Annotated in this window: 35 protein-coding genes (1 of these 35 only partly in view); 19 read left to right on the top strand and 16 right to left on the bottom strand. The window is 41.4% G+C overall.

Annotated features, from left to right (window positions below):
- Positions 1-832, top strand: an 832-nt coding sequence (locus QZZ41_RS10790; protein WP_295071728.1) for a hypothetical protein, incomplete at its 5' end; no start/stop codon positions are given.
- A gap of 166 nt (positions 833-998) precedes the next feature.
- On the opposite strand, the gene QZZ41_RS10785 is transcribed toward QZZ41_RS10790, so the two are convergent.
- The 5 genes from QZZ41_RS10785 to QZZ41_RS10765 all read right to left on the bottom strand — a co-directional run bounded on the left by QZZ41_RS10785 (position 999) and on the right by QZZ41_RS10765 (position 3,881).
- Positions 999-1,127 carry a recombinase family protein gene (locus QZZ41_RS10785; protein WP_295071726.1) on the bottom strand — a complete coding sequence of 43 codons (129 nt, stop codon included), beginning with the start codon at positions 1,125-1,127 and terminating at the stop codon, positions 999-1,001.
- A gap of 124 nt (positions 1,128-1,251) precedes the next feature.
- Positions 1,252-2,226, bottom strand: coding sequence for a class II glutamine amidotransferase (locus QZZ41_RS10780; protein ID WP_295071723.1), 975 nt, complete (start codon positions 2,224-2,226; stop codon positions 1,252-1,254).
- A 3-nt stretch (positions 2,227-2,229) separates the two neighbouring features.
- Positions 2,230-2,379 (bottom strand): hypothetical protein, encoded by a 150-nt coding sequence (locus tag QZZ41_RS10775; RefSeq protein ID WP_295071721.1) that lies wholly within the window; start codon positions 2,377-2,379, stop codon positions 2,230-2,232.
- Position 2,380: 1 nt separating this feature from the next.
- Positions 2,381-3,490 carry an amidoligase family protein gene (locus tag QZZ41_RS10770; protein ID WP_295071718.1) on the bottom strand — a complete coding sequence of 370 codons (1,110 nt, stop codon included), beginning with the start codon at positions 3,488-3,490 and terminating at the stop codon, positions 2,381-2,383.
- Positions 3,491-3,545: 55 nt separating this feature from the next.
- Positions 3,546-3,881 (bottom strand): DUF960 domain-containing protein, encoded by a 336-nt coding sequence (locus tag QZZ41_RS10765; RefSeq protein ID WP_295071714.1) that lies wholly within the window; start codon positions 3,879-3,881, stop codon positions 3,546-3,548.
- Positions 3,882-4,062: 181 nt separating this feature from the next.
- Here QZZ41_RS10765 and QZZ41_RS10760 point away from each other — a divergent pair, with 181 nt between their 5' ends.
- From QZZ41_RS10760 to QZZ41_RS10730, 7 genes are all read left to right on the top strand, one after another.
- The gene (locus QZZ41_RS10760; protein ID WP_295071712.1) at positions 4,063-4,923 is read left to right on the top strand and encodes a site-specific integrase; all 861 of its coding nucleotides are present in this window, start codon (positions 4,063-4,065) and stop codon (positions 4,921-4,923) included.
- Positions 4,924-5,595: 672 nt separating this feature from the next.
- Positions 5,596-6,210 carry a TetR/AcrR family transcriptional regulator gene (locus QZZ41_RS10755; RefSeq protein ID WP_295071709.1) on the top strand — a complete coding sequence of 205 codons (615 nt, stop codon included), beginning with the start codon at positions 5,596-5,598 and terminating at the stop codon, positions 6,208-6,210.
- A gap of 107 nt (positions 6,211-6,317) precedes the next feature.
- Positions 6,318-8,081, top strand: a complete 1,764-nt coding sequence (locus QZZ41_RS10750) for an ABC transporter ATP-binding protein (protein ID WP_295071706.1) — start codon at positions 6,318-6,320, stop codon at positions 8,079-8,081.
- Positions 8,074-9,810, top strand: coding sequence for an ABC transporter ATP-binding protein (locus tag QZZ41_RS10745; RefSeq protein ID WP_295071704.1), 1,737 nt, complete (start codon positions 8,074-8,076; stop codon positions 9,808-9,810). The genes QZZ41_RS10750 and QZZ41_RS10745 overlap by 8 nt, the downstream gene beginning before the upstream one ends.
- Before the next feature lie 28 nt (positions 9,811-9,838).
- Complete coding sequence (locus tag QZZ41_RS10740) at positions 9,839-10,429, top strand: MptD family putative ECF transporter S component (protein ID WP_295071702.1); 591 nt, start codon at positions 9,839-9,841, stop codon at positions 10,427-10,429.
- A complete protein-coding gene (locus QZZ41_RS10735; protein WP_295071700.1) occupies positions 10,429-11,127 on the top strand; it encodes an energy-coupling factor transporter transmembrane component T in 699 nt (232 codons plus the stop codon). The genes QZZ41_RS10740 and QZZ41_RS10735 overlap by 1 nt, the downstream gene beginning before the upstream one ends.
- Positions 11,127-12,626 carry an ABC transporter ATP-binding protein gene (locus QZZ41_RS10730; RefSeq protein ID WP_295071696.1) on the top strand — a complete coding sequence of 500 codons (1,500 nt, stop codon included), beginning with the start codon at positions 11,127-11,129 and terminating at the stop codon, positions 12,624-12,626. Before QZZ41_RS10735 ends, QZZ41_RS10730 begins: the two co-directional genes overlap by 1 nt.
- Positions 12,627-12,679: 53 nt before the next feature.
- Here QZZ41_RS10730 and QZZ41_RS15445 read toward each other — a convergent pair whose 3' ends face one another.
- Together QZZ41_RS15445 and QZZ41_RS10725 are read right to left on the bottom strand one after the other, a co-directional pair.
- Positions 12,680-13,003, bottom strand: coding sequence for a recombinase family protein (locus QZZ41_RS15445; RefSeq protein WP_367267476.1), 324 nt, complete (start codon positions 13,001-13,003; stop codon positions 12,680-12,682).
- Between the two features lie 352 nt (positions 13,004-13,355).
- The gene (locus QZZ41_RS10725) at positions 13,356-15,905 is read right to left on the bottom strand and encodes a leucine-rich repeat protein (protein ID WP_295071694.1); all 2,550 of its coding nucleotides are present in this window, start codon (positions 15,903-15,905) and stop codon (positions 13,356-13,358) included.
- 733 nt (positions 15,906-16,638) lie between these two features.
- On the opposite strand from QZZ41_RS10725, the gene QZZ41_RS10720 reads away from it, so the two are divergent.
- The 6 genes from QZZ41_RS10720 (at position 16,639) to QZZ41_RS10695 (ending at position 22,063) form a co-directional block, all read left to right on the top strand.
- On the top strand, positions 16,639-17,562 hold the full coding sequence (locus tag QZZ41_RS10720) for an ABC transporter substrate-binding protein (RefSeq protein WP_295071691.1): 924 nt from the start codon (positions 16,639-16,641) through the stop codon (positions 17,560-17,562).
- Positions 17,563-17,577: 15 nt separating this feature from the next.
- Entirely contained in the window at positions 17,578-18,339 is a 762-nt protein-coding gene (locus QZZ41_RS10715) for an ABC transporter permease (protein ID WP_295071688.1), read from the top strand.
- Complete coding sequence (locus QZZ41_RS10710; protein ID WP_295071685.1) at positions 18,339-19,109, top strand: ABC transporter ATP-binding protein; 771 nt, start codon at positions 18,339-18,341, stop codon at positions 19,107-19,109. The genes QZZ41_RS10715 and QZZ41_RS10710 overlap by 1 nt, the downstream gene beginning before the upstream one ends.
- Positions 19,110-19,217: 108 nt before the next feature.
- Positions 19,218-21,338 (top strand): anaerobic carbon-monoxide dehydrogenase catalytic subunit, encoded by a 2,121-nt coding sequence (gene cooS, locus QZZ41_RS10705; protein ID WP_295071683.1) that lies wholly within the window; start codon positions 19,218-19,220, stop codon positions 21,336-21,338.
- 15 nt (positions 21,339-21,353) lie between these two features.
- The gene (locus tag QZZ41_RS10700; protein WP_295071680.1) at positions 21,354-21,746 is read left to right on the top strand and encodes a hypothetical protein; all 393 of its coding nucleotides are present in this window, start codon (positions 21,354-21,356) and stop codon (positions 21,744-21,746) included.
- Positions 21,743-22,063 (top strand): hypothetical protein, encoded by a 321-nt coding sequence (locus tag QZZ41_RS10695; protein ID WP_295071678.1) that lies wholly within the window; start codon positions 21,743-21,745, stop codon positions 22,061-22,063. Before QZZ41_RS10700 ends, QZZ41_RS10695 begins: the two co-directional genes overlap by 4 nt.
- 42 nt (positions 22,064-22,105) lie before the next feature.
- On the opposite strand, the gene QZZ41_RS10690 is transcribed toward QZZ41_RS10695, so the two are convergent.
- The 4 genes from QZZ41_RS10690 to QZZ41_RS10675 form a co-directional block, all read right to left on the bottom strand.
- Complete coding sequence (locus QZZ41_RS10690; RefSeq protein ID WP_295071675.1) at positions 22,106-22,552, bottom strand: Rrf2 family transcriptional regulator; 447 nt, start codon at positions 22,550-22,552, stop codon at positions 22,106-22,108.
- Positions 22,553-22,732: 180 nt separating this feature from the next.
- On the bottom strand, positions 22,733-27,709 hold the full coding sequence (locus QZZ41_RS10685) for a S8 family serine peptidase (protein WP_295071672.1): 4,977 nt from the start codon (positions 27,707-27,709) through the stop codon (positions 22,733-22,735).
- 160 nt (positions 27,710-27,869) lie between these two features.
- Positions 27,870-29,195, bottom strand: a complete 1,326-nt coding sequence (locus QZZ41_RS10680) for a hypothetical protein (protein ID WP_295071669.1) — start codon at positions 29,193-29,195, stop codon at positions 27,870-27,872.
- 13 nt (positions 29,196-29,208) lie between these two features.
- Positions 29,209-29,772: a sigma-70 family RNA polymerase sigma factor gene (locus tag QZZ41_RS10675; protein WP_295071666.1), complete on the bottom strand. Its 564-nt coding sequence runs from the start codon at positions 29,770-29,772 to the stop codon at positions 29,209-29,211.
- A gap of 613 nt (positions 29,773-30,385) precedes the next feature.
- Here QZZ41_RS10675 and QZZ41_RS10670 point away from each other — a divergent pair.
- The 4 genes from QZZ41_RS10670 to QZZ41_RS10655 all read left to right on the top strand — a co-directional run bounded on the left by QZZ41_RS10670 (position 30,386) and on the right by QZZ41_RS10655 (position 38,039).
- On the top strand, positions 30,386-32,701 hold the full coding sequence (locus QZZ41_RS10670; protein WP_295071661.1) for an SGNH/GDSL hydrolase family protein: 2,316 nt from the start codon (positions 30,386-30,388) through the stop codon (positions 32,699-32,701).
- Between the two features lie 467 nt (positions 32,702-33,168).
- The gene (locus tag QZZ41_RS10665) at positions 33,169-33,720 is read left to right on the top strand and encodes an RNA polymerase sigma factor (protein WP_074718357.1); all 552 of its coding nucleotides are present in this window, start codon (positions 33,169-33,171) and stop codon (positions 33,718-33,720) included.
- On the top strand, positions 33,710-34,840 hold the full coding sequence (locus tag QZZ41_RS10660; RefSeq protein ID WP_295071657.1) for a hypothetical protein: 1,131 nt from the start codon (positions 33,710-33,712) through the stop codon (positions 34,838-34,840). Before QZZ41_RS10665 ends, QZZ41_RS10660 begins: the two co-directional genes overlap by 11 nt.
- A gap of 22 nt (positions 34,841-34,862) precedes the next feature.
- Positions 34,863-38,039, top strand: coding sequence for a dockerin type I repeat-containing protein (locus QZZ41_RS10655; RefSeq protein ID WP_295071654.1), 3,177 nt, complete (start codon positions 34,863-34,865; stop codon positions 38,037-38,039).
- A gap of 109 nt (positions 38,040-38,148) precedes the next feature.
- Here the strand turns inward: QZZ41_RS10655 and QZZ41_RS10650 are convergent, their stop codons facing one another.
- From QZZ41_RS10650 to QZZ41_RS10635, 4 genes are all read right to left on the bottom strand, one after another.
- Positions 38,149-40,692: a LamG-like jellyroll fold domain-containing protein gene (locus tag QZZ41_RS10650; RefSeq protein WP_295071651.1), complete on the bottom strand. Its 2,544-nt coding sequence runs from the start codon at positions 40,690-40,692 to the stop codon at positions 38,149-38,151.
- Positions 40,693-40,818: 126 nt separating this feature from the next.
- Positions 40,819-46,878 (bottom strand): leucine-rich repeat protein, encoded by a 6,060-nt coding sequence (locus QZZ41_RS10645; RefSeq protein WP_295071648.1) that lies wholly within the window; start codon positions 46,876-46,878, stop codon positions 40,819-40,821.
- Positions 46,879-47,168: 290 nt separating this feature from the next.
- On the bottom strand, positions 47,169-47,762 hold the full coding sequence (locus QZZ41_RS10640; RefSeq protein ID WP_295071645.1) for a Fic family protein: 594 nt from the start codon (positions 47,760-47,762) through the stop codon (positions 47,169-47,171).
- On the bottom strand, positions 47,762-47,935 hold the full coding sequence (locus tag QZZ41_RS10635; protein WP_295071642.1) for a hypothetical protein: 174 nt from the start codon (positions 47,933-47,935) through the stop codon (positions 47,762-47,764). The genes QZZ41_RS10640 and QZZ41_RS10635 overlap by 1 nt, the downstream gene beginning before the upstream one ends.
- 415 nt (positions 47,936-48,350) lie before the next feature.
- Here QZZ41_RS10635 and QZZ41_RS10630 point away from each other — a divergent pair, with 415 nt between their 5' ends.
- Positions 48,351-49,652, top strand: a complete 1,302-nt coding sequence (locus QZZ41_RS10630) for a GGDEF domain-containing protein (RefSeq protein WP_295071639.1) — start codon at positions 48,351-48,353, stop codon at positions 49,650-49,652.
- Between the two features lie 56 nt (positions 49,653-49,708).
- Here the strand turns inward: QZZ41_RS10630 and QZZ41_RS10625 are convergent, their stop codons facing one another.
- On the bottom strand, positions 49,709-49,865 hold the 3' end of the coding sequence (locus QZZ41_RS10625; protein ID WP_295071636.1) for a hypothetical protein. 272 nt of this gene lie beyond the right edge of the window; the window shows 157 of its 429 coding nt (coding positions 273-429); the start codon falls outside the window, past its right edge; its stop codon occupies positions 49,709-49,711.

Genomic DNA, 49,865 nt, shown 5'->3' with positions numbered 1-49,865 from the left:
GTGTTATGTAAGGATTATAGGTGACGGTATAATTAATGTCATAACGTATCGCACATTATCAGCATACAAAACAGGATATAAAAATGTTGAAATGATGTTGGGAATACTTTCTCTGTATAATCCGGAACTTATCTTTCTGGACGAACCAACATGTTCGTTATATTGCATTCAAGGTCTCTATAATAGTGATTATTATAGAGAGCTTGGTATCAAGCCGAGAAACGAAACCATTGATAATGTAATCGATTTTGAATGCAAACTATGGGATATTAATAAGAATTTCTTTAGTGATCCCGAAGTGCGAAAAAGTGAATTTGACAAACGTATTGGACATTGTCTTTGCAGTACTTCTGATTCAGGAATCTTACTCAGAGCCTTAAATAATACCTGCGATGTCATCAAAGATGTGGTTCTTCCTATAATGGAAAAAATCAAGGATAATAAAGAGTATATCGAATATTGTTATTCATTAAGGCGTGATGTGAAATTAAGCACGGATATTAATGATTTTAGAAAAATTACGTGTAAAGACGGCAATGGATTGTTGCTTATAAAAGAAAATTATACCGCTGATACAAGCAAATATACGGAACGAGACCTTGCTATGTATGTTGATGCAATAGAACATGGTAGGCGTGGTCTTGGCGATGCTGCAAATATCGAGGATTTTAAAAAGAAATTCAGAGATAATCGTAAACAGCAAAAAGGAATCTGCGAGACAATACTTAATACTCCAAAACTTAAACAAGTATTCTCAGAAGAACTTGAGAGGTACAAGAAAAAAAATATAAATGTATTAATCGCGCATGGCTTTACACCTGTGCAGAATTGAAGCCTAACATAATAAATAGTAGGAGATAATAATCTGTAGTAGAACCAGATATCAGGTTTGTAGGCCTTTGATTGGGGATATGTTCAGATACTACGAATGTTTAATGCTGAAACCTGAACCTCCCAAAGTATCTATTAAGAAGATTTGGGAAATAAATGAGTGAATATTACTTAAAAGAGTATTTTATAATAATATTCTGCTCAGGAACGCCAAACTTAATAAGAGCTTCAAGCTGCCTGTCTTCATTCTGTTCCCGGGTAGATACCCGGGCATAACCGTAGATTCTGTTATCCATATTACCTCCAATTTGTCCATAAATGTGGTTGTTACTTTGTGGACGTCCATAAAGTCAAAACAGGACTTTTATGTACACTTTTTTGCCTGTTTTCAAGGTGTGCAATAAAGTAACTATTTTGGACTTAAAAAGCTCCGCAGTAACTCTCATAAACATCTTCACCGCACATATACTTTACATCCCTGAGTGCTTCTCGGAGCAGAATATGATCTGCGAGCATATCTTCAATCTCATCACAGGTATAACCATACTCCAGCAAAAGCTCCACATCTGTACTGTCCACACCATAGCAGCCACAGTATGCCAGCAATATTTCTTCATGCATATTATAATAAGAAGAGAGGTCATCATCATACCAGCTCATGTACTTGGAGCGATATATCTTAGGTTCATACCGTGAGCGTGTGATTTTACCGCTTTTGTCAATGCGGAGTATATCTCCTTCTTCTGTATCAATACGCTTGCTCTCGAACTTGTGCAACCCCAACTGCTTCAAAGCTTTCTTCATAATGCTTTCAGTACTTGCGTATACATACAGACCTATTGTCTCGAAATGGAGCAGGTACATAGGATTGCTGCCCTTTATAATGTATAAGCTATTATTCTGATCCAGTACGGTGAAGCAGAAGTTCCCCTCAACGGTCTCGGCCATGTATTTTAAGCCGTCGAAGTCGAGCTTTCCCTGTTTCTCTATGAGCTGAACACCGATGTAGCTGTCTGTATCTATGTATGTATTGGGAATTACTCCGTCCTTGCGCAGATCTCTGTCGTTCCAGAGTACGCCATTATGTGCAAAGGCAAACTCCTTATCTGCATGACCTGCGAAGGGATGGTTATTGTAATTTTGCTTCTTATCGCCCTGGGTAGCTAACCGCGTATGTCCCATAACAGCTTTCGTTTCGGCAGGAGCGTTGAAGTGCAGTTTATGAGCTGGCTTAGGTCGCTTGAATATAGTGACCTTATTATCGTGGATATAGCTTATGCCTGCAGCATCTGTGCCTCTCTCCTCAGCGGCATTAGCAAGAGCCTGGGTAAGCTTCTTGAGTACCCTATACGGAACGATTCCTTTATAATCGAGCCATCCGAATAATGCGCACATACTTCATTCCTCCTTATCGTCGTTACAGCCGATACCGTCAATAGCACCGCCTGCAAAAAGTATTGTAGCGATAACACCGACCGTCTTTAGCACGTCCTTTATATCTTTCTCGGTATCTTCGTCCATACCAAATAAATCTGATAATAAGCCCATTTTACATATCCTCCTGTGTTTCGATTTCTTCGTTGATATAGAGCCGACGTTCCTTTAGGTACTGGATAAGCTCCGGCTCTTTCACTGTATCTACGAATTCTGACCATGACATTTGTGCTATGCCTTCATCAGTAAGGCTGATAGCGAGATCGCAGATAGCGTTTACAAGCTCAAGCGCTGCAATAAGAGTGTTATACTTGAGCGTGCCTCTGAACAGGCGGAATTCTATAGTTGTGTAGTTCATGAGGTTCACAGCTGCATATCTGCCATTATTTCCTTTCTTAGCTTTATCGAGGATCTCACGACCTGTCTTCTCAAAGCCATATCGCGCAGCCCACCTGTTCATACTGTACTCACTGCGGCGACTGAACTTAAGCATCTCGTTCCAGTGATGTTCGATAAAGTACAAGATACGTGCTATAACCTCATCCTGCTCTTCACGACTATCGCCTAGACAGGAGCGATTGACATGGACGTGAAGTCCACAGGTGCTTGTCTGATGTGAGCGATATCCCAAGTATATAGCCTTTTTCATGATATCTTCCCACTGAAACTGCTTATGAAAATCAAGGCTCATGGGGTGAGTTACAAGCTCCATACCATCGTCCAATGAGCCGTCACCTTTGATGTATATGTGTTCTTGATCTCTGTTGGCAATAACAAGCAATTCGTCGGCATTGTCACTGTCCTTGCCTGCTCCGTCAATCTCCAGTTCTACGCCGAAATACCGCTTGGAATCACCGTAAAAGATAGGCTCAGGCTTGTAACCGTAATCATGGATAGAGCGGTTCTTATCGACTTCATCGTGGTAGCATTCCGAGCAGTAGTCATATCCGTCCAAGTGATAGGCATCGTCTTCGTGTAATAGCGCATCGCAGCAGCTGCAACGAGTGTAGTGATTGTGATAACAGTGGCTGCAGAGAGTGGTGTAATCATCTCCGTAGCTTTCATTTGTCCAGATTATAGCACCGCATCTGTCACAGGTAGTAGTATGCTGTTCCACACAGTCTGTGCAGACAATCTCTCCATCAATAGTCTCATAATCCTCATCTTCGTCGATAATAGCTCCACAGTGAGAGCAATACATGACATTTTCATTCTTTTCATCCATTGTAAAAACCTCCGTAAATAGAAAGAACCAGCCCCCGAAGGGGCTGGCTTTACGTTCAATATTCTTCTGCTAAAAGCATTGTACAGTGATCACCGTCATCAATTATGTACAGCGTTTCTGTAATTGGCATATCAGACGGTATAAGATACGTCATACGGTATTCAGGCACCTCCGAGCTATGAGTAATAGCCTGCATAGGACCAGCTGAACTCAGTTCAAAGACCTGTAAATAGTCTTTTGGAGCAGGCATTCGCTCTACACACTCCCAAAGAAACAGCTGCAATTCCAATGGAATCACACTATCAGCGCCACAGGTCAGGTATCGGTTGTTGTCAAACACAGTATCAGTTCCTCCTTTCGCATTATTGTTAGTGACAAAATCTTTTGCCATATCAATAATATATATATACAGAAATGAGAAATAATAGGAATTGAGCTGTAAACCGGCAAAAAAATGTAACAATAATAATTATTACATAATAATTATATATATTTACAAAATCAAAATAATCGGAAAACTATGGTTTTTACTTATTAGCTATTGAATATAGAAGCATTTAAGGATAATATTATTGTATTTGAATATTGCACCTACAACACTTTATGGGTATGAATCACTTGCGAAGAATAGATTGCTCGCTATACAGGGATGCATACTTACAGATCTCAAGACTATCGATATCCAAAGAGCCATCAACATGGATGCTGAGCAAGGAATAAGCCATAAAACTATAAAATCGGCGTATACTCTTATCAGAAGTGCTGCATTGATCTTTGGTGTTGAACTTCCTTCTATCCGTAAGCTCAGATCACCTCCAAAAACGGTAAAAGATGAACTTCCACCTCTTGGTGATGTACTAAGAGTAATTATAGGTTCAAGTGTAGAGCTCCCGTGCCTTCTTTCGGTTTGGTGCGGTGGTATGCGTATATCCGAAGTTCGTGGGCTCAAATTTAGTGACATTTATGAAGAAAACAACAATAGATACATAAGAGTCAGAAGAGCAAGAGTATGTATAAATGGTCACGATGTTATTGAGAATCGGAATAAAACTGAACAGTCTACACGCGATGTGCCTATTCCTGATTACATCTACACCCTCATTCAACAAGTTCCACATGAAAGTGATGATGACTTTATCATTAACGAAAATTATGGGGCATTAAAACGCCGCTACGACAGATTGCTCAAGAAACATGACCTCAAAATGACTTTCCATGACCTTCGTGCCCAATTTGCAACTACTATGAACGGTCTTGGTGTTGAGAAGGAGGTACTTGAAAAGCTTGGAGGATGGGCTAACTCAAAAGTCCTTGACAGCGTATACATAAGGACTCCTAAGCAACGAATCCGAGATAGTCTTAAGGTGTTCGACGATTATATGTACGAAGTAATCAGAGATACACGAACAAAAAAGGCTGGAGAAGTTGCTTAATAATTTCAGTCACACAAAAGTCACACGGTTACAATTTGTGTATGGATATTCCTCTAAATACAGGCAAAAGGCAAGCATATGTCTATTTGTTCAAGTCTTTCTGCCCCTGCCATATTTGGTACTCACAAATGAGACAATACTTTGTAGTGCCCGTAGAAAAGCACCGCTATTTATAGGGGTGCTTTTCTTATTTAGCCTAAATCGGAATGAACTAATAAAAGGGATTAGCAAAATATGCTAATCCCTTTTATTATGGGAAATACACGAATGCACTCTATTGCATCTATCCGAACCAATATGCACCTTACATTTTCATATGAAGCTAATCAATATAATAAATATTAAATATAGATAATTAAGAGAGTTATTTATAAATGGATAGGTTAAAAATGGAATCCGCTAACATGGCGGACACTATTGTTGCAGAAGTAGATATAATAATTGAATTTGCAGGAAAACCAACTCCTTCGGGAGCTAGATTTTCTTTATAACTCTTTACAGGTGAAAACGCACGAAATATAAAAGCTTGCCCATTTGAAAAATATTTAAAACGGAAAAATTCCCACGAAAAGATAATTGGCTCTGAAAAACACTTGACAAGTGAAAGAGAACAGTGTATACTAACAATGTTAGTGTACACTGTTCATTTACTTTTTCCAGGGAGGTGAGTCTTTGCCAAGAGACAAGACACAGAGCCATGAAAGGATAATTGAGGCTGCCAAAAAAGAGTTTCTGGAGTATGGCTTTACTGACGCTTCGCTCCGAAGAATAGCGACTGAGGCAGGCATTCAGGTAGGCGGTCTTTACAAGCATTTCTCAAGTAAGGAGGAAATGTTTGCATCGCTGGTAGATCCAACGATAGAAGGTCTTATGGAATGCTTTCACGGGATAGAGAGTGACTATTTTGATGAGATAGGCAAGGTAGCAGCTGAATCCATATGGAAAGATCAGATGGAGACTGTCAGGTTTATGGGATACATCTACGATCATTTTGACGAGTTCAAGCTGATAGTTTGCAGATCGCAGGGTACAAAATACGAAAACTTTACTCATGACATAGCAAAGCTTGAGGAAGAAGTAACAATTAGATATATGAATGCACTGAATAAAAGTGGGATAGCTGTCAATGAAGTAGACGAAAAGGAATTCCATTTGCTTGTCACGGCAAGTGTTGAAGCGATACTTCAAGCAGTCGTTCATGATTTCACGAAAGATGAAGCTATGCACTACGCCCATACACTGGAAAAGTTTTATCTTCCTGCGTGGAAAGCTTTATTCGGACTTTAATATTAATCCAATAATCAAATTAAGGGAAGCGTATCATTTGCGTTTCCCTATAAAAAAGTATATATGTTAGATAAAACAAACATATTTTATGGAGGCGAATGATCATAATGAAAAAGAAACGTAGCCTGTTATCCTGGGTACTTGAATTTGCAGGGAGAAAGAAAAGCTATTTCAGAGGAAGCGTTTTTCTTGCTGTTCTGGGTGTAACAGCGTCATTTATCCCCTATCTTATTATGGCGGATATTGTTGAAAAGCTGCTTGACGGCAACAGAGAATGGGACTATTATTTGAAACAGGTATTGTTTATGGGTGTTTTCTGGGTGATAAGGGTCACTCTGCACTCATTCTCGACTTCATTATCTCATGTGGCAACATTTACTGTGCTGGGCAGCATACGAAAGCAGCTCTGTGAAAAGCTGTCAAGGATACCGCTTGGCTCAGTACTTGATGACAACAGCGGCAGCTACAAAAACATCATAGTTGACAGAGTGGATTCAATGGAAACAACTCTGGCACATATTGTGCCTGAGTTTACAGCAAATCTCCTGCTGCCTGTCATCATGTTCATCTATCTGCTGACACTCGACTGGCGGCTTGGACTGGCTAATCTGGTTGGCGCAGCCATAGGTCTTGTATGTGCTATGATAATGTTTGCAAAAAGCAAGGGCGGATATGAATTATCAATTGAAAAGACCAAAAAGCTCAATGATACTGCTGTGGAATATATCAACGGAATAGAAGTCATCAAGGCTTTTGGAAAGACAGGCAGCTCCTATGAAAAATTCGTGAATGCTGCAAGAGAGGGCGCAGATGTTTTCATTGACTGGATGCGCAGGTGCATCTGGCCTCAGTCGGGAACAATGTCATTTCTGCCTGCAACTTTCTTAGGCGTTCTGCCGATAGGTCTGCTGCTTGTGAGAAATGGCTCGTTGACTCCTGTTAATTTCATTACAGGTATCATTCTTTCGGCAGGACTTATCACTCCCCTTGTTGTCGCATTTTCTTACATAGACGATATCCTTAAAATGCAAACCATCTTCGGTGAAGTGACTGAGATCATTGAACGCGATGACATGATAAGGCCGACAGAGCTGAAAAATAAGCCAGCTGGTTCGGACATCAGGCTCTCCGATGTGAGATTTACCTACAATGAGAAAGAAGTTCTGCACGGTATCAATATGGAGATAAAACATGGCGAGATCGCAGCAATCGTCGGTCCTTCGGGTTCAGGCAAGAGCACTATAGCAAGGCTTATCGACTCGCTGTGGGATACTGATTCTGGCGATATTACATACGGTGGAGTGAACATCAGAGAACTGCCACTTGATTACTACATGGGTCAGATATCCTATGTGGCGCAGGATAATTACCTTTTTGATATGTCAGTAAAGGAAAATATCAGGCTCGGCAGATCGGGAGCAACTGACGAGGACGTTATCAATGCGGCTAAAGCATCTGGTTGTCATGAATTCATTATGGGGCTTGAAAACGGATATGACACAGTTGTCGGCGGCGCAGGCGGACACCTATCAGGCGGCGAGCGTCAGAGAATATGTATTGCAAGGGCAATGCTCAAAAATGCCCCTGTCGTCATACTTGATGAAGCGACTGCTTACACCGATCCCGAAAACGAAGCACTTGTGCAGGAAAGTGTTGCAAAACTGATACAGGGCAGAACACTTATAGTGATCGCACATCGCCTTTCGACGATAGTAGACGCAGACAAGATATTCGTCGTCAACAATGGAAATATCGTGGCTTGCGGAACACAGCAGGAGTTGCTTGAAAACTGCGAGCTTTACAGAAAAATGTGGACAGCTCACAGTATGGTCAGGGATAATGACAGCGGAAAGGAGAATGCATATGCTTGAGATGATAAAAAAGTTCTTTGACTTTTGTAATGACAAAAACAGAAGAAAATTCTACAAAGCTATCGTGTTGGGCGTTATTGAGGCAATGTTCACAGCCATGAAGATACCTGCCGCATTTGTTGCTATAAAAGCGGTGCTTGATAACAATATCGACACGAAAACTGTGTTTACAGTCATAGCTCTTATGCTGGTAAGCACTCTCGGAAAGACGGTAATAAGCCGCTTTTCCACAATGCTACAGACAGAAGGCGGATATGATACTGCCGCACTAAAACGTATCGAGATCGGCGAGCACCTGCGATATCTTCCTATGGGTTACTTCAATGATACAAGTCTGGGACATATCACCTCGGTCGCTACAAACACAATGGAGCAGATGGGAGATATCGCTACCCGTGCTATCATGCTGGTATTGCAGGGAAGCATCACAACTGCGGTAATCGCACTTTTCATGTTTGTGTTTGATGTCCGTATCGGTCTGATCTCGCTTGCAGGCATAGGTATTTTTATTCTGGTAAATCAGTGGACGAACCGAAGTGTTGCAAGGGTCGCAGATGAAAAGCTCTCTGCCGACAGAGAAATGGTAGGCGTGATACTGGAATACATTCAGGGAATATCGGAGATCAGAAATTATAACATCATCGGTCTCAATCAGTCGAAGCTCAAAAGCTCCATTGAGCGAAAGAAAAACGCTGACATTTCCGCAGAGCTGGCAGCGATACCTGCTGTTGGCGTTCAAAATCTTATCTGCAAGCTGATAGGCGTTGCAATAGCAGGTGCGTCAGTTTATTTCTACCTTAACGGAAGCATGGATCTTGTATATACCATAACAATGCTGCTGTGCTCGTTCATGGTTTTTGAGTCGCTGGATTCAGCAGGTATCTACACTGCCCTGCTCCGTGTTATCGGAAAAGGTGTTGACCTGGCGAATGAAATACTGGACATTGAGCAAATGGATATCGACGGAGAAAACATCACGCCTCAGAACAGGGATATCCGCCTTGAACACGTCAGCTTTGCCTACGAAAACAGAAAGATCATTGACGATGTGTCGCTTGAGATAAAGGAGAACACTACCACCGCGATCGTGGGTCCGTCTGGCGGAGGCAAGACTACTATAACTTCTCTTATATCACGTTTCTGGGACGTTCAGGAGGGACAGGTCACGCTGGGCGGCAGAAATGTGAAAGACTACAGCTTTGATACGCTTATGGAGAATTTCAGCTTTGTATTTCAGCGGGTATACCTCTTTGAGGATACTATCGCCAACAATATACGTTTCGGCAGACCCGAAGCATCTATGGAGGAAGTTGAAGAAGCCGCAAAGAAAGCCGCCTGCCACGATTTCATTATGTCACTTCCAAACGGCTATGATACCGTGATCGGCGAGGGCGGTGCTACCCTTTCCGGCGGCGAAAAGCAGAGGCTTGCCATTGCCCGTGCGATAATGAAGGACGCGCCCATTATCATACTTGACGAGGCGACTGCAAACGTTGATCCCGAAAACGAAAAGGAGCTGACCGAAGCCATTGAGAACCTGACAAAGCACAAGACGATCATCATGATCGCACACAGGCTAAAAACCGTAAGAAACGCCGATCAGATCATTGTCGTGGACAAGGGACGCATTGTTCAGCAGGGACGGCACGAAGAGCTTATGGCGCAGGAGGGTATCTACAAGAACTTCATAAGCGGCAGAAAACAGGCGGTAAGCTGGAAGCTTGCGTAATCGCAAAAATGATAAGGAGAGTTTAAAAATGAACGAAAAGAAATTACAGGCAAAGGATTTTATTACAATAGGAATTTTCACAGCGCTTTTATTCGTTGTGGAGTTTGCCTGCGGAATACTGGGATTTATTCACCCATACATAGTAGCATCCTATGTAGTAATGATACCGATAGTCGGTTCTATTCCAATGATGCTGTTTTATACTAAGATAGAGAAATTCGGTATGCTGAGCATTATGTCCGTATTGCTTGCTATCATAATGTTCGTAACGGGTATGGGCTACCTCGGTGCGCCGCTTATCATCGCCTCAGGTGTTATAGCAGATCTGATCGCAAAATCGGGCGGTTATAAGAGCTTTAAGAAAACAGTTATAAGCTATGGCGTTTTCTGTCTGTGGATATGTGCAAATTATTTCCCTGTGGTGGTATCTGCAAATTCCTACAGAAAAAATCTTCTTGAAGGCGGTTATTCGGCGGAGTACTGCGACAGTCTTTTCCGTGCAATCAACTCAAAAACTATAGCAGTATTGCTTGTACTTTGCTTTGTATTCGGCTGTGTGGGGGCGTTAATTGGAAAGGCTGTTGTAAAGAAACATTTTGAGAAGGCAGGTATTGTATAATGTCCTTAAAGCTCGATCCAAGAACAAAGCTGTACATGATATTTGTAGTATCGGCGGTTGTGATGATGAGTGCCACAACGCCCTTTCTATGGACAGTGCGAATTATCATGACCATGATACCGATACTTCTGCTTATCACAGAAAAGCATTTTGCGGCGTTTCGGTTTCTGATACTTTACGGGGCAGCTTTGCTCCTGACATTCAGGTATCTTTCCGAAAACTCAAAGGGCTTTCTGTCGGCATTTCTTGTTGGATATTGCAGTATCATAGTACAGTTCATGCCTGCTATGATAACAGCATGGTATGTAATAAAAACTACGAAGATCGGCGAATTTGTCTGCGCTATGCAGAAAATACATATCCCAGACGGTATAACGATCTCACTTGCGGTGGTCATGCGTTTTTTCCCTACCATAAAGGAGGAATACACAGCTATCCGTGACGCTATGAAAATGCGAGGTATCATGCTGGGCGGAGGAAATGCTACAGGCATGATAGAATACCGTCTGATACCGCTGCTGTTTTCATGCGTGAATATCGGAGATGAATTATCCGCAGCCGCTGTTACAAGAGGTCTCGGAGGAAAGGTGAAAAGAACCAGTGTGCAGGTGCTGAAAATGAGGGCGGCAGACTATATGCTGATGCTGCTGTTCTCAGCAGCTCTTGCATTTTTCTTGGTTTCTAAGTATTTCAGATGATGCAGACGATAGCGCAGATAAACAATGTTACGCACAGATACAAGGGTGCGGCCGAAAACTCCCTTGACGGCGTTTCTTTAGCGATAAAGAAAGGCGAAACACTTCTTTTGTGCGGTGCATCAGGTTCAGGCAAGACCTCGGTGATACGACTGCTAAACGGACTTATTCCCCATTACTATCAAGGCGATATGACAGGCGAAGTGACCGTAAACGGACTTGAGATTGCAAAAACACAGCTCTATGAGCTTGCAGGCATTGTAGGAACTGTCTTTCAGAACCCGAGAAGTCAGTTCTTTTCGGTAGATACCGACGGAGAGATCGTTTTCGGTCCTGAGAATATAGGGCTTGCACCTGACGAGATAAGAGCCCGAAAGGATAGCATATCCCGACAGATGAAGCTTGATAAGCTTCTGGGCAAAAGTCTGTTTGAATTATCGGGCGGCGAAAAGCAAAGGATAGCCTGTGCTTCGGTAGCTGCACTGCTGCCTGAAATAATACTTCTGGACGAGCCTTCCTCAAATCTTGATATGGAAGCAATAAAGATGCTGCATGATATTATCTGTGACTGGAAAAGCCAGGGCAAGACGATAATCATTTCCGAACACAGACTCTGGTATCTCAAAGATATTGCCGATCGTGTAATCTATATGGATAAGGGCAGGATAGCACATGAGTGGAACACTAAGGATTTCACAAAGCTTTCCGAGAAAGAGATAAGACAGCTTGGACTTCGTCCGACAAGTATCAATGAACACTATCAGACATTGCTTTCAGATCAAGGACATACAGAGTGCAGCCAAGCGGATATATCAGACGGGATATTGCTGAAGGACTTTTATTTTTCCTATAATCACAAGCCATATATCCTGCGAAGAAAGAAGTTTTCAGTCTCTGACGGCGAAGCCCTCAGCCTTTGTATTCCCGAACTCATGCTCCCTAAAGGAAAAGTGACCGCAGTTATCGGCAGCAACGGTACGGGAAAATCTACTTTTCTTCGGTGTATCTGCGGACTGGAAAAAGATTGCTCTGGCGTTATCATATCAAACGGAAAGGAATACAGAAAGCGTCAGCGCATCGGCTTTTCCTACATGGTCATGCAGGACGTGAACCACCAGCTTTTCACCGACAGCGTGGAAAAAGAGGTGCTGCTTTCAATGAAAGATAAAGACGAAAAAAGATGTCACGAGATACTCAGTACCCTCGGTCTGCTTGGATATAAAGGCACTCACCCTATGGCACTTTCAGGCGGGCAGAAACAGCGTGTCGCTATAGCTTCAGCAATAGCGGCGGGTGCAGAGCTTCTGCTGTTTGACGAGCCGACCTCGGGACTTGACTACGCTCACATGAAAAAAGTGGGAGAGCTTCTGCGTCAGCTTGCAGGCTCAGGCAGTACGGTGCTTGTTTCAACACACGATCCCGAGTTTATTCAGCAATGCTGTGACTACACACTTCGGATAAAAAAAGGCAAGGTCAATTCATTTGAACAGTGGAAAAAGTAGCTTTTCAAACACCATAATATTCAATAAATTGTGTTTCTCCAAAATGGAGAAACTTATCTATATTCTGTTGTATAGCCTGTAGTAGTATGACTTGGAGATACCAAGCTCTCGCATAGCTTCCACAGGCTTTTTTCACAACATACTTCTGCCAGTACCCATGCCTGCTCCGACGGAAAGTCTGTAAGCGAAGTAGGTATATCCCGTGTCTTAACACTGATAATTTCCTCGAACTCTTCTAACTCTCGCTTTATATCGGCATTGTTACGACTGAGCCTGTCCGATTCCTTGATAACAAGAGTATCTCCTTTACGAGTTATCTGACGTTTCAGATACTGATATACTTCACGCTCAGTATCCTTCCCTGATGCTTTGTAAATTATAATGTTCTGTTCAGGTACTATGAACTTTGTGAGAGCTTCAATCTGTGTTCGTTTTGTTCACGCGTTGAAACGCGAGCATATCCATATACGCGGTTATCCATTTTTTCCTCCAATCTGTTCAAAAAGTCCTGCGCAGTTTCGGTACATTCCAAAACTAAAATCTGACTTTGGGGAACGCTTTTTCAGCCGTTTTCTGAGTGTGCCATAAAGTTTAATTTTCAGGACACTTCATTTTATATTCGTAAAATAAAAAGAAATGCCGAGCTAAATAAACTCGGCATTTCTTCTGCTTTATGCATATTTTTTATATAACTTTTCAAATTATACCTTATTTACTAAGGATGCTTCTTTAATATATTTCTTTCAATCCATTTATAAATTCACTATACAAATCATCAGTATACAGTTTGCTTAAATCAAGTTCACCATCTTGATTTGCATACAATTTTATATTATATTTCCAGTCCACCGACTTTTTTGCATCCATAACTCCTGATTTGTCAAAATGATAATAATTTCCATACATGGATATGTAAGCATCAGTGTTCATATTATGATTTTTACCAAAAAGATAATAATTATTTCCATCATTATACCAACCGCTTGTTCTTTCACATTCATTATTGAACCAGTATTTCTCTGTTTTTCCGTTTTCAATTACATCAACAATCTTATTATATGCTAAAGTGCCATCATTATTGACATAATATGTTTTATTGTTATAAGTGAACATTCCTGGCTGTGTATATTTTTTATCTTTCTTATAAAAATAATATGAACCGTTTTCCTTTCTGACGCCGCTAAAATTAAGCTTTATCTTTTTATGAGAAACTGCATTTTTTATTGGTTCAGGAATTTCATAATCTAAAGGAAGTTCAATTGTTAAGCAGCTTCTGTCAGAATTAACGTCAACAATATTAAACGAACAATCAGAGGTTAACATTTTATTGCTTCTGAAAGATCCTAACTGATTCTTGCCGCAGACAGCCGCACCGGGATAATAACCAAACTCATTTGAAAGGCTGAAAAGCTTTAAAGGCTGAACAGGTGTAATATAATACCCCTTATCCGATGAGCCAAACTGATAAATTTCTCTTACAAACGAAGTATTACCCGAACGTTCAAGCAGCTTCTCATTACGGTCGAAATCACCATAAACAGACATATCAATAATCTGCCACTTTTTGTCAACAAAAACTAAGTTTGCTGCATGACCGGAACAACCAAGAATAAAGTTATCTACACCAAGACCGTCAAGGAGCAATGAAACTGCCATGGCAAAGCTTTCACACTGTGTATAATTAGAAAGGAAAGCATTATAGGCAGAATTGTCATTTTCTCTTGATTCATCAAGTATATTGTATTCATAATTCGGGAAAAGATCGAATTTTTCTGTATTATTTACATATGATGAATACTCAACGCTATTGAATATTATACGGCAAGCAGCTTCTATCCTATCTTTTTCGTTATCATATGCATTTTTGATTTCAGATACTTCAAAATCAATTTTCTGCTGTACATGATCGGCTAAAAGCTGAGTCCGCTTGAATGAACCGTTATTTTTGACTATAAGATCATAGAAGCTGTATTTCTCTGCACCGTTCACACGATCCTTATAAATATTCTCTCTTTCCTGCTCCTGATAATAATCAAGATCATTGCCATTTAAATACTTGATATTACAGCAATTGGAAAAAGCATCTTCATGGATATATTTAACTGTATCCGGAATATTCAGTGAGATCGTTTTATCTTTGTTATTATCATTATTGAGCACAGCCCTAAGATTATTTGTGATAGTAGTTGTTTTATCAGCAATATTAAGATCAGATATACCGTCATTATTGCTGTCAGCAAGTTCAATACCATCTACAGTGCCGCAGGCAGCAACAGCTTTTTCATCGCTGCTTTTAATGTAACATATTACACCGTCATCATAATGGTTGCCTTGTTTATTTCCGAATTTTGTACCATTAAAAACATTATAGCTGAAGTTTACATTTTCCTGGAAATTAACGGTATCAAGATTAGAGCAGCCTTCAAATGCGCCGTCTTCAATATTGATAAATGTGCTGGCTGTAACTTTACCGCCTGTCGAAATAGTTTTAAGTCCGCCTGTATACAATTCAGGTTCGTGGTCATAAGTTTCTATACCGTAGAACCACTTTGGCTGAACATAATTCCTTATAGTAAGCTTTTCCATATTTGTACACTCAGAAAAAGCACCTTTTTTGATCTTCAGAACAGGAAGAATACACCATGATTCAACATTTTCATTCTTTTCGTTTTTAGTAATAAGTTTACAGCATATTTCCGAAGGTATGGTTATATATTTGCTTTGTGACTCGATTTTTTTAATTTCCAAGCCACCGTGACCGTCAATTAAACCAAGTCTTTCACTTGAATGGTCTTTATTGTTAAGATCAGTGAACTTATCTGTCAGACCAACTTTTTCCTGTATATATCTGAGCATACAACAGTAATCATAGTAGCTTAATTCCTGATCTCCGTCAATATCACATTTGATCGTATTATAATCAGCAATCTCACTTAAAGGGAATGATGTTTTTTTGAATCCGTCAGTACTGTAAAGCTCATTTATAACATCTCTCACTTGCTGATAATCAATGTAGTTTATGTCAGTTCCGTTAGTATATGGAGCGTTTACTGAATAATCAAAGAAACTTGGATCATTATCAAGACGCTCCTTAGCCTTCAAATATTTACTGTTAAAAACTTCATTATCGACTCTGAAAAGCCTTGAATGTGCATAAAGTTCATTATAAGCATCTGCCCCACTGTCTGCTGCAAAAGCATTGAAAGCTGCTGATGTCGACAGAACCATTGAAGCAGCTGCTAAAAGAGATGTTACACGCTTTGAGATTTGCTTTTTCATAAAATAATGTTCCTTTCTGTGGTATAATTGATTATTTAAAAAAGTAAGCAGTATAATAAAATAGGTCAATACTCCTTCATACGGAATATTCGTACATGATTTTTTATCTCGGACAAGTTTCCTGTACTATAACAGAATGTTTGAAGAACATATACAAAAACACTTCCGAAAGTTATTTTTTTATATATAATAAGGCTGTATTACAATATGTACTGATATCATATAGGCAAGCTGAGCCTATTTCCTTAATCCTTTCCATATTCCTCTTTGCTTATCATATAATAAAGTCCATAAAATGCTACAAATGATGTAATCAATACTATAATTTCTGTTATTAAAGCAATAACATACTTTGGCGTTCACATAATCAGATGTAATAACAGCTCATTACATAAGCATATCAAACATATAGACAAAGTTGTGATTATACACAAACCTTTTAGCTATAACTTAAAAGGTTGTGTAAAAAAATCTGAATTTCGATTTTTTAAGAAATAGCCATTGACAAACATCTGAAAATGCTGTAAAATAAAAACATAGTAAAACGATATGAATTATGTGATTGGAGGGCTGTATATGCTTTATATCATTAATAACAGTTTTGAATTTAATATGATGTGCATGATGCAGTGCTCCGAACATACTGTATCATAGATTTGTCATGCACTATGAAAAACAGTACGTATCGGAGGATCTTTGATTCTCCGTTTTTTTATGAAAGGAAGAAATAATTATGAAAAAAAGAATTATCACATCTGCACTTGCCCTTACTCTTACTTTATCGGCTGCATCATGCGGCAAGAAAGATGAAAGCAATGCAAATACCGTTAAAATAGCTTACCTGCCTATCACACATTCTCTTGCTGTACTTGAAGAGGCAGAAGAGCTTGAAAAGCAGTCGGGCTTAAAGGTAGAGCTTGTAAAGTACGGTTCATGGAATGAGCTCCTTGACGCGCTCAACTCCAACAGAGTTGACGGAGCATCCGTACTTATCGAGCTTGCAATGAAGTCCAAGCAGGAGGGCATAGGCATAAAGGCTGTAGCACTCGGACACCACGACGGAAACGTTATCGTTGTATCAAATGATATCGCATCAGCTGCCGACCTTAAAGGCAAGACATTTGCAATCCCACACAGACAGTCATCGCATAATATACTTCTTAATGATGCACTTGCAACAGCAGGACTTACTATAAACGATGTAAAGGTCACAGAGCTTGCACCGACTGAGATGCCGTCTGCACTTGCAAGCGGTCAGATAGACGGCTACTGTGTTGCAGAGCCTTTCGGTGCAATGGGCGTATCTCTCGGTGTAGGAAAGGTGCTTTTCACATCTGAGGAGCTTTGGGAAAACTCATTATGCTGCGGACTTGTCCTCACAGATAAATTCATTGATGAGCGCACGGCTGATGCAAAGTCATTTGTTGAAAGCTACAAAAAAGCAGGAAATGCACTCGACAAAGCAAAGGCTAAAGAGACTGCAAAGAAATACTTCAGCCAGAGCGATGAAGTACTTGATATCTCATTACAGTGGATATCATACAACGACCTTGATATAACAGAGGAAGAGTACAATACTCTTGCTGAAAAAGTAAAGGAATATGGTCTGTCAGACAATCCTCCGACCTATTCCGAATTCGTAAAAAATGATTTCTGATAAGGTGTGATACCTATGAAAAAGATACTTTCACTTAAAAATGTTATTGTTTCACTGGCAATTCTTATACTTATATGGCAGATACTGTTTTCCGTGAGCAGCTACAACAAAGCATTATTCCCGTCACCGAAAATGGCATTTGACGCACTGCTGGAAATGATAGAAAACGGCAGGCTGTTTGAAAATATCAAAACGAGTATGTACCGTTTTGTTGTAGGCTATTCAAGCTCTGTAGTAGTTGCAGTTGTTCTCGGACTTATCCTCGGCAGGATACCTAAGGTATTCCAGTATGTAAATCCCGCATTGCAGCTGTTAAGACCTATCTCCCCTACTGCATGGATGCCGTTTATCGTTCTTTTATTCGGAATCGGTGATGTACCTGCTATAGTTATAATCTTTATTGCCGCATTTTTCCCTGTACTGCTCTCGACAGTTTCCGCAGTCGGCAATATAGATCCTATATACCTGAAAGTCTCAAAGAATTTTGGTATAAAGCAGCCTGCACTCACATGGAAGGTCATTTTTCCTGCGGCATTTCCGCAGATAGCAAACGGTATACATCTTGCTCTCGGTACAGCGTGGATATTCCTTGTAGCAGGCGAAATGGTCGGCGCACAGTCGGGACTTGGCTATCAGATAATCGACGCAAGAAACAATATCCGCGCGGATATCCTGCTTGCAACTATACTTGTCATAGGTGTTATCGGAATACTTCTTGACAGTATCCTTAAATTAATTGAAAAGGCAGTAATGAGATCGTGGGGAGGTGCAGTGTAATGTATATTGAAATAAAAGAAGCCTGCAAGAACTATGTTCAGGACGGCAAAGAATTCACTGCCCTTGACCATGTTTCCCTTGACATTGAAAAGGGCGAGTTCATATGCCTTCTCGGACCGTCGGGCTGCGGAAAGAGCACACTGCTCAACGCGCTTGCAGGATTTGAAAAGGTAAACAGCGGAAGTGTTAAAATAGACGGTAAGGAAGTTACTGCTCCGTCCATAAACAATATCACCATTTTTCAGAACTACGGACTGCTCCCATGGAGAAACGTCCAGAAAAACGTTGAGCTTGGACTTGAATCAAAAAAAGTTCCAAAGTCGGAACGCGCAGCAGCTGCTAAGAAGTATCTTGAGCTTGTTGGACTCAGCGGCTATGAAAAGCGTTATCCCAAACAGCTTTCGGGCGGTCAGCAGCAGAGAGTGGCTATTGCAAGAGGACTTGCGGTAGATCCCGATATCATCTTCATGGACGAACCATTCGGTGCGCTTGACGCTATCACACGTATGAAATTGCAGGAAGATATACTCAGGATATCCCGCGAAGAGAAAAAGACCATAATATTCGTTACTCACGACATTGAAGAAGCTGTATTTCTTGCCGACAGGATAGTTGTAATGATGGCTGATCCGGGCAGGATAAAGAGTGTTGTAAAAGTTCCTTTAGGCGATCACCGCGACAGAACAAGCGAGAATTTCCTGTATGTACGTGACAAGATATTCGACCTGTTCAATATGAAGTCGGACAACTATATAGAATACATCATCTGATACTGTGTTCATAAAAAGAGCCCGAAAAAACAGGTTCTTTTTATAAGATATTGAAGTTTTCATACTAATGTGATATAATTAGTGTAATATTATTTAGGAGATGATGTAATGAGTAAAAAAGATCATGACCACTGTCATGAGCATGATCACGGTCATGCGCACCATGAACACCACGATCATTCGCCTGCACATATCCATTCCCACAGAAATATCATAGGCTTTGACGAGCACGGTATACCTACAGTCATACTGAAAGCAAGCCACGGCGAGGGTGAACAGGACGATCCGCAGGCATTTATAAAGGACTACATGAATGCAGTTTCCGAATACAGAAAGACATTCCCCACAAAACAGGACGTTATCGAACAGACTCCCGATCCTGCTGTAAGAGAAATGCTCCTGCGCATGGAACAGCTTGGCATAGATACCACTTTTGACCGCTTTGACCAGCAGAAGCCCCAGTGCAACTTCGGACTTGCAGGTGTCTGTTGCAAGATATGCAATATGGGACCTTGCCGAGTTACGCCAAAATCGCCCAAGGGCGTGTGCGGAGCTGACGCTGACCTTATAGTTGCACGAAATCTTCTACGTTCCGCTGCAGCAGGTGCTGCACAGCACGGAATGCACGCAAGAGAAGTAATGCTCGCACTTAAATGGGCAGCAGAGGGCAAGCTCGATGTGCCTATACTCGGCGAGCAGAAGATACGCGCCACCGCTGAAGCATTTGGCATAAAGCAGAAGAACCGTCAGCTGAAAAACGTTGCAAGAGACCTTGCTGACGCACTTCTTGAGGATATGTCGAGAACAGTTCCCGATGAGTACAAGACTATTTCCGCCTGTGCCGTTCCCGAAAGGCAGCAGGTATGGAAGGAGCTTGATATACTCCCCATAAGCGCGTACCATGAGGTATTTGAAGCATACCACAAGTCGGGCTGTGCCACTGACGGCGACTGGAAATCAGTAATGCAGCAGTTCCTCAGATGCGGACTTGCATTTACATTCTCGGGCGTTGTTGGAGCTTCGATAGCTACAGACAGCCTTTTCGGCGTAGGCGACAGAGTTACCTCAAAAGTAAACATCGGCGCACTTGAAAAGGGCTATGTGAATATAGCTGTACACGGTCATCTGCCGCTGCTTGTAAGCCAGATAGTGGAAGCAGGCAAGCGTGACGACCTGATAGAGCTTGCAAAGTCAAAGGGCGCAAAGGGCATAAGATTTTACGGTATATGCTGTTCGGGACTTTCTGCAATGTATCGCTATGCAGGCGTAATCCCCCTTTCAAATGCCGTATCTGCCGAGCTTGTTCTCGGAACAGGCGCACTTGATCTGTGGGTAGCAGATGTTCAGGACGTATTCCCGTCTATCATGGAGGTCGCTCACTGCTTCAAGACAACAGTAGTAACTACCAGCGAGTCAGCAAGACTTCCCGGTGCTGAGCGTTATGAGTACGATCACCACCATTCAAATATAGACGAGACAAAGGCACTTGCCGAAAAGATAGTACGCCGTGCTATCGAGAGCTTTGAAGCAAGAAAGGGAATCCCCGTATACATACCGCCTTACGAAGTGGAAGCGGAAGTGGGCTTCTCGGTTGAATACATACACAAACGCTTCGGAAGCATGAAGCCTCTCGCTGAGGCAATAAGGGACGGCAGGATACTCGGTATCGTAAATATGGTAGGCTGTAACAATCCAAAGGTACTTTACGAAAAGTGCATAGTTGATGTAGCCGATGTTCTGCTGAAAAACAATGTGCTTATTATCTCCAACGGCTGTGCTTCTTTCCCGCTTATGAAGCTTGGATACTGCGCTGTATCAGGCAAAGAAAAGGCAGGAGACAGCCTGAGAGAGTTTCTAGAACCCGATCTGCCGCCTGTATGGCACGTTGGCGAATGTATCGACAATACCCGTTCATCGGGAATTTTTGCAGGAGTTGCAGGAGCACTGGGACATAAGATGTACGAAATGCCCTTTGCTTTTTCTTCTCCCGAATGGGGCAATGAGAAGGGCATAGATGCCGCACTCGGTTTCAGACTTAACGGCATAAGCTCATATCACTGCGTAGAGGCACAGATATACGGCTCAAAAAATGTTATTGAGTTTTTGAAATACGGCACTCTCGAAACTCTCGGTTCTTCAATGAACGTGGATACCGATCCCGTAAAGCTGGGAGAAAAGATAGTTGCTGACATGAAAGCCAAGAGAAAAGCACTTGGCTGGGATAAATAATCAGGAGGAAAAAATATGGCTTGTTTTATAGTACCTGCAACAGAAGCAGTAGTGACTACTGTTATTCAGAAGGTCGTTAAGAAGAAGGAAGACGGCAAAGAAGGTAAGGGCAGTGAGAATAAGCTGCGTTTTTCTGATAAGCTTAAATGGCTCAACGGTATGCTCTGGGGAGGCTCAGGACTCCTTGCATTTGAGCATTTATGGCACGGAGAGATAACACCGTTCTTCCCGTTCCTGACTGCGGCAAACGCTCCTGCTGATACTGCGGAGATGCTGCACGAAATGGCGACCTCGGGTTCGGCTATGGCTGTACTTGTTACAGCTGTGTGGGCAGGAGCTGTTATCGTTACAAATAAAATAGCGGCTTCTCAGAAAGAAGAAAAAAAGGAAGCAGGTGCAACGGTATGACATTGCTTATTACAGTTATCGCAGCTGTTATTTCAACAGTTATATGGTATTCAAGTGCAAAAGCAAGAGAATTGAAAACAGGCGTACTGCTCTATATGTTCTGGGGAGCTTCTCTCATGTGGCTCGTCGATGCAGTCGTTGAGTATATAGAGGTTGGCGCAGAGTATTTTGAACCTGCCCCAAAGGATATGCTCAATGATGCATTCCTCGGCATATCTGTAGTTGCACTTGCACTGGTTGTATGGGTAGTATATATCCTCATAAAAGATCCGAAACACACAGTAAGAAATATCCTTGCTGAAAAAGGAAGAAAATAAAATGAAAACGGCAGCTTAACGCTGCCGTTTTTCTATAAAAGATCATATATAATACATCAGATCAGAACTTGAACTTTTCAGCTCATTAAATCTGTCGATCAGATCCTTTAATGTGAGCTTTTCGGAAAAACTGCAAAAATAATCATTTATTGGCTTCCATAAACATTCATTTATTGCAGTATTGGCTTCAGATATCAGATTTTCATTAAAAACAGTCAATGAAAGTATCGAATTATCAAGTGCGTTTACTATTTCATTCAGAGTAATCTTTGAGGGATCTCGTGTTAAAGTGTAACCTCCGCCTGCTCCTTTTACACTGCTTATGATATTTGATTGTTTTAGCAGAGGAATGATCTGTTCAAGATACTTAGCAGAAATATCGTTTCTGTCCGCAATGGCGTTGACTTTAACAACACGTTCATATTGCGAGTTTACGGCAATATCAATAAGTGCTATAATTCCACATTCTACTTTGGTTGAAACTTTCATTAATTCACCTCCGTTATCATATTCGAGTATTCCGATTTACATACTAAGTATACCATAAATCGAATATCATATCAAGTGTTTGAGTTATAGATTATTTCTATATCTTTATGCTTTTCAAAAAGAAAAAACTCCCGAACAACGATAAACGCCGTTCGGGAGCTTTGTATTAAGTGAAGCTTATCAGCAGTCTTTTTTTCTGCGGAATACTCCTGAAACAAACATTGCTGCTGCGCCAAGGATTATAAGGATACCTGCTGCGGCTTTTGATGCAGCTAAGCCGAGAGAGTTCATTCCTGTCTGAGGAAGATCTACGGCATTGCCCTTTTCATCAGTGCCTGTACCTGTGAAACGGTCTACTTTGTACTCAGAACCGTCATCAAGATTTATGACAACTGTGCCGTCTGCTGAACTTGCTGTATTGGATACCTTAACATTCTTGCCTGCTTTTTTGCAGCGGTCAGCTGCTGCCATATCTGCAAGCTGCTTATCACTATAGCATTTGAGCTGGTCAATAGTTTTTTCACCAACGTATGTCAGCACATCCGGCTGAGCAAATGATTTTGTAAGTGTTATCTCAGTATCGGAAAGAACTGTTGCGGCAGCTATTTCAGTCTTATCACCTGAGATAAGTTCTACTGCTTTTGAGCCGATCCAGTTATACTTGATCTTCTCCTCTGAACCGTCCTCAGTATTGATAACTGTGATATTGCCCTTGCCGTCTATGCTGTAGTATTTCAGACCGTCATCTGTACTGCAACTCCAGAGACCCGGAGTAAAGAGATCCTTTATCTCGGGAAGAGCCGTAAAGTCGATCTTGTTTCCGTTCAGATCGAAGCTTTCTCCGCCAATTGGATCAACTGTGAAGCCCTGACCGTCCATGAACTGTATCATGTATCTGTTATTTTCGTCGAACGATGCGAATGCGATATCAGGACGAATGCCCTTTATATGCTCGCAGTAATCTGCTGCCATTTTTTCCATTTCAGCTGTTGTATATATCTTAACATCAGTACCGTAATTCGGCTCATATGTAAGTTTATACTTGCTTCCGTCATCAAATGTTACTGATAATTTGGTGAGACTATCGTATGTAACATTTAAGGATTCTTCATCGTCCTTGCCCTTGTTGCAGATAATAGCATTGTCACCGTATTCTGCTGTGCAGTTCCATTCTTCGCCGTCCTCAGCAGAGTATACAATTGCTTTGCCGTCATTTTTGAAAATGACATAATAATGCTTTGAACTGAGATCAATATCCTGTGAAACACGGTATAAGCCATTTCTGATGTACTCAAATTTAACAGACTTGCCGTCAGGATCAACTGCTGTATTCTCAAATCTGTCGAAAGAGGAATACTCAGCGATAACGCTGCCGTCCTTATCCATAAGGCGTACGATGCCCATTCCGTTTTTATCGTATGTTACCTCAGCCGATTCAGCCTTGCTCTTGCTGTGTGCATTGTGGTATTCAGTTACGATAGCTTTCATTTCGGGTGTAGTGATATGATCTGCAATTCCAATACCGTCGGAGCCTGCAAAGTACAGCTTCTCGGTAGCTCCGTCATTCCATGCGATCACTGCATTTTTCTTATCTGTAAAGGATATTTTTCCTGTTCGTGTCTCTGATGATTTTTCGTCAGAGATCTTCATAGTAACAGAATCGCCCTTCTGTTCAAATGTAAAGCTCTTCTCGGGAGCACCGCTCTGATAATAGATATTTCCTGCATTGCTGTTCAGGAAATTGTAGTAAACATCGTTTTCTCCGCCGTTCTTTGACCACCATAATCCTGTTTTAAGATGTGTGATATCACGATCGTCAGACATGATCTCGATAGTATTGAACGCCTTGTCCATAGCTGCTACAAGATACTCATCAAGGTCTGTAACATCATATGTAACAGAAATACTTCCGCCCTCGTCCTGATATCTGTATGCAGGAAGGATATCCGAGAAGTCATACGACTCAATAATCTCCTTTTCATATGCGTCTGCTGTTCCCATGATCGCATTTATAATGAGAGAGTCTGATCTTACAGGATTTCTGAATTCTTCAGGTGTACCATAACTCGGGATATAGATCGCGCTTACTGTACGGTCGATGTCTTTCATCTCTGTGAGCTTCGGGCTTTCTGCCGTATACTCCCCTGCAATTCCTCCATTGCCCTTGCCCATTATATAAAGACCGTCAATATTCTTATCTGTGGAAGTTATCTCAAGGAGTTTTCTTCCTTTTTCTTCCTTTGTTTTGAGCTTAAGTACAGGTGCTGTTTTATCTATAACGATAGGAACTTCATATTTCTGTGGGTTCTTATCTGCACCTTCATAGTTGATATAGGCTTCGATCACGCCCTTGTACGTGCCGTCTGCAAGATCGCCGATCTTAGTTTCGGAAAAATAGATTATTGGCGCATACGGAGGCAGAAAAGAGTCGTCATCTGATTCTGATACCAACTTGTTGTCCTTGTCATAGATCTTAATGCCTGAAGTGTTTGCCGCTCTCAGCAGAGAATAGGATATTTCAAGCTGTTCAGCCATTCCGTCCTTATCAGGAGAGAGGTATATGCTTTCATTCTTACACCCTGCGAGTGTATTATTGTATTCATCATCAAAATAACGCTGAATGGCAAATGGTGACATGGCTACTTCATCTGCTGCCTCAGCAGGAAGTCTTCCGAGCAGCTTGTATAAAGCTTCAACATTAGCTGCAAACGAATCAGAAGCAGGTAATGTTCCGTCACCTGTCTGTGTATATAATACATAAGGTTCAAGGTCCTTTGTACCATTATGGAAGATCGGTACCTGTGCCCAGTCTCCGTAAAATCCCAGTACAGGGACAGAGATATCGCAGCAGTTTTCTGCACCGCTGAGTAAGAGATATCCCTCAACAAAGAAACCGTTTGGGAAGTTAGCACTGTGTGCTTTAATATCGGCAGCTGAAAGCTGTACGCTGACCGTTACTTTTCTGCTTTCCTGTGCTTTTGCTTTCAGCAGTGATGAAAGGTCAGCTGTGACACCGATATTGCTTGCACCGCTGATAGAGAGCTGTCCTGATTCGTCGCCCTCTGCCGCAGCACCGTCCTCAGCTGTCAGTATAAGCTTTGCCTCCTTGAATTCAACGTCCTGATCGGTGAAGTTGTTGATATCAATATCAAAACTGAATTTATCTGTGATATTATCCTTCAGTTCGACCTTGGCAAGACCGTCCTTGCCCGTAAGGATAACTCTGTCATTCAGCGCGTTTTTCATATTAACAAGTCCTGCGCCCTGACGTCTCGGACTCTCGTATACATCTCCGTTTGAGAAAAGTACGGCAGAGTTCATCATAAGGTTCTTGATGAATGCTGTCTTTTCAGCACCTGTGAGCTCCAGGCCGTTTTTTCTGAGATACTGATCGAATACAGCAGCACAGCCTGCAACATATGGTGAAGCCATGGAAGTACCGTCAAGCTGCATTATCTTGTTGTCATATGCGGCAGATGAAACTGCACCGCCGATACCTGCGATGTCAGGCTTGAGCGTAAGATCTTCTGCAGGTCCGAAAGAGCTGAATTCGCTGATGCCGCCGTCAAGCGGAGTAGCTATGCTTAATGTACTGTCCAAGCGTATCTTTTTTGAGTCAGCCTCTTTCATTTTATTTCCGTCATTCATTGAGATAAACACAGACGGGAAATATAATTCGTCCATTGCCATTTTTGTGAGGAAGTCCTCTTCAATGTTGTTGCATACGACCATTGCAATAGCTCCTGCCTGCTGAGCATTTAATGCCTTTTCCACGAAGCTTAAAGTTCCTCTGTCGATAAGAGCTATCTTTCCCTCGACATCTTTCCCCTCAAAATCCTCGGGCGCACCGAGACCACAGTATACATATTCATATACCTCATCACTCAGATAATCGCTGAGTTTACTGTTGTCGCACTCATTGAAGGCGATCTCATCATCAAGACCTTCTATTTTGAAACATGGAAAACGGCAGACAGAGTTATTGGCGGAAGCGACACATAACGCCTCCTTAAATCCTGACGGCTCGCCAATTGTATGGGTATCAGGTGATGATGTATCTATATCACAGTACTCCCCATGTCCGTTAATGTTATTGCTGTCATTGCCTGCTGCTGTAACTACTACGATACCTGCATTATCGAGGGCTGCAATAGTATTCCTGTAAGGCTCATTTTCAGGATCAGCCAAAGCACTTCCGAAACTGAGATTGATAACATCTGCCTTGAGCTTTGCAGCATCTTCCAGAGCTGCAAGAACTGCATCTGAATCCACAGCACTGACAGACATTCCGCTTATCTCATCAACAAACATCTGTTTGAATACCTTCATCATTACGAGCTGAGCGTCTTTTGCAATACCTGAGAGTTCTGCGCCATTGTCATCACTTATCTTATCGCCAGCTGCAATACCTGCAACGTGAGTACCGTGATATTCCTGCATATCAGAGTATTCATACGGTGTATCATCGGCATAGTCGATCACATACGGCAGCTTACTGCTGATATACGCCTTATCGGGATCGATCTTTACATTAAGATCATCTGATACGGCGATTATATCGTCCTTTGTGAGCTTGTTCTCCTTGTCATCTATGGGAGCAAACATACTATGAGTGACATCAAACTCGGAATCCAGAACAGCTATGACCTCGCCTTCTCCGTAATAACCTGTCGTCTCTCCAAAATAGTTGACTTCGCTGAGTTCGGGTGCTGTGTAGAGCTGAGGTTTGATCGTGTTCACTGTCTTGACCTTTGTTACACTTTCTACCCAGCGGCATGACCTTGCTTGATCCAGAAGATTTTCAGGCAGCTTGCACGAAAAGCCGTTCGTGAGAACGTTATAGTGGTAGCCAACCTCAAGATCAGGATAGAGGGTCCTGAGTGAGGCTTCTGCTTCACTGCTTATCTGACGGAGCACCTCAGCCTTTTCATCTGACTCGGCAGTATCAAGGAAATCCGTTCCCTGTTCTGCTGCTTCTTCTCCAGAAAGCAATGCTTCTCCGCTGAGACTGATTATGACAGATACAAGATCTTCGGATTTTTCTGCATCGTATTCGGACGCTGCTAATGCAGCCGAAAGTCCGCAGTTAAGTACTGATGCTCCACCGATCATCGCAGCAGCTGTCATGCTTAGCAAATGGCGTGTAAAGTTCTTCATTTTTTCATCGATCCTTTCTGATTAAAATGCTGTAGTAAATACAGTGTTTTCGTGAGTGGATTTTTTGAATTACATAAGCGGGTCCTCCTTTGAAAAATGTACTATGTTGTTTATAAAACATTATCTGAGATATGTTTATACATCTTTAGCTAATATCCGATTATTCCGGATCTATGCCTGTTTGTACTGTGTCTTGCAGGTCTACAGGTTTAAAATGATAGTATTCGATACCAAGTTCGTATTCAGTATATTCGTCCTGTTTTTTCAGCATTATCTTGTTTTTATCTGTATTATAATATTCGGTGAAATCATCACAGCTATCCAGCTCAATGTTTGCTGCTTTTTCAAAAGCTTCAAAATCACTAAGGAACTCTCCGCACTCCAATACGCCTTTATTTACTCTGTATATCTTCACATGATTATTCATGTTCTTCTGATCTTCACTCCACTGATAATTACATACCACCTCAGGAGACTGATCATTTTCCAGATCTGCAAGGAAAACGGAAGTCTTATCCTTATATCCTGTAAATTCTACAAATTTCTCTCCTGTAGCATCATTGATAAAATAAGTATTCTCTATATCGGAAGTTACGCTTTCCCTACTGATATGCCAATTTTTAACGCCAAGCAAATACCCAGTATTATCATTAATATAATACGGATAGAGAAATGCAGGCCTGAATGAATAATCCTCTATTCCAAGTTCATACTCTGTGTCAATGTAGCGGCTTTTAAAAATAATCTTATTCTTTTCGGGAGAATATTCATCTGAAAAATCTACATATGAAGATAAACTGATATCATGTTCTTCTAAAATATGCTCATAATTATCAATAATTTTTCCTGCCTCAAGCATTCCGTCTCTGAGTCTGTACACTACAGCGTGATCGTTATTCTCTCCGTTAATTAATGCCCTAATTTGATTACAGATCATCTCATCAGTTCCGTCATTATCAAGATCTGCAAGATAAGCATAATTTTCACCTGATTTTATTTCAGAATAAGCAAATTCATTGCCTGTATCATCATTTATGAATGTGATCCTCACAGAATTGTCATATTCATAGATATCATATTTTTCAATATGCCAGTTGCTGATACCGAGAATAGATCCTTTATAATCTTCAGTTACTGATATAGCCGCATATGAATTTTCAACGCTGCCTGACATAGTATCGGTTTCCGAAATACCATCTGTGTTTTTGCTGTTTTTCAGCTGAGAATTAAAATATACACCGCCCGACACAGTTAATGCAACTACTGCCAAAGGCAGAGCAACAGAACATATCTTTCTCCACACAGGGCGGCGATAGGGCTCAATATTATGTACCTGTACGTCCTCATAATAGTCTGCATAATTTTCTATACGTCTGAATATCTTTTCAGCCTCTTTATCATCTACTGCCTTGTATTTACGCGAAATCACTTCAAGCGTTTTCATATCACAGTTTTCAAGAATTCTAAGATCTAATTTCCTGTTCATATATAACTCTCCTTCAAATCACTATTTCATTGTCCGAAAGTAATCTGCGCAGCTTTTTCAAAGCCCTGCTGTTGCGAACTCTTATCATTGCAGGTGAAAGAGAAACAAATCCTGATATTTCAAATGAGCTCCGTCCGTAGTAATACTTCTGTATTATTATTGTAGAATCCGGTTCGCCGAGACTATCTATAAGTTTCAGTAGCGTTTGGCGTATTTCCTCTTTTTCAGCGGATTCGGATATATTTTCATTTGACGGAAAAGCATTGCTGTTCTCGTCATCCAATGAAATGCTGTTTTTGTTTTTGCATAGCTTATGGTAGTAAGCTGCGGATTTTCTCAACGCTACAGTTGCGATAAATCCCTTGATATCATCGTGTTGATTTGGTTTATATTCATATGAATCAAATACATCTTTAAAAATGTCACTTACACATTCATCTACATCTTCGAGGCTGCCGCAGCTTCGCAATCGGTTGAATGCAATTGTATAAACATAGTTGAGATATTCGTCGAATAAAACGCGCTGAGCTTTACTTTTATCAGTTTCTAAAAGATCATGGTACTCACTTTGCTTCAATCGTTGTTTCCTCCTTTCGCTGAAAAAGCTTTCATTATATATATTTACATTATACCATAAAAGTGTAGCATATAAAAATATATTTTTATTATTTAATCAAATATTTGTTAGATTTTATCAATTGAAAGTAAGCGTAAAACAGAAATCTCATATTTAACTGATACCAAATAAAGTTTGAGTCTTTATTTTTCAGTACTAATGTTAAATCACTAATTATCATTGCTTATTATTTAACGTAAATACGTTGTATCATTTTTCGCTCATCAGCACAAAAAATCCATATTTATTAAGTAATATATATAATTATAGTCACAATTAGTGCGCTAAAGCAATTTTTGGTCAAAAGTAATCACTACAATACCATTATCATAAATATACAGTAAACATATTGCTATGCAAATAATCATTTATTGCTATCTTATGACCAAAAGTTGCTCATTTATTCACAAACTCTTTACAATTTGCTGTAGATTGGTGTATATTGTTGTCAAAGGCAATGTACAATTGTGTTATATTATGTATAATAAAATTATGCATTCTGCATCAACAAAAAATAAAAGATGGGGAAACAAAACGCACACATCATTTAATTAATTTTATTTGGGAGGTACTTATGAAAAAGCACTTTATTGTCGGGAAAACGATAAAACGTTTTCTCAGAATCGGCACATCTCTTGCACTTTCGATCTCTACACTAAGCCTGCTTCCCTCTGCACCGAGGCAGAGTTCAGCAGCCGACACCATCAAGATCATGCCTCTGGGCGATTCTATCACATATGGTATGGCTGACGAGGGCGGCTACAGAAAGTATCTCAGCTATTTTCTGCAGCAAAAGGGCTACACAAATGTTGACCTTGTCGGTCCAGAGGGAAAAGACAGTGCCACCTTCAATTATAATGGAAAAAGCGTGACTTATGATGATAATCATGCAGGATACAGCGGCTATACCATAACCAACCTGCCGGGCGGCTGGTTCGGTCAGCTCAACGGTATCCTTGAGACAATGCAGAGCGGTGATTACATTACAAAGTATTCTCCTGACATTATCCTGCTCCAGATCGGAACTAATGATGTCAATAACGGACACGTTACTGACTCGGAGGAGCACCTTCACACTCTTCTGGACTATCTCAGAGAGAAAATGCCGTCTGACGGAAAAATATTCCTGACGACAATTCCTGATCTCGGCAATTCAGGCTGGGGCAATAACAGCAGTAAAAACGGTGATATTGCCAAGTATAACGAGCTTGTAAAGAAAGTAGCAAACGAATACAGCAGCAAAAACGTTATATATGCAGATATCCACAGCGTTATTGACGGCACGAAAGACCTTGCGGACGGAGTTCATCCCAACGCAGGCGGCTATGAGAAAATGGGCAAATACTGGTTTGAACAGATAGAAGGCTATTTAAAAGGCTCTGATGATCAGCAGCAGACACAGCCAGTTCAGCCTGCAACACAAGGTAACGACAGTCCCGAGTTTATTTACGGAGACCTCGACGGAGATAAGATGATAACTTCCTTTGATGCAGTTATCATGCGAAAGGGACTCATAAATGACTTCAAGGACAACAACATAAAGAAAGCCGCTGATATAGATCAGAATGGCAAGGTAGAGGTAGCTGACCTCGTCCAGCTCCAGGGCTTTATAATTGGTAGGATAAAAGAGTTCACTATTGTTGAAAAGCCTGTCACAGAAAAGCCTGTTTTTGAAAAGAGCTACAACTTCCCTGCTGTAAATCAATTAAAGAGTTCAAAAGACGTTCCCGATCCGTTTATATTCATGGACGGCTCAAAGGTAGAGTCCGTCGATGACTGGTGGAAGCGTCAGAGCGAAATAAGCTGTATGTATGAATACTATATGTATGGCAAGTGGATAGACGGCTCTGATGACGAAACTACTTACAGCATAAACGGCAATAGCATGACTATCAACGTTAAGCGCAAGAGTACAGGCAAGACAGCTTCATTCAAGGCAGTTATAAATCTTCCTAAGAATGTTCGCCATGAAGGCGGAGCTCCTGTTATTCTTGGTATGCACAAGGGTATTTCTGAAAGCACAGCAACTTCAAATGGCTATGCAGTGATCACATACGATAGTGACGGAATGTTCAGCGCCCCGGGAACTGCACAGGACAACAACCAGCATAAGGGTGCTTTCTATGATCTCTATCCTTATGGAAGGAACTGGGACGAGCAGACTGGTGATCTTATGGCATGGTCATGGGGAATCGGCAGGATACTCGACGCTCTTTACAATGGAGCCGCAAAGGAACTGAACATCAATCCTGATAGCTCTATCGTTACAGGTGTTTCAAGATACGGTAAAGCCGCTTCTGTCTGCGGAGCATTTGATACACGTATCAAGATGTGTGCTCCTTCATGCTCTGGTGCAGGCGGTCTGGCACTGTATCGCTACAGCTCCGTCGGAAAGACCTATGACTTCTCCAGCAAGGGCGGATCTTCATCTTATACATACAAGGAGAACGAGCCCCTCGGAAGCTTACAGGCTTCAGGCGAGCAGGGCTGGTTCAACGGAAGATTCATGGAGTTCAGAAACGCCGAACAGTTCCCAATGGATCAGCATATGCTGGGATCTCTCTGCTGTGATCCTAACAGATATCTGTTTATAATCGGCTCATGCGAGAGCGAAGACTGGGTAAATGCTCCGTCAGTATGGATGGCTTACCTCGGTATGAAGCACGTATGGGATTATGTAGGACTCAGTGATCATCTTGCTATAAATATCCATAAATCAGGTCACGCAGTCATAGCAGAGGACGTTGAGAAAATGGTACAGTATTTCGACTATCATGTATACGGAATACAGCCAAAAATGAACCTTGAAGAGCTTCAGACCTCTGTATTTGCTCTTCCAAAAAATAAAGACTCATTTGCAGATACATTTGCTTCAAAGTGGCTCTATTGAGTATAAATAATGAGTAAATTAGGGAAGTATTTATCTTCATTCTCACTTATCACGGAGCTCAGCCTTTAGCCTTTATGCGTTAGCTGTTAGCCAATGTGTCGCCTTCGGCGAATAATTTAAATAATATGAGCGTAAGCGAACACATTCGGCTAATGCCTAATTGCTAATGGCTTTATTACAGAGTTTCTTCTTTACTATTTCAATTTACAGTATCGCAAATATCATATTTTTGATTTTAAAAATTTACTTTTTGGGTTTTAAGTAAGGGACAAATCAAAATATAAAAACGGCACTCTCGAATGATCGGAAGTGCCGTTTTTTATTCATCATTTATATATTGAAAAGCATGATAAGCTATGATATAATAGTTAAAAATAAATATTTTTTATTTCTGCTTTGACTTTTCCGTAAAAAATGGTACTAATAAGTAAAGGATCAAATTCCACCCCTGAGAGGAGGGTTTCCGTATGGATAACGGTGAAAGTAGCTACCGCCGTTTCCTTGCGGGCGACAATGAGGGAATGCGCGAGATAGTATGCGAATACAGAACAGGACTTATGCTCTATCTGAACAGCTTTGTCCAGAATATTCACACGGCTGAGGAGCTGACAGAGGATACTTTTTTTGAACTTATGACAAAGCGTCCTAAGTTCTCGGGAAAAAGCTCTTTCAAAACATGGCTGTATGCTATCGGTCGCAATACTACTGCTAAATATCTCCGAAAGCACAAAAAGCTCAGTGTCGTTCCGCTGGAATCACAGGAATATCTTGCTGATGCAAAAAACGTCGAAAGCGATCACATAAAAGCCGAACAGAAACGCAAGGTGCATCAGGCTTTGCACCGATTGAAACTTGAATACCGTCAGGTACTGTATCTTGTCCATTTAGAAGGATTCAGCAATGGTGAAGCTGCCATAATAATGAAAAAATCAGACAGGCAGATAAAAGCTTTACTGTATAACGCTAAAAAAGCGTTAAGATCCGAGTTGGAAAGGAGTGGCTTTGAGTATGAAGAATAATGATGAGATGTATCAGAGCTTGCTTTCCAGATATGACGAATATCAAGAGAAGAAGAAAAAACGGACACTATTGATAAAACGTACTGTCCCTGTCTTAGCCGGCTTCGTGCTGGTCGTTGGCATAGGACTGAGCTGCTGGCAGCATTTTGGCAATATGCATTCTATCCCAATGATATCCGATACTATAGACGAATCTATAATAACCGTGACTACCAACGCTGACAATGTAACTACTGAGGTCACGACGCAAGAGCAGTCCGAAACTCAGACAAGCAGTAAAAATGTGACTGTTACTACAGCTGTAACTGCTTCAAAAACTACAGCAACAGCAGATAAGGCTCAAACAACAACTATTGCTGCACCTATGGCAACAAATCGCAATACTGCACCGACAACTGCAAAGACTACAGCTATAAAAACGTCAAAAACAACTAAGACGACTGTATCTGTTACGCATACACAGCTTGAAACTTCAACTACAGCTGATGAAAATAAAGAAAAACCGTCAACTTCTACTACAGGTATTATACAAGAAGGTCCCGGCGTTGCAACAACTTCTTCATCAGCTGCTAACCCCGAGCCGAGCTTTAATGCACAGCCGATCATTTTTAATAGTGCTGAAGAAGCTATAGATACCATTAAGCATAATGATGTATCTTCATATGCCGAGGAATATCGTAATGCCTACCGCAAAATGTTCGACAGATTCAATGATGACGGTGTTGTTTATCGTCCTGTAACAGACAATACAGACGAATTGGAACAAAAAGACACTGTTATTCTTCTGCCGAATGCTGCATATGAAGACACAGGTATCATGTACAAGGTAGTTTACAATGAAAAAATGTATCAGGTATCGTTCAGATATGCCGATACTTCATTTATAAGCAAACCGTACAACATTATTGATTATCTTTATGCACGTTTCAGACGAAGCACGTATGATGAAATTGTTGCAGGTCATCAGACCTATGCAATGCTTTATTCAAATGACCAAAGCCAGATAAGCGCAGCTTGTTTTATTGATGAGGAACACTATCTAAACGTTTCCGCATATGCCACAAAAGACGAAATTACCTCATTTTTAGAGCTGTTTGATTACGAAAGAGTAATTCTATAAATGAAAGGTATGAGGTGATCTTATGAAAAATAAATTTATGTCGATAATGCTTGCAGCGACCTGCCTTGCATCAGCTTCACTGTCAAGCGGAATAGCCGCATATGCTGCCGATGGTACTGCATCAGCTGTTGCAGTCAAGGGCGATGCCAACTGCGATGGAGAAGTTGATATGTCCGATATCGTGCTCATTATGCAGTCTCTTGCAAATCCAAACAAGTACGGTGAAAACGGTACATCTGAAAGTCACCTTACCGTCCAAGGAAAGAAAAATGCAGATATGGACGGCGACGGACTTACAGTCGGCGATGCTCAGACAATTCAGAAAATGCTTTTAGGACTTGATATTGCAAATCAAGATAATACTGACGTTCTTTTCGGATATGAAGATATCAACAGCGGAAAGCCGATGCCGTCAGCAACTATCTTATTGAAGTGCAAATCATTCTCCCCTAAAGGCGAGGTACTCAGTGTCGATGCTGCTATGGGCGATATTGTCCTTAATTCTCTCAATTACGATGCAGCAGGAGCATATGAGTATGATGTTTATGCGTCTGACGGCATTAACGATCACAAACTTGAAGATAATGCTCTTAAAATAAACGGCGTATCAGGCGAATATAAGAAAGAGTATTCAAAAGATGATATCAAATTGTTCGATATTGACGGTAAGTATGAAAACTACAATTTATATCATCATGAAACTACAGAGATAGACTTTTCTGATTACAAGGCAGGCAGCAAAGGCTGCATAACATTCTCTTTCTATTCCAAACATACAAATGACCTTGGCAGTGGCATCTCAACTGACGGAACAAAAAGATTCATGTTTTACTATGTGGGCGAAAAAGGCACAGCCATAGGTGACAGTATTGAAAATGCTGAAAAAGCCTACAACAAAGCTGTAAACGGTTCGGATGCAGTTGATCCCATGCAGCCTACAACAGCTCAGCCTATCAGCTTTAAGGATACGGCAGCTGCTATTGCTGCAATAAACAGCTGCGATGTAAGCGACTATGATGAGGCTTACCGCGAAGATTACCGCAAAATGTTCGAGAGTTTCAGGAAAGACGGAAGCATTTATCAGGTTGTATACAATGATGCAATAAAATCTAACGACAACTATGGTGTTGCACTTTTCCCGAAGGCTAAATACGAGGATATGGGTATAGGCTCATATGTTACATTCAAAGGAAATAACTACCATATCACATTCTATTACGCTGATGCAGATGTTCTTTCCGAAACAGACAGTATTGCCCAGTATCTCCAAAAGCGTATGGGACGCAGAAGCGATAAGGAGATAACTGTCAATGATAAAAACGTCAGCTTGCTACTATCGGATAACGGTCAGAGCTATGCAGGTGCATTTATTGATGAGAACCACTATTTCACTGTAAATTGCAGTGCATCCGAAGATGAACTGACAGAGTTTCTGAATGTGTTCCAGTACGAAAAACTTGGTATACAGATTTTTGTACCGCCGTCTGAACCTACGACCTACGGCTTTTACAAATATGAGGATTATACAAAGTATATCGAGGAAAACGAGCTCGCGGACAAGATCGTGACCTATGATAAGCTCAGCGAATACGGACAGTTCGTTCAGTTCTTCATCAACTATGACTGGAAGCAGAATAATTACTTCTCGCTTTACTATATAATTGATGACGGTTCGAAAAAGACATTCGATATCATTATCAATGACATCGACCACAAATCAACGAACGAACATAAGTATGCGGAGCTCACCGACGCTCAGATAAACAAGTCCGATATGAGAACAGCTGCAACAGAGGCAGAATACGCATATTATGAGACTGAGGATAAGCGTTACAACTATCATAACGGCAAACTTGCTCAGATAACATGGTGCGACAGTGAGCATGAGTATATCATTGTGGGAAATACTTGGCTTTATGATTATCCGTACGTTGATAACACCTATATGGCTAAGCTCCTTGACCTCAATTCATCTGATATCGACAACTCCGAATATCTTATCGGAAATGAAAGTGTAAGCAGTGCAGGTTCAACAACGCAGAAGCTTGTACTGAACTGCAATTCATTCTGCGCAAAGGGCAAAGTTCTCACAGTCGACATGGCTATGGGAGATATCTTATCACGCCAGAAGTATTCCGATTATGATTCCGAGGGCTATCCAAATTCGGGACACCACGAATACAGCATAATGGCTACTGAAAACTATAAAGTAATCGACGATGAGAGACTCCTCATAAACGGCGAAAAAAGCGAGTACACCAAAGAATTCACAAAGGAAGATATGAAGGCACTTGATATCAGTCCTGATATCGGCAGCTATGACCAATATTACCACGAAACAGCCGAAATAGACTTCTCAAACTACGAAACAGGAAGCACAGGCTGTATCACATTCAGATTCGGTTGGAAATCAGACAGAGAAAACACGCTTGATGCCAATAGTGATTTCATAGGCATGGAGCAGACGATGTATTTCTATGTAGGTGAGGAGGGTGTCGGTATCAGCAATAACGGCTGGGAAGCTGCGAAGATAGCTTATGAAGCTAAATCCGATGATGACATCATGTTCTATGATTCCATTTATGTTAAATGGAACGGCAAGGAAGTAATGTCAAACCTGTACGATAAGCTCCGCAAGCCAAGTGACGAAGTGCTCCCAATAAACTTCAAGCTTTCAATGAGTCCTGACTATAACTTTGTATATAAAGGCAAAAAGTTATCGGAGTATGCAAACGCTAATAACAGTGAGTACATGACAAAGCTTCGCGATCTTATGGGATACGGTCCTACACTGAAATACGGTGAAATGGTCTACACAACAGGTACTCCAAACGGCATGAAATGGACTCAGGAATGGTACGAGGACAGGGTTGAATACTTTGGTGAAGAGCTTCTTTCAAAGTACATCGTTGACGGAGAATTCCTTGAAGAAAACCTCAGACTTGATATCAACAAATTGATGAAAGAAAACCGTATTGCCAATGACGAAGCTGAAAAGGCTTATTACAGGTACATAACCAATGAAGCCGTAAAACAGCTCGATAAGCAGAACATCAGATATGAGTATATGAATGATCCGAAACGTCTGGTAATTTACGTAACTGCCGATGAATTCGATTCCCTGTCACTTGATAATGTTGCAAGGTACGGACTTGATATTTCCGTTTCCAACGGCTTGGGGGTTGATGCGATCACCTGAAAACTGTATTACGATCGCATACTAAAAACTTATATTACAAAAAACGGCAGCGAGGATATTCCCCGCTGCCGTTTTCATGTCTTGCATAAAATGCATTTTTGACATTATATCAGCCTGTTATCAGTTTACGCATAAAGCACAAGTCAAAAACATCGATCACATTATCCTGACAGAGATCACCGTTTTTCCAGTTTGCAAGTCCGCCGCTTCCGAGAAGGAATTTCTGCATAGTCACAAGATCAGCAACTGTGAATTCTCCGTCTCCGTTTACATCGCCGCTGACCGCTTCTGATCCGCTGATCTCCGACTCGGTAAGTGCGCATTTATATATCTTTATGTTGTCGATACTTCCCTTGAAATAGCTGTCATCAGAATAGTAAGACTTGCCGAGATAACAGCTCGTTCCCGAACCCATATCAGCTATCTGTCCGTGTGTCTCTGTTGTGTGCAGCACTTCCCTGCCGTCTAAATACAGCTTCGTATCCGCACCGCTCACAACAAGTGTATAGTTATGCCACTGCGTACCGTCAAGGTCATAGATAAGCTCTGTTTCATCACGCCATGAGTCTGTAGTAGCTGCAAATCTGAACAGTTCATTTGCCACTCTGAAAAATACATACTTCTCATCATTTTTTCCTGCGGCAAAGGTGAAGAAATTCCCCTCCGACTCAGACTTTATGTCCATGCTCACGGTATACTCACGGCAGCCGTCAAGCATACCCATAGGAAATTCTCCGTATGTATCATCGCTTCCGTCAAGATACAGCACCTTTCCTTTCTGAGCGTCCTGTTTTACGGAAGCTCCGCCGTTAAGTGACAGGTTTCCCGTACCATTTTCAAAATCAATATCAACATAAGGCTTGGCTTTTTCAGCATTACCTACAGGAGTTCCGAACACCTTGACCTCATATACCGTAGGAGTATACCAGTTATTGTTGGGATTGTTCTGTAGCGTTGCATTCTGTACGTTAAGGCGCACATACCGTGCCTTGCCCGAAAGCATATCACTGTTGAAGCCGTATGTCTTGCTTACGACTTCGCTGTTCTTATCAGTGTGGTCGAGAAGCTTTGTCCAGTTCACACCGTCAACGCTTCCCTCAACTGTATATGTATAGTATCCCTCAGAACCCTTGCAAATATACCACGAAGTCTGGATATTCGCGAGTTCGCATACTCTTTCAAGGTCTACCTGCAAATAGAATGGCCATTTCTTATAATCGCCGATAGCTGTGAATGAGCTTTGATACGAGCCGTCAAAGGCTTTTGCAGGAGAGTTTCCGCTTTTTGCTGCAAGCGATGAAGAAGCAGGTCTGTCCTGAGAGAGAAGCTCACCCTGCTGAACAGGATAAAGCTCACCTGTAGATGTATTGTACTTAAAATACGGACAATAATCATAGAATGCAAAGCCATTGTCAAAGTACAGCGGACAAAGAGTAGTTCCGCTTGTGGTCGAAGCTCTCAGCCAGCGGTATGCGTGCATAAGATAGTTTTTGTCCTGCATATTCACTATCCAGCCCGACTGCGATGAAAAAGTTGATGTATTACCGATACTGCGAAGCTCGCTCCACTTGCCTTTCAGGTCTTTTGTAACGCTGTAGGCTCCGCTGCTTGGATACCAGCCTGCTGCCTGAGAAGTAAACAGGAAGTAGTATCCGTCCTTCTTGATAAGGTTAGGGAACTCACGATACTGATCCTCGAAAAGGGTGGTAACGACTTCCGTAACATCGCTGTAATCATCGTTCATGCGGAAAATATACATAGTCGCATTTGCGCCCTGTCCCTCTTTGTTGGCGGCGGCTATAAGATATCCTGCTCCATCATCATCGAAGAATATAGCCATATCGCGCACCTGTATCCCAAGAGGATTGTATACGTGATGAACTGTGAATTGTCCGCCCGGAGTTCCTGTGATAACAAGTGCTTTTCCGTCACTGTAACCGCTTGGCTTTTCCCAGTGTGCCCATACCACTACTTTATTCTTCGCAGGGATATAATCTATATGCACAGACTCTATCTTGCAGCTTTCAAGCGCGGAATTCTGCGAGCTGTCAGCTACATTGCGCTCATTGCCGAAGCGTTTGCCGTCACTTGATGTAGTCTCGGCAAGGTAAATATCGTCCTTGCCGTTATGCTTTTTCAGCGAGTAGCTGTAATAGGTATTCCCTACTTTATAACCGCTTGTATCATAGACAAGATTGCTGCCCTTCTGATTGTCGTAGGTGCTGAGTCCCGACGGAAGAACACAGGGAGTAAGCGACTTCACCGAGGAGTACACTTCTTTACCCTTAGACTTGACTCCGAGCTGATAATAGTAAGTCGTCCCCGTCACCATATCATCGTCCTCATATGAAGTTCCGCTGCCCTCATAAACAGGTACGAAATCATTTTCAGGATCTGTTGAACGATACAGCGTAAAGCTGTCAGCCGAGAGTGTAGTCGCCCATTGCAGCTCCGCATGGTCTGCACTTTTTTCGTCCAAAATGCAGAAAAGATTTCCAACAAGACCAACCTCGTCCGATACTGTGACTGAAGCCCTGGCAGCATGAGAAATTTCTCCCTTTCCGAAGCTTCCCATAGTCATCAGCATTGCAGTACTGCATATGACTGCGGCAGTACGTTTAAAGATGCTTTTTATGCTGACTGTATTTTCCATAATATCACTCCTTTTCAGTTTTTGACTGTCAAGCCTATTATAACATGATAAGTATATTATTGCAATAAAATGTCAGTATTTTATTAAAGGAAAAGCCGTATTCTTAACGAATACGGCTTTTTGAAGTTATACACCAAAGATGAATTCCTTTAAGGAGATAATGTCACCTTTAGCAATAGAAACATATACATAGTAGCTGAGAATGTACGATGCATCAAGGGCATCTATTTTGCCGTCTGCATTTACGTCATACGCTTTCTTCTGTTCATCAGTCAGCGGAACTGTCTGTGAAGTTGAATTCTTTGCATATATCAAAAGGATAATGCAAGCGTCAACTGCATCGACCTTTCCGTCACCCGATGCGTCGCCCAATTCGATATCAGGCTCAGTTGTTATAACAGGTGTACTTGTTGTAGTTGATGTGGTGGTAGATGTTGTTGATGTAGTTGTGGTTGTCGATGTTGTAGTGGTAGTTGTTTCCGAAGTAGTTGATGTAGATGTGGTAGTAGTTGTTTCTGTAGTCTCAGATGTTGTGGAAGTTGTGGTCGAAGTCTCTGTGAGTTCGGTCGAAGTAGTTTCTGTAGTAGTTGATGTAACTGTAGATGTTTCGTTAGTAGTTGTGGTGGTGGTTGTAGTAGTTGTAGTTTTAGATGTTGTCGAAGATGTAGTGGTTGTGCTTGTTGTAGTTGTTGTCTTGGATGTTGTTGAAGTTGATGTTGCAGGCTTGCTTGTTGTAGTCATTGTCTTAGATGTTGTTGAAGTTGATGTTGCAGGCTTGCTTGTTGTAGTCGTTGTCTTGGACGTTGTTGAAGTTGATGTTGCAGGCTTGCTTGTTGTAGTTGTTGTCTTGGATGTTGTTGAAGTTGATGTTGCAGGCTTGCTTGTTGTAGTTGTTGTCTTGGACGTTGTTGAAGTTGATGTTGCAGGCTTGCTTGTTGTAGTTGTTGTCTTGGATGTTGTTGAAGTTGATGTTGCAGGCTTGCTTGTTGCAGTTGTTGTCTTGGATGTTGTTGAAGTCGATGTTGCAGGCTTGCTTGTTGCAGTTGTTGTCTTGGACGTTGTAACAGTAGTAGTAGTTGTTGTTGTCGTAGCAGTACCGGAAGTTGTTGTAGTTGTAAAGTAATCTTCACCAAGGAATCTTACCTTACCGTCAATTGACTCATTGTTTATGCCAACAGTAACATTTTTCTCCCAGTCTGCTCTTGTACTCGGATAGTAAACGTTCTGTATTCCTCCGCAGCCATTAAATGCATTGTCTGAAATAACTGTAACTGTCTTAGGAAGATATACGTCTTCAATTCCTGCCATTTTGTAGAATGTGTACTTAGGAAGCTTTTTGCCTCCTCCCACAGTAACATCTGTAAGCGATTTCGGTATCCACCTGCCCCAGCCGCCTGTATTTTCTGTATAGTAATAATCCTTCTCATCACCGTTAAGGAATAATCCCGAAAGCTCGCACTTTAACTCAGGATCATCAATTGACTTTGCATTATATCCTGCAAAAGGAAGAGTCAGTTCGGCAAGTGACTTACAGCCGCTGAATATATGATATCCGATACCGTCTGCACCGCCGTTTACAACAACAGTTTTAAGTGATGAACACTCACTGAATGAAAAATCGCCAATAGTTTTTACAGTTGTGGGAACTGAAATACTTGTAAGACCTGTACAGCCTGAGAAAGCATAGCTTCCGACCTTAGTAAGAGTTGTCGGGAACTTGATAACATCAAAAGCTTCATTGCTGCAATTAGCGAATGAGTAATTCCCGATACTTTCAACTCCTTCAGGCATATAAGCAGTTTTCATAGATGAACAGTTAGCGTATGCATAATTGCCTATCTCTGTGATCGTCTCAGGGATATCAAAAGTTTCAACACCGGCAAAATTATTGAATGCATAGTCAGGTATCCTTGTGCCGCCTGTTATAGTGATCTTTTTGAGTGACTTAGGTATACGCCTGCCCCAGCCGTCAGTGGCGTTAAAAGAATAGTAGTCATCATTGTTTCCATTGCTGAAGTAGTTTATTATCTCCTGCTTGCTGTTCTCACTGTTTACAGCTTCAAGAGAGAAACCTGCAAACGGAAGTGTCATTTCAGCAAGTGACTTACAGCCGCTGAATATATGGTATCCGATACCGTCTGCACCGCCGTTTATAACAACAGTTTTAAGTGATGAGCACTCACTGAATGCGAAATCGCCAATAGTTTTTACTGTTGCAGGAACTGTAAAGCTTGTAAGACCTGTACAGCCCGAGAAAGCATAATCGCCTATAGCTGTAAGAGTCTTTGGGAATACAATAGTTTTGAGTGCAGAACTGCTGCAATTGCAGAATGCATAGTTGCCTATGCTTATAATACCCTCAGGGATATTGCCGTCTGAGATAGATGTACAGCCGTCAAATGCATGATCGCCGATGACCTTTACATTTTCGGGAATGTAGTCCTTTGTGATAGATGCACAGCCTGCAAATGTATAGTTGCCTATCTCTGTCACGCTCTTGGCAATATCGAACTTTTCAACGCCGCCGAAACGATAGAACGCATAGTTGCAAAGTCTTTTGCCGCTTAAAACAGTGACCTTTTTAAGTGACTTGGGTATCCACCTGCCCCAGCCGCCTGTATTTTCCATATAGTAGTAATCCTTATCATCACCGTTAAGGAATAATCCCGAAAGCTCGCACTTTAACTCAGGATCATCAATTGACTTTGCATTATATCCTGCAAAAGGAAGAGTCAGCTCGGCAAGCGATTTGCAGCCGCTGAAAATGTGATATCCGATACCGTCTGCACCGCCGTATAAAACGAAGGTTTTAAGTGAAGAACAGTTATTGAATTCATATTCACCGATAGTCTTTACTGTTTTGGGAACAGTTACATTTACAAGACCTGTGCAGTCTGAAAATGCGTAATCGCCGATAGATGTAAGAGTTGTCGGGAACTTGATAGTTTTGAACGCAGTGCTGCTGCAATATCTGAATGCGCATTTGCCTATGCTTTCAACACCTTCAGGTATATAAGCGTTTTCAAGAGATTCACATTCAGAATAAGAATAATCACCGAATGTTTTCATAGTCTCGGGAACATAGATATTCTTAACTGTCTTGATACGGTAAAAAGCATAATTCGGAACTCTTGTACCGTTTGTAACAGTGATCGTATCAAGAGATTTAGGTATCCACCTACCCCAGCCGTCTGTATTGTTTACAGTAACAAATTGCTCAGCATTACCGTCAGCAAAGAAATCCGTGAACTCCTGTCTGCTGTCCTCTTCCTCTGCTTTTTCAAGAGAATGTCCAATGTACGGGATAGTGATATCTTCAATAGCTGAACAGCCGCTGAATATATGATATCCTATACTCTTGACACCGTCACTGATAACAGCTTTTTTAAGTGAAATACAGCCGCTGAATACGTAATTATTGATCGTTGCTATCGTATCAGGAACTTCGATCGCCTCTATACCTTCGCAGCCCGCGAAAACATAAGGTGCAAGCTCGGAGATAGTGGCAGGGATAACGATATCAGTAAATGAAGCACAGCCGTAAAAAGCACTCTCCTCTACTGTTTTAACAGCCTTTGGCATTACAAGCTTTCCCTTTGGAAGTGCAGCCTCTTTGCCGTAAGTTATCTGAGAAAGTGATGAACAGTTTCTGAAAGCATTCTTTCCTATACGCTGTATAGTCTGCGGCATATTAATGGATTCCATGTTGGAGCAGTCAACGAATACATTGCTGCCTGTATTCGTTATTATTTCGCCGTCGCTTTCATCACCGCTGTTCAGTATAAGAACGTTCTTTATGATAGAAGAATCTCTGAATGGTGAGCCGTTAAAATCGTACATCTCACCATATCCGCATATAGCCATATATCCGTTGGGATAGAGCATATATGAGATATGATCGCCAAGTGAACCTGTCTCTGCGATTATCTGATCCTTTTCAAATGAAAGTGCAGGAAGTGTCTGTGTTACCATTACCTTTGGGGGAGTGGAAGCCTTTGTAACAGGAACACCTGTTGCAGTCTTTGAATCGCCGTGAGAGTAATTCTTAAAATTACCGTCATCATCAACATTTACATTTTCCTCAAACTTCAGATCCTGTGCCGAATTGGTAACTGTTACGCTGCCGTGTTCCAGTGTTTCCCCGTTATAGATCACATCATAAGTGTATGTACCGGGCAGGCAGTAGAATGTTGCACCGCCTGAACCAACAGTGGTCTGCTTGTCTTTAAGTTTAACTGTAGCAGGGATATAGCCGTCGTCAGCCGTACTCGTTACGTTGAACGTAGTTCTGTACCTATTGTGATCACACTCACCCAGACCAAAACCGTTTTCTGACGAGAAATAGAAGTTAAGCGGTGAAATATTTAAAGTGGCCTCAAGAAGCTTATATTTATTCTTCTTTCTGAGCACGTTGAACTCAAGATCTACCTTTATAACAAAGTCTGTCTTACCCTTGATACAGCACTTGCAGGCATGATAAGAATTGCCTTTACCGCTTTCAGCGATAACTGTATCTTCGGGTTCGTCGACATTTCTGGCAAGCTGGTCGTAAAGCTCGCTCATACTTGCAGAAGCACTTATTTTGATACCTGCCTTCATATCAACATCAATAGATGCAATATTGGGACTTACAGCCTCTACTCTCGGCTTCAGCTCAAGACCCGCATAAATCTCGCCCGATATTTTAAGGTCCGCGCTCATGTTATCTTCACTGAACAGCTGTGTCTTGTTTTCAAATTTACCTTTCGAGTAAGCAAATCCAAGAACGTTGTCCCACTTTACCGTTAATTCGATATTGCCTGAGAATTCGGCAAAAATTCTCGGTGATACATCAACGATAATTCCGGGGATAGATGTGGGGATTACAAAATGTGCAAGGGTAGCTCCGATAGACTTGACCGTATCACCTGTGAGAGTATCATAGCCGCTTGCCGATAATCCAAGAGTGAACTTTATTGCAGGAGATACCTTGAATGTAAATTCAATATCCGTGGTGAAAAGGCTCATATAGACATTAAGGTTGAGGGAAAGTGTAACAGTTCCCGAAACCTTTCTTTGAGCCTTTGCTTCCGAATCCCAGTAAGGATCAAGATGACTGAGATCCTCAGTCTGCGGATCCATTATTGAGTTGATATCGAAGGTCTTGCTTGATGTAACATCAAATTTGACCTCACTCTGAGGCATCTCATACTCGAAAGCGAATGAACCGTCCTCATTGATGACGGGAGCACCATTTTCATCGGTATCTGGGAATGATACGCCCTCATCAGCAACAGAAGTATCCACCTGTGAATTCTGTATGTCTCCGTCTGCTTCTATCTTTACAAAGTCAAACATATCATCAATGTCGCCGTTGCCAGATACTGTAACAGTGTCGCCGTCTTTTCTGATATTTTCAACGTTTACGGCGATGATGTTCTCATCATCAGGCTGTACGAAGAACAGATCGCCCTCCTGAAGTGAAGAAACTGTCTCGTCGGCATTGTCAAAGACGAAAACATTATTATCATAGTCGGCAGAAACGAGAGTATTCTGCTCTTCCGTACTCTCTGCCTGCACCGTATCTTCGCTGAGAACAAGGAAGTTTGTAGTTTCATCTTCATCGAGATTAACTACCTGTTCCTCATCGAAGGCTGTAATATCGGTGGCAATGATATCCTGAACAGCCTTTGTGTACCTGCTCAGGGTATATGCTTCGCCCACAGGTCGGTTCATCTTGTCAAAGAGCTGAGCCTTTACAACGTAATACTGCGGAAGCTTTGAGATATCAGCCTTGACCTCACTGTTGATGAGTTTGCCTGCTCCAACAGAAGTTTTAACACTAAAAGCGTTTTTTGAAGTCTCATCATCAATGAAAGAGACTACGATCTTAGCATCAGCAGATTGAGTAGATGCTATCTGCACCAGACCTGTCTCGCTGTTGAATTCCAGAGATGTTATCTGGAACTGGTATTCATCGGTGTTTGCAGCAAGTGGATCAGGTACGTCTTTTTTGGCAGCTTCACCCTTGAGAAATCTTCCAAGCGAGTTTGTTGATCTTACATCGAATTCGCTTGAAGCATTTTTTGCTTTCTCTTTAGCTGCCTTTGCTTCGTGACCGGCACGGTATGATGCCTGATTTGGCAGAACGGCTGTAGTACATATCACTGCACTTAGTACGCCTGCGATTAGTCGGTTCATAAGCATTTTTCGTCATTCCTCCTTAATACATCAATTGGTATAATTTACCAGATATATATTATATAAAAAACAATACTGGCTGTCAATATATTTCCGGTCAATTTCACCCCTTTTCACACCATAAAATGCGATAGTTTAAACACCCGTTTTAACTTATAAACAGGCAAAAATCAGATGTACGGCAAAACTGCCATTTTTCAACCGCCAAAGGTATATAAAAAATCATATAGCCAACTCAAAAACAGGACAAAAAAACTCCCACATATCCGTACCCTGTCGGTACAGACTGTGGGAGATCATTTTTCAATTATTTCCGCAAAGACAGCTTTCAGCAGTGAAGTATCACCATGAGCAGCCTTTATCGTTGCAATAGCAAGCATATCCGCATCACATAATGCAAAGTCGATATCATGATCGGCATTTCTGACAAGCAATGTAATGAACAGCCTTAACGTTCTGCCGTTTCCCTCACGGAAAGGGTGAATCATATTCAGCTCGTGATACAGTTCCGCTATTTCGGAAACGAATTCATCATATTCCATACCTCGAAAGAAATCCTGCGCTTTCAGACGTTCAAATCTCAGCTTTCCAAGTCTTTCAAGCTCATTATGATCGCAGAAGACCGTTCCCTTCTTCGAGATGTTTATAGTACGTACAGTGCCTGCCCAATCGTACAGATCACCGAAAATAAGCTTATGAAGCCCCTTGTAGAAATCAAAATCCACATCGATGAATTCCAGTTCCTTTTCAGCCTTTGCAGAACATGATGTAACGATAATGGATTCTGCTTCACACAGAAGCTCCTGCTCTCTTATATCAAGCTTATTGATAAGGACAGTCGTCCCCGGGTAGCAGCTGTCCTGACACCCTTCAATGCTATATACAGCCATTATGACCTTTCTGCGCATTTCTGCGCAACTATCTTTATAAGCTTATCGTGTGAAAGTCTGTTGTCAGCATACTTTTTTATCAATCCAACCGCTTCCTTGCTAAAACCCAGACCTTCCATTTTTGCGGAAGCGATCTGATTTTTAACAGCCTTTTCAGTTGTAACACCGTGCATTCTATCAGCTCCTTACTTTCACATTATAACCGAAACAAATATCATTGTCAATAGTTTATTATGTGCAAATATGCGTACTTTAACTGACTTTAATATATCACAAATGTGTCAGATGTAAAACGACTCTGAACTATGATTTTTTCAGCATATCATAGAGCATCTGTAACGTGCAGGCGGCATATCATTACAGCATATTCACCAATCTATTGCCTGTTGGATTGTATAAAGCTACAAATAATTCCATTATCCTGTTTAATTCACAAAATGTTATCAAATTCTTTGCAATTATGTGATAAAATATAATTATGATGCTATATAGAATCGATAATAAGATTCTTTTTCAAAATTGATCTGTGTACCAAAACAGGGCTTTAATTTTATCCCTGAATAAATTTTCATCTTGGGGGGACTCATTGTGGGGACTATAGATTTTGAAAACTGTACTCTTGAAAATGTAGTTGCTTTTGTGACTGAGGAAGTGGACTCTGTCATTGTAGTCGACGGAAAAAATGATAGATACAAGACCATTGTCCGAAAAGGTTTATTCGTTGATTTCATAGAAGAACAGGGACTATATAAGGACCTCATTGCCAAACTATGGTATCACTTTAACAACAGCTCAACAGGTGTTGTGGAGGATTATCATGTCTTTATCCCTACATCTGGAAAATTCATCGGCAAATACAGCAAAAGAATAAATATCGAATGTCACGGTGTGCCTCATGTTGTCCAGATGACGATATATCCCACAGCTCAGGAAGACATATATATCTTTATCCTTGATGAACTCGACGGAAGCCAGTACGTTGACGAAACCCTTACAAACAATAAGGTCAAATCAATTCAGAATACATATCTTTTCTCAATGTACGTGGATATAGTACAGGATACAACAAACAGTATCAGTGTTACAGAGTTATCCGATGAAGTAATGAATCAACAGCTCAAATATTCCGAATGGCGCAGGATGATCGTTAATATGATATGGCCTGACGATCAGGCTCTGTTCCTTCAAAGGACTTCCCCCGAATACCTCAAGGAGAATCTTGCTCCGGGCAAAACTTCATCATATGATTGCCTTATGATGAATCTTGAAGGAAAATACATATGGGTAAAGCTTATTTTCTCCCGTGCCGAAACAAACAACGATGAAGATTTCAGATTTGTATTCATGGTACAGGATATTCACGATAATACAGTTGAGCTTATGTCCACGCTGAAAAAATACGAGGAACTTGCTTCAAAGGACACTCTTACTTCCATATACAACCACGGACGTATCGAGACCGAGATACGCAACGCCATTGAAAGCAAAAAAAGGAAGCAGCAGAATACTTCCATTATGATGATAGATATTGACTTTTTCAAGAGCGTAAATGACAGATTCGGTCATTCTGTCGGAGATGCAACTCTCGTTCGTTTCGTTAATACTATCCTGGATATCATAAAGGCTCGCGGCGCAGTACTGGGACGCTGGGGCGGAGAAGAATTCGTTGTTGTACTTTATGATGCCGATGCAGAAAACAGCTTTATCTTTGCTGAAAAACTGAGAAATCAGGTCGCCGAAACAGATTTTGAAAACGTTGGACACATAACCTGTAGTATCGGTATTACACAAATAGATATCGATGACGACTTCGGAAACGCATTTGACCGTATGGACAAAGCGGTATACGAAGCAAAATCAGCAGGAAGAAACTGCGTAAAGGTCATATAAACAAAAGCCCCTTTTGAAAAGGGGCTTTTTCATTACTATAAAGGATAATTCAGTTCTTACTTAGCGGCTTTTTTAAGTGCTGAAAACACCTGCTTCTGTACGGGAAAACGCTGCCTTTTCGGAACATCTTTTTCATATTGTCGCATGAGTTCTTCCGCATCAGTCTTATCGAGCATTCCGATAAGCTCTGTAGTAAATCCGTGAACTGCGTTC

It is taken from the genome of Ruminococcus sp., assembly GCF_016283395.1.
Note: the sequence above shows the minus strand (reverse complement) of the source record. Positions and strands in the feature narration are given on the sequence as shown.

Coding starts and splice junctions, on each gene's coding strand:
- QZZ41_RS10730 (WP_295071696.1), top strand. CDS start 11,127: ATGCAGACGATAGCGCAGATAAACAATGTTACGCACAGATACAAGGGT.
- cooS (WP_295071683.1), top strand. CDS start 19,218: ATGAGTAAAAAAGATCATGACCACTGTCATGAGCATGATCACGGTCAT.
- QZZ41_RS10660 (WP_295071657.1), top strand. CDS start 33,710: ATGAAGAATAATGATGAGATGTATCAGAGCTTGCTTTCCAGATATGAC.
- QZZ41_RS10680 (WP_295071669.1), bottom strand. CDS start 29,195: ATGAACAGGAAATTAGATCTTAGAATTCTTGAAAACTGTGATATGAAA.
- QZZ41_RS10785 (WP_295071726.1), bottom strand. CDS start 1,127: ATGGATAACAGAATCTACGGTTATGCCCGGGTATCTACCCGGGAACAG.
- QZZ41_RS10770 (WP_295071718.1), bottom strand. CDS start 3,490: ATGGATGAAAAGAATGAAAATGTCATGTATTGCTCTCACTGTGGAGCT.
- QZZ41_RS10780 (WP_295071723.1), bottom strand. CDS start 2,226: ATGTGCGCATTATTCGGATGGCTCGATTATAAAGGAATCGTTCCGTAT.
- QZZ41_RS10750 (WP_295071706.1), top strand. CDS start 6,318: ATGAAAAAGAAACGTAGCCTGTTATCCTGGGTACTTGAATTTGCAGGG.
- QZZ41_RS10685 (WP_295071672.1), bottom strand. CDS start 27,709: ATGAAGAACTTTACACGCCATTTGCTAAGCATGACAGCTGCTGCGATG.
- QZZ41_RS10655 (WP_295071654.1), top strand. CDS start 34,863: ATGAAAAATAAATTTATGTCGATAATGCTTGCAGCGACCTGCCTTGCA.
- QZZ41_RS10775 (WP_295071721.1), bottom strand. CDS start 2,379: ATGGGCTTATTATCAGATTTATTTGGTATGGACGAAGATACCGAGAAA.
- QZZ41_RS10695 (WP_295071678.1), top strand. CDS start 21,743: ATGACATTGCTTATTACAGTTATCGCAGCTGTTATTTCAACAGTTATA.
- QZZ41_RS10645 (WP_295071648.1), bottom strand. CDS start 46,878: ATGCTTATGAACCGACTAATCGCAGGCGTACTAAGTGCAGTGATATGT.
- QZZ41_RS10640 (WP_295071645.1), bottom strand. CDS start 47,762: ATGGCTGTATATAGCATTGAAGGGTGTCAGGACAGCTGCTACCCGGGG.
- QZZ41_RS10740 (WP_295071702.1), top strand. CDS start 9,839: ATGAACGAAAAGAAATTACAGGCAAAGGATTTTATTACAATAGGAATT.
- QZZ41_RS10745 (WP_295071704.1), top strand. CDS start 8,074: ATGCTTGAGATGATAAAAAAGTTCTTTGACTTTTGTAATGACAAAAAC.
- QZZ41_RS10735 (WP_295071700.1), top strand. CDS start 10,429: ATGTCCTTAAAGCTCGATCCAAGAACAAAGCTGTACATGATATTTGTA.
- QZZ41_RS10715 (WP_295071688.1), top strand. CDS start 17,578: ATGAAAAAGATACTTTCACTTAAAAATGTTATTGTTTCACTGGCAATT.
- QZZ41_RS10720 (WP_295071691.1), top strand. CDS start 16,639: ATGAAAAAAAGAATTATCACATCTGCACTTGCCCTTACTCTTACTTTA.
- QZZ41_RS10710 (WP_295071685.1), top strand. CDS start 18,339: ATGTATATTGAAATAAAAGAAGCCTGCAAGAACTATGTTCAGGACGGC.
- QZZ41_RS10665 (WP_074718357.1), top strand. CDS start 33,169: ATGGATAACGGTGAAAGTAGCTACCGCCGTTTCCTTGCGGGCGACAAT.
- QZZ41_RS10725 (WP_295071694.1), bottom strand. CDS start 15,905: ATGAAAAAGCAAATCTCAAAGCGTGTAACATCTCTTTTAGCAGCTGCT.
- QZZ41_RS10670 (WP_295071661.1), top strand. CDS start 30,386: ATGAAAAAGCACTTTATTGTCGGGAAAACGATAAAACGTTTTCTCAGA.
- QZZ41_RS10700 (WP_295071680.1), top strand. CDS start 21,354: ATGGCTTGTTTTATAGTACCTGCAACAGAAGCAGTAGTGACTACTGTT.
- QZZ41_RS10765 (WP_295071714.1), bottom strand. CDS start 3,881: ATGGCAAAAGATTTTGTCACTAACAATAATGCGAAAGGAGGAACTGAT.
- QZZ41_RS10690 (WP_295071675.1), bottom strand. CDS start 22,552: ATGAAAGTTTCAACCAAAGTAGAATGTGGAATTATAGCACTTATTGAT.
- QZZ41_RS10635 (WP_295071642.1), bottom strand. CDS start 47,935: ATGCACGGTGTTACAACTGAAAAGGCTGTTAAAAATCAGATCGCTTCC.
- QZZ41_RS10650 (WP_295071651.1), bottom strand. CDS start 40,692: ATGGAAAATACAGTCAGCATAAAAAGCATCTTTAAACGTACTGCCGCA.